The following is a 57,218-nucleotide window of genomic DNA, read 5'->3' as shown; positions in this document are numbered from 1 at the left end:
TGGTGGGCGTCAGGCTTGCCAGCCCCTAAGGCGCATTTTTGTCATACAAGGCCCAGAACGTGTCTACTATCCTGCCGGTCCCGCAGGCTTCGCCTTCTCAGGCGGAGCGAGCCGCTCAACGGACCACTCCTCCCCGCCCGCGCCCGCTGATTTCAGGAATGCTGGCTGACCGCATCTTCGGTTGGCTGGCTCGTGGCGCTGCTGTGCTGACGCTGCTTCTGCTGCTGGGCATTCTTGCCTCCCTGGTGGTGGGCGCTTGGCCTTCTATCGAGAAATACGGCCTCAGCTTCCTGACCCGTAGCGTCTGGGATCCGGTACAGAACGATTACGGCGGCCTGGTCATGATCTACGGCACGCTGGCAACCTCCGTCATTGCGTTGCTGATTGCCGTGCCTGTGAGTTTTGGTATCGCTCTGTTCCTGACGGAGCTGTCGCCTGCATGGCTCAAGCGCCCGCTGGGCACGGCGATCGAGCTTCTGGCCGCAGTCCCCTCCATCGTTTACGGGATGTGGGGGTTGATGGTTTTTGGTCCCATCCTTGCGCGGTTTGTTCAGCAACCCCTGCAATCGCTTTTCAGCGGCGTTCCCTACCTGGGGGCCTTTGTGTCCGGTCCTCCTGTGGGTATCGGCATTCTCTCGGCCGGCATCATTCTGGCCATCATGATCATTCCCTTCATCGCCTCTGTGATGCGTGATGTGTTTGAGGTCACCCCCGCATTGCTCAAGGAATCCGCTTATGGCCTGGGTGCCACCACATGGGAAGTGGTGTGGAAAGTGGTGCTGCCTTTCACCAAGACCGGTGTGCTGGGCGGCATCATGCTGGGGCTGGGGCGTGCGCTGGGTGAAACCATGGCAGTGACGTTTGTCATCGGCAATATGAACCAGCTCGATTCCCTATCGGTCTTTGAAGCGGCCAACAGCATTACCTCAGCACTTGCCAATGAATTTGCCGAAGCCGGTGAAGGCCTGCACCAGGCATCGCTGATTTATCTGGGACTGGTGCTGTTCTTCATCACGTTTGTGGTGCTGTCGCTGTCCAAGCTGTTGTTGTCGCGCCTGAAGAAGGGTGAAGGGGCACGCTCATGAGTACTTCCCAACGCCTGATTTCTGCGGCGGAGATGTCGCAAGTGCGCCTGGCGCGTTACAACAGTCGCAAGCGCGTCAACCAGATTGCTTTGACGCTCTCGCTTGCGGCCATGCTGTTTGGTGTGATCTGGCTGATCTGGATTCTTTGGGAAACCATCCGTCTCGGGCTCGGTGGCCTCAGCCTGGCACTGTTCACGCAGATGACGCCTCCACCCAATGAGGTGGGCGGTATTGCCAATGCGCTTTTCGGTTCGGTGGTCATGGTGCTGCTGGCAACCTTTGTGGGCACGCCTGTGGGCATCATGGCGGGTATCTACTTGGCTGAATACGAGTCACGCAGCTGGCTGGCCTCGACCACGCGGTTTGTGAACGACATCCTGCTGTCGGCCCCCAGCATCGTGATCGGCCTGTTTGTCTATGCAGTCGTGGTGGCACGGTTCAAGAGCTTCTCGGGTTACGCAGGCGTGCTGGCCTTGGCGCTGATTGTGATCCCTGTGGTCATTCGCACGACCGAGAACATGCTTTTGCTGGTGCCTGCCAGCCTGCGTGAGGCAGCCTATGCCCTGGGCACACCCAAGTGGCGCGTGATCACGATGGTGACATTGCGCGCAGCGCGTGCCGGTGTCATCACCGGTGTGTTGCTGGCCGTTGCCCGTATTGCGGGTGAGACGGCACCTCTGCTGTTCACCGCCTTGAACAACCAGTTCTGGAACGCGGACCTGTCCAAACCCATGGCCAGCTTGCCCGTGACGATTTTCAAGTTTGCGATGAGCCCTTACGAAAACTGGCAACAACTGGCCTGGGCCGGTGTGTTCCTGATCACGGTGGCGGTTCTCGGCCTCAACATCCTGGCGCGCGTAGTGACCCGTCAGAAATAACTTAGGAAGACATTCATGCCCTCCACAACGACAGTGACCGCGCAGGCCAACGCCAAGATCACGGTGCGCGACCTCAACTTCTATTACGGCAAGTTTCACGCCCTCAAGGGCATCAACCTCGATATCCCCGAGAACAAGGTCACTGCCTTTATCGGTCCCTCGGGTTGCGGCAAGTCCACGCTGCTGCGCACCTTCAACCGCATGTTTGAGCTGTACCCCGAGCAGCGTGCCGAAGGGCAGATCGTGCTGGACGGCGAAAACCTGCTCACCAGCAAGCAAGACGTGGCCCTGGTGCGTGCCAAGGTGGGCATGGTGTTCCAGAAGCCTACGCCGTTCCCCATGTCCATCTATGACAACATTGCCTTTGGCGTGAAGCTCTTTGAGAACCTCAACGCCACTGATATGGACGACCGTGTGGAATGGGCGCTGCGCAAGGCGGCGCTGTGGAACGAGGTCAAGGACAAGCTCAACCAGAGCGGCTCCAGCCTTTCGGGTGGTCAGCAGCAGCGTCTGTGCATTGCGCGCGGCATTGCCATCAAGCCTGAAGTGTTGCTGCTGGATGAGCCTTGCTCTGCGCTGGACCCGATCTCCACCGCCAAGGTGGAAGAACTGATTGCCGAACTCAAGAACGATTACACCGTGGTGATCGTGACCCACAACATGCAGCAGGCAGCGCGTTGCAGCGACTACACCGCATACATGTATCTGGGCGATCTGGTGGAATTTGGAGAGACCGAGCAGATGTTCTTCAAGCCCCAGCGCAAGGAAACCGAAGACTACATTACCGGCCGTTTCGGCTGAGGAGACACCATGCCAGAAAAACATCTCTCCACCCAGTTTGACAGTGAGCTCAACAGCGTTTCATCCCGGGTGATGGAACTGGGTGGGCTGGTGGAGTCGCAGATTCGCCAGGCCATCTACGCCTTGTCCCAGTTCAGCATGGAAGCTGTGGAGCAGGTGGCTGCCATGGAGCAGCGCGTGAATGCGATGGAAGTGGAGATCGACCACGAACTCTCCTCCATCATCGCCCGCCGCCAGCCCACAGCGCGTGATCTGCGCTTGCTGATCGCCTTCTCCAAGGCCACCGCCAATCTGGAGCGTATGGGGGACGAGGCCCACAAGATGGCCCGCATGGTCAAGTCCATCATCGAAAGTGGCGCTGCACGCGCACTGCCCTCCAGCGATCTGCGTGTGGCGGCAGACCTGGCTTCGGGCCTGCTGCGCAAGGCGCTCGATGCGTTTGCCCGTCTGGACACCAAGGCCGCGCTTGCCATCCTCAAGGAGGATGACCTGATCGACAAGGAGTTCGACGGCTTTGTGCGCAAGCTGGTGACCTACATGATGGAAGACCCCCGTACCATCTCTGCCAGCCTGGACCTGCTGTTCCTGGCCAAGGCCATCGAGCGCATCGGTGACCATTCCAAGAATGTGGCTGAACTCATCATCTATCTGGTCAAGGGCAAGGACGTCCGTCACGCGGCGATGGACGATATTGAATCGACCGTGTTGCAGTGAAGGAGGGGCGTTGACATGAAGAAAATGCCCCGGGTGCTGATCGTTGAAGACGAACCCGCGATTGCCGAACTGATTGCCGTGAACCTGCGGCACAACGGCTTCCAGCCCATTTGGTCGGAGGATGGTGAGTCTGCGCAGCGTGAGCTGGATGCGGTGCTGCCCGATGTGATCCTGCTGGACTGGATGTTGCCTGGCCAAAGTGGCTTGCAGCTGGCACGCAAGTGGCGTGCAGACAGCCGTATCAAGCCCATCCCCATCATCATGCTCACAGCCCGTGGCGATGAGCCTGACAAGGTGGCAGGGCTGGATGCGGGGGCTGATGACTACATCACCAAGCCCTTCTCCACGCAGGAGCTGCTCGCCCGCATTCGTGCGGTGCTGCGCCGCCGCGCGCCGGAGCAGGTGAACGACAGCGTCACCATCGGTGATCTGGTGCTGGATGCTGCCACCTACCGGGTGTCCTTCCAGGGCCAGCCCCTCAAGGTCGGGCCGACCGAGTTCAAGCTGTTGCACTTCCTCATGAAGCACTCCGAGCGGGTGCATAGCCGCTCGCAATTGCTCGACAAGGTGTGGGGTGACCACGTCTTTATCGAAGAGCGCACCGTGGACGTACATGTGAAACGCCTGCGCGAAGCCTTGGGAAGTGCTGGCGTGATGGTGGAAACAGTGCGTGGGGCGGGATACCGCCTGACGGGACAGCCCCAAGCCTTGATGCAGGCCTGAGTAGTGGCCCGGTGGTTCTCTTGATCAATGAATAGCCACTCCTGAAGTGGCTGCCTGCAGGCCCGCAGCGATGCGTGGCCTGCTTTTTTTGAGAAAGCGGTGCGTCCCGCATGTTGTGGCGATTTGTTTTTTTCCTGAGCTGGCAATTGGTGGGTGGTGGCTTGGGCTGGTGGAGGGCAGGGCCCTGGGGGGCTGCCATTGGCGCGGCTGTGGCCGCGTGGGCATGGTTTGTGTGGGATCTGTCCCGTGGGGCGCGTGTGCTGCGCTGGCTGCGGACGGGTGACCTGGCAAAAGCCCCTTCCATGCGCGGCATGTGGGGCGAGGCGGCAGACCGTGCACGTCGGCTGCTGCGTCAGAGTGAAGCCAAGGAACAGGACAGCCAAAGCCGCCTGCAGGAAATTCTGGCGGCATTGCAGGCCACCCCGAACGGCGTGGTGCTGCTCGACCGCGAGGGACACATCGAGTGGTGCAATCAGATTGCGGCCAGCCAGTTCGGCATCGATGCCCAGCGCGACGTGATGCAGTTCATTGGCAATCTGGTGCGCGATCCGGACTTCAGTGCCTACTACGCAGCGCACGATTTTTCGCACGATGTGGTGCTGCAGGGGCGGGACAGCAAACCCTCGCGGCCCGTGCGCATCTCCGTTCACCTGCATCCCTATGGCGATGGCCGCAAGCTCCTGCTCTCGCGCGACGTCACCGCGCTGGAGCAGGCCGACGCGATGCGCCGCGACTTTGTTGCCAACGTCTCCCACGAGATCCGCACACCGCTCACGGTGCTGATCGGGTTTGTGGAAACCCTCCAGACATTGCCTTTGTCGGCAGACGAGCGCGGGCGCTACCTGGGCATGATGGCGCAGCAGGCCTCGCGCATGCAAAGCGTGGTGCAGGATTTGCTCACCCTCTCTCGTCTGGAGGGGAGTCCACTGCCGGGCGTGTCGGAATGGACGCCCGTGCAAGTGCTCATGCAGCGTTGCGAGGATGAAGGTCGCGCCTTGTCAGCGCTGCTCACCCAGAACCAGTCACGCCTGCATGTGCTGGAGTTTCCGCCTGCCAGCGCCCTCAAGGACATGGGCGAGATCGCGGGCGTGGCGGTGGAGCTGCAAAGCGCGCTATCCAACATCATCAGCAACGCCATCCGGTACACCCCTGCGGGGGGCTCCATCACGGTGTCCTGGCAGCGCGGTGGCGATGGCTCGGCCCATTTCTGCGTTAAAGACACGGGGCCTGGTATTGCTCCTGAGCATATCCCCCGCCTGACGGAGCGCTTTTACCGGGTGGACCGCAGCCGCTCACGCGAAACCGGTGGTACGGGGCTGGGATTGGCGATCGTCAAGCATGTGCTGCAGCGGCACGGGGCGCAGCTGGACATTGCCAGCGAGGTGGGCAAGGGTTCGGTGTTCTCGGTCACTTTCCCTGCCAACCGTTTACGCTGAACGGGATGGGGGCGTATCTGCTGCCTTGGCAGCAGCCCTGCTGAGCATCAGCACAAAGGCCACCGCTGTGACAAGGAGTGCCAAGGCGCTGCAGGCCCAGAAGGGGGTGGGGCTGACCTGGGCTCCCAGTTCGGCAGTGGTGATCTGCCACGGGCCATACGCCAGCAGGTAACCGCCCCCCAATCCGAGGCCCCACAGCAGGACGCTGTACACCACCAGCGGTGCCACCGTAATACGATAGCAGCGCAGTACGAACACGCAGAATGTCTGGCTGGCATCGGCCACATGGTAGGCCGCCACCCACAGCAAGAGCCCTGCAGCCACGCCTGTCACTGCGGTGCTGCTGGAGTACAGCGAGGCAATTCCTTCCTTTGCTATAAAAAGAATAGCTGCCAGCGCAATACCTGTAAGCGCTGAAAGCGAAAAACCCATGTGCACTACCTTGCGGGCATAGCGGGCGTGGCCTGCGCCCAGCCAGTAGCCCACCCGCGTGCTTGATGCAATGGCGAGCGACAGGGGCACCATGTACAGCAATGCTGCAACGTTCGATGCAATCTGGTGCGCTGCTGCTGCCGTGGTGCCTTGCCGTGCGATAAACAGCGCCATGAGCGTGAAGGAGGTCACTTCTACCATGATGGCCAGGCCCGCTGGCACCCCCAGCTGGACAAAGCCGCGCAGTGTCGGACCGTGGGGGCGCTCCAGCGCGCGCCACAGTTGCAGGGGGGTGTAGATGTCCTGAGTCTTGACCAGCCACCATGCCAGCCCCAGCATCGTGTAGTTCACCACCAGCGTGGCCCACGCGCAGCCAGCCACCCCCTGCGCGGGCAACCCCCAGCCTCCCAGGGTGAACCAGATGGACAGCGGAATCTTGACGAACATGGAGCCCACCTGAAGCCAGGTTACCAGCTGCGGTTTGCCCAAAGCCTGATTCAGGGTGCTGTAAATGCGAAACAGCAGGGCGGCAGGCAGAGCAAAAGCCAGGATGGCGAGATAGGTCTCCACATCGGCACGCAGGGCTGCAGGAATTTCTGTCCACCGCAGCAGCGGGGCTGGAGACAGCAACAGAGCCATGCCTATGACACTTGCCAGCAGGCAAAGGTAGAGCGACTGACGAACTGACTGGCCCAACGCCAAGAGCTGGCCCGCACCGCGCTGCTGCGCCCACACGGGCATGAGAGCTTGCAACACGCCCATCAATGCAACGTAGATGCTGATGAAGATGGCAGAGCCGACAGAAAGTGCGGCCAGCGCCCCTTCACCACTGCGGCCCGCCACCAGCGTATCTGTCACGCCAAAAGCCATCACTGCCAGTTGCCCGGCCAGGACGGTGCCCGCATGGCGCGTGATGGTGGGAAGCTCTGCCGATACAGAGGTAGGGGGCGAGTGTTGTACTGTCATGTCTTAAAAAAAGCTGCCTGCGAACAGACGGCAGCGTGAAGCGTCGGCGAAGGCGCGACAGCTGTGACGGGGTCAGTCTGCGGAGGGCGCAGCCTCTGCGCGTTTGAACAGCAAAACCTGATCGTTCTTGTCTGTCGGCCGCGGCACTGTGGCGACCGGCACCCATTCCTCAGCGTTCAGCACATCGGCCGGAGCGGGCCACGAGGCAATGTCCACCAGCAGCCAGGGGCAGCTAAGGGGCTGGGCTGGGCCGCCATTGCTGAGTGATGTAGAGGTCTTGTTTTCTGCCACCGGCTGCAACGTCAGGCCGCCGTGGTATTGGAAGGCGGCCATCTGGGCCCGGCTCAGTCCGTAGGTCTGCGCACAGGTCTGCTGCACACCAGGCATGCGTTGCAGCAGTTCCGCTGTCTGCGGTGCGTAGCTGCGTGCATAGTTGAGCAAGGGCAGCCACAAAGTCATCAAGAGCAGCCACCCCAGAGTGGCGCCGCTGGCTGGCAGAACCAGGCTCTTCCATATCACGATGCGGTCGCGTGATGCTCTCCACCACACCAGGCTGCACCATGCGGCTGACGCTGCCAGGGCGACCAGCAGGGCCAGCAGCGAAAAAGAGGGGGTGAACCCCGGAGCCAGCTTGGCCACATTGGCCGCGGGCTTGGCTGGCACACCGGTCTGCATCGCTATCCAGATCACCCAGATGGTGAGTGTTGCAATACTGAAAAACAGCAGCGTGAACCAGTCAATCAACGCTGCCACGGCGCGGCTTAGGGTGGGCAGGGCAAAAGCGGACAAGGTAGCCAGTGCGGGCAGCCCTAGCAGCAAGGCACGGTCTGCGGGCGCTGTGGTGGCTGTGGCGCCAAACGACACCAGCGAGAACCAGATAGGCAACCACAGATGGCGGTGCCACTGCTTGCTGGCAATCTGCTTGCGCCAGCGCCACAGTGTCCACAGGCCCAGAGGCCATGCGGGCCACCCGAACCACAGCAAAAGCTTGATGAGGCTGGGGACTTCCTTGCCCCCGGCCTCCGTACCGACGATGCGCCAGCGCCAGAGATCCAGCTGCCATGCCAGCAGGGCCACGGCCAGCAACAGCCCCAGCATTGCGATGGTCCACACTTTGCGGTGGGGCATCTCCTGCTCTGCTGTGCGCCAGATCAGCCAGGCGCCCCCGATGCCGAACAGGGTAGCCAACGCAGGGGCTCCCGCCAGCGCCAGACCCGAAAGGCCTATGGCCAGAGCAACGGCTGGAATGACTGTGTGAAAAGCCAACGCCGCCACGCCATAGAAGACCAGTGCTGTGCAGCAGAGTTGCACCACATAGCTGGTGGTCTCGTGTGAAAGCTGGGCCAAACCCAGGCACGCCAGCAAGGCGAGCAGGCCTCCGTCAGCCATGGCGCGGGCGTAATCGGTGGGGCTCGCCTCGCCACCAAATGCAAAGGCGACGGGCTGCGCTGCAGGGCTGCGGGCCAGGTAGTACACGCCGTACCAGGTTGCCACCAGGGTCAGCGACAGCAGCAGGCCAAAAGGCAGGCGCACGGCCATGTCGGGTGACAGCCAATCGGGCGCCCACTGTATGGCCAGTGCGCCCATCCAGTAGGGAAGCAGCCCATCCGTCTCAGGCGGCAAGCCGCCCAGCAGGGGGCTCAACCAAGCGGTCTTTTGCTGGGCCAACGCCAGCATGTATCCAAATGCCGTGACGTCGGAGTTCTTCCACGGATCACGTGCCACAAAGCCCGGCACCACATAGGCCAGACACAGCAGCAGCAAGGCCCAGCGGGGCAGTGCCTGAACGGCTTTTTGGCTGACGATGGCGGGGGTGGGAGGATTCACGCGAAACTGGGTGCAAGACCGTCGATAAAAACAGGCCCTGCCGAGGATAAATGCAAAACCAAAGAAAAAGGCAGCACGGTTGCCCGGGCTGCCTTTGTGGCGAACTGCGGCGAATTACTTCGCTGCGGTCTTGCCGAAGCGGTTGCGGAAGCGCTCCACGCGGCCACCCATGTTGTCCACCGACTTTTGTGTGCCGGTGTAGAAGGGGTGAGATTCAGAGGAGGTATCCAGCTTGAACAGAGGATATTCCTTGCCTTCAAAGGTTTCGGTTTCCTTGGTGTTCACGCACGAACGGGTCACGAACTTGAAGCCGTTGGACAGGTCCACGAACAGCACTTCGCGGTAATTGGGGTGAATGCCTTCTTTCATGATCTTCCTTGAGTCAGCTGCGGGAGCCGCATCGGCCAGTCCGATGTACTTTCCGCAAGAAAAAGCCTGCCATTATTGCACAGACTGCGAGTTGCCTGTTTTTTGGTCACCTGGGGCCTGCTATCGGCAGTCCCGCGTTGACTGTCATGGGTCTCAGCCGCCCCTGCGCATCATGTCGAAGAAGTCCACATTGGTCTTGGTGGCCTTCATGTTCTTGATCATCAGCTCCATCGACTCGATCTCGTCCATGTTGTACATGAACTGGCGCAGGATGCGGGTCTTTTGCAGGATCTCGGGTGCCAGCAGCAGCTCTTCACGGCGTGTGCCGCTCTTGTTCATCTCGATGGCGGGGAACACGCGCTTTTCGTACAGGCGGCGGTTCAGGTGGATTTCGCAGTTGCCCGTGCCTTTGAATTCTTCGAAGATCACTTCGTCCATGCGGCTGCCGGTATCGACCAGCGCGGTGGCGATGATGGTGAGCGAACCGCCTTCTTCCACCTTGCGGGCTGCGCCGAAGAAGCGCTTGGGGCGCTGCAGCGCGGCGGCGTCCACACCGCCCGACAGCACCTTGCCGCTGGAGGGCACGACGTTGTTGTAGGCGCGGGCCAGGCGGGTGATGGAGTCCAGCAGGATCACCACGTCTTTCTTCAGCTCCACCAGGCGCTTGGCGCGCTCGATCACCATTTCGGCCACGTGCACGTGGCGGGCGGCGGGTTCGTCGAAGGTGGAGGCAATGATGTCGCCCTTGACCGTGCGCTGCATTTCCGTCACTTCTTCAGGGCGCTCGTCCACCAGCAGCACCATCAGGTGCACGTCGGGGTTATTGGCCGTGATGGCGTGGGCGATGTGCTGCATCATCACCGTCTTGCCGCTCTTGGGGGGCGCCACGATCAGTGCGCGTTGGCCGCGGCCAATGGGAGCAATGATGTCGATGATGCGGCCGGTGATGTTCTCGTCGCCCTTGATGTCGCGCTCCAGCCGCATCTGTTCCTTGGGGAACAGGGGCGTCAGGTTTTCGAACATCACCTTGTGCTTGTTCTGCTCGGGTGGGCCGCCGTTGACCTTGTCCAGCTTGGTCAGGGCAAAGTAGCGCTCGCCGTCCTTGGGTGTGCGCACTTCACCTTCGATCATGTCGCCGGTGTGCAGGTTGAAACGGCGCACCTGGCTGGGGCTGATGTAGATGTCGTCCGTGCTGGCCGTGAAGCTGGTGTCTGGGCTGCGCAAAAAGCCGAATCCGTCGGGCAGGATTTCCAGCACCCCGTCGGCAAATACCTGCTCGCCTGCCTTGGCGCGCTTCTTGATGATCGCAAACATCAATTCCTGTTTGCGCATCCGGCCTGTGTTTTCGATTTCGAGTTCTTCGGCCTGCTTCAGGACTTCAGACACGTGCAGTGCCTTGAGTTCGTTTAAGTGCATGGAAAGACTCCTTGGCGGAGTAAGTAGGTATCTTGGGGGAGTGGGGCTGGTGCCACGGGAGCTGCTGTTGACAGTCCGGGCTCGCCTGGAGGATCTCGGGCCGGTTGCCAATGCTTGCAAACCGGTGATCTGGCGAAATTATGACAGGAAAAAAACGCTGGGTTCTACAGCTGCTGCGCAATCGATGGCGTTGCCACGCGTGCGCTCAAAAAGTGAGGGGCAGTCGGCGCGGTGTGCAGCGCGCCGACTGGGGGGCTTATCCGGCCAGTTGCTGGTCGATGAACGCGGTCAGCTGGGCCTTGCTCATGGCGCCCACTTTGGTGGCTGCCAGCTGGCCGTCCTTGAACAGCATCAGGGTGGGGATGCCGCGAATGCCGTACTTGGCGGGGATTTCGCGGTTTTCGTCCACGTTCATCTTGGCGATGGTGAGCTTGCCTTGGTAAGCGCCTGCAACTTCGTCGAGGATGGGGGCAATCATCTTGCAGGGGCCGCACCATTCGGCCCAGTAGTCCACCAGCACCGGTGTGCCGGGTTGCAGCACGTCGGCTTCAAAGCTGGCGTCGGAGACATGTTTGATGAGTTCGCTGGCCATGGCGGGATTCCTTGTTTTTCAGCGGGTTGGGACCGGTGTACGTTTAAAGTTCAGGCATTGTGACAGAAACCAATCCCACGTTCACCAGTGTGGCTGCGTCTCGCAGTGCTATGACTGTCATAGCGAAAAGCGATCAGCCCGCCTCGCCTTGCGCGGCAGTGTGGCAGCGCGCCCTGGCCCAGGTGGCAGCCCACGCGCAGGCCCAGGGCGCGCACTTGGCGCGCACGGTGGTGCTGGTGCCTTATGCGCAGCTCATGCCCTGGGCCCAGCGCTTTTGGGCGCAGCAGTTTCCACAAGGGTTTGCACCGCGTTTTGAAACCACACGCAACTGGGCCGGGCAACTGCAAGGGTTCGAGCCTGCGGAGGATGACTTTGCTTGCGACGTGGCGCGCGACACCCTGACGGCACGGGCGTTGCTGGAGCGCGTGGGGCAGGCGGGGCTGCGTGATGTGCTGGCCACCCCTTTGCAAGAAGCTGCAGCCCAGCTGGCCCCGGTGGTGGCTGCTGTGCCGCCTGAACGCCGTGCCGCCTGGGGCGATGAGGCCCGTGCCTTGCTCGCCACCACCAACGAAGGCAGTGCCCTGCACTACGAAGCCCTGGTAGCCCGCCTGGCACTGGAATGGGTGCTGGCCTCGCGCCACGCCACCGATGTACTGTTTGAGCCAGGCGTGCGCGCCGCGGTGGATGCGCTGGTGGTGCTGGAGGGTTTTCAGTCCGACGCCCTCAACCTTGCCCTGGTGCAGCACTGGGGTGCCAGCGCGTGTTGCGTGGCGCTGTGGGATGCGGAGTCTGCCTCTGCACAACCCCCCTCGCAGATGGCCCTGCATGCGGCGGCTGACGCCGAGGACGAAGCCCACCGTGCCGCCGCCTGCGTGCTGCGCCACATTGAGCAGGGCCGCATCCCCGTGGCGCTGGCCGCTACCGACCGGGCCCTGATCCGCCGCGTGCTGGCCCATCTGCACAGCCAGGGCGTGCTGGTGCGCGATGAAAGCGGCTGGATTCTTTCCACCACCCGTTCAGCAGCGCGCCTGATGGCCGCGCTGGAGGCGGCGGCGTGGAACGCGTCGTCCAACGCCGTACTCGACTGGCTCAAGCACACACCCGCGCTGCCGCCTGCCGATGTCAACCGGCTGGAGCAATGGCTGCGCCGCAACGTGGTGCCGCAGTGGAGCGCCGCTGCGGCCCGAGATATCAGCGCCCAGCCCGCCCTGGCCCGCACCGTGGCTACGGTAGAAGGCTGGCGCGATACCCTGCGCGCCGCACGGCCCCTGCCGCAGTGGCTGTTGGCGCTGCGTTCCGTGCTGGAGCAGGCGGGCCAGTGGCAGGGCCTGCAGGCCGACCCTGCCGGCATGCGCATGCTGGCAGCCCTGCGCCTGCAAGACGGCCAGCAGGCCGAGCTGGCGAGTTGGGGTGAGACCGCAGGCCGTCGCATGGCACTGGCTGAGTTCACCCGCTGGGTGAAGGATGTGCTGGAGGCCGGGCGTTACGTGGCAGCGCAATCGGCCGAAGCGCCCGTGGTGGTGCTGCCCATGCCCCAGCTGCTGGGCCGCCCGTTTGCCGCCGCCGTGCTGCCGGGCAGCGATGAAAAGCGCCTGCAGCCCGCGCCCGAGCCCTCGGGCGACTGGTCTCAAGCCCAGCGCGAGGCCTGGGGCCTGCCCACCCGCCAGACGCTGGAAGCCGCCCAGCGCGCCGCCTGGGCCAACGCGTTGCGCACGCCCATGGTGGATGTGCTGTGGCGCACCAGCGATGAAGGCGGGGAGCCGCTGCTGGCCAGCGCCCTGGTGCTGGCCCTGCAACTGCAAGGCGACGCAGCGCAGGGTGCCGACGCCCGCCTGCCCCGCACTGTGCAGGCCACCCCCACGCTGCGCCCCTTGCCCGTGGGCCAGGCCTTGCCCATGCAGCAGCTCTCGTCTACCGCGTATTCGGACCTGCGCCACTGTCCCTACCGCTTCTTCGCCCAGCGCCAGCTGGGCCTGCGCGAGGCCGACGAGCTGGACGCCGAGGTGGACAAACGCGACTTTGGCAACTGGCTGCACGCGGTGCTGCAGCGCTTTCATGAAGACCTGCGCGATCAGCCCACTGACGATGCGGGCGAGCGCAGCGCCCGCATGGACGCCGCCGCCGAAGCCGTCACGCGCCAGCAGCGCCTGCAAGAAGGCGACTTTCTGCCCTTTGCTGCAGGCTGGGCGCAGCTGCGCGACGGCTATTTGCACTGGCTGGCCGGGCACGAGCAGCAGGGCGCGATGTTCCGCGAGGCCGAGGTCAAGGCCAAGCAACCGCTGGGCGACCTGGAGCTGATCGGCACCATCGACCGCATCGACGGCGTCTCCAGCACCGGCGAGCCCACGGTGCTGGTGATCGACTACAAAACCGAAAGCGACAGCGTCACCCGCCAGCGCATCAAGAGCGGCGCGGAAGATACCCAGTTGCCGTTCTATGCCGCCCTGCTGCACCACGACACGCTGCGCGCCGCCTACGTCAACGTGGGCGAGCGCGGAGAGACGCAACTGCACGAACAGGACGAGGTGGTGCACCTGCGCGATGTGCTGATTGAAGGCATCCAGCACGACATGGCCCGCATTGCCGCTGGGGCCCCGCTGCCTGCGCTGGGCGAGGGCTCGGTGTGCGAGTTCTGCGCCGTGCGCGGCCTGTGCCGCAAAGACTACTGGGCAGACGCCGAACAGGCATTGCCCGCGCCAGAGACGCCATGACCGCCAGTATTTCCCCAGCCACCCAGGCCGCCTACGAACACAACGGCCGCCCCGTATTGCGCGAGGCCTTCTACGCCATTGCCTGCGACCCCGCCCGCAGCGTGGCGGTGGAGGCCTGCGCAGGTGCGGGCAAGACCTGGATGCTGGTCTCGCGCATGCTGCGGGCGCTGCTCGATGGCTGTGCGCCGCACGAAATCCTGGCCATCACCTTCACCAAAAAGGCCGCAGGCGAAATGCGCCAGCGCCTGCAAGAGTGGCTGGAGCAGTTCAGCCATAAACCGTTGGAAGAGCTGACGACAGAGCTGATTGCACGCGGAATCAGCCCCCAGGGCGCACAGGAAAAGCGCGAGGCGCTACAAAATTTATACCGCCAGCTGCTGGAGGCTGGCCGCCCGGTGCAGATCCGCACCTTCCACAGCTGGTTTGCCGCGCTGCTGGGCACGGCCCCGCTGGCGCTGCTGCAGCAGCAAGGCCTGCCCGCGCACTTTGAGTTGCTGGAAGACGATGCCGAGGCCGTGCGCGAGGTCTGGCCGCCGTTCCTGCAGACCGTGGCCGAGAGCGCCAGCCTGCGCGCCGACTACGAGGCCGTGGTGGCCCGCCATGGCCGATCACAAACGCACAAAGCGCTGGCAGCGGCGCTGGCCAAGCGCGTGGAGTTTGACCTGGCCGATGCGGAAGGTGTGGTCGATGCCTCGGTGCCACCTTTCCAGCAGGCCTACCCCGACCTGGCCGCGTTGGCCGAGCCCGCCGAGGCCCTGCAGACCGAGGCCGCCCTGCAGCGCTGGCGCAGCCGTGCCAGCGCTTTGGGCGCCGAGTCCAACAAGACCCCGCAAAAGGCGGCCGACGCCATCATCGACGCGCTGGCCTGCCCCGACCTGAATCAGCGCCTGGACATGCTGCGCAAAGCCATGTTCGTCGCCAAGGAAGACCGCCTGTCGAAGAACCTGGAGAAGTTCCCCGCCGCGCAAGAGGCCGAGCCCGAGCTGCAGCGCCTGCTGACCGCCCGCCGCCAGCACGAGGCCTGGCAGCACCAGCAGCGCATGGCCCGGCTGGCACGTTGCCTGATTGCGCAGTTTGCCGCCGTCAAGCAGCAGCACGGCTGGGTGGACATGAACGATGTGGAGCGCACCGCCCTGGTCATGCTGGCCGACCCTATCCTCTCTGGCTGGGTGCAAGAGCGGCTGGATGCGCGCATCCGCCACCTGCTGGTCGATGAGTTTCAGGACACCAATCCGCTGCAGTGGCAGGCGCTGCACGCGTGGCTGGCGGGCTATGCGGGCTCGGGCGGTGGGTCGGCCGCGCCCAGCGTGTTCATCGTGGGCGACCCCAAGCAGAGCATCTATCGCTTTCGCCGGGCCGAGCCGCAGGTCTTTATCGCCGCGCAGGCCTTTGTGCGCGACGGGCTGGGCGGCGACCTGCTCAGCTGCGACCACACGCGCCGCAACGCGCAGGGCGTGATTGCCGCCGTCAATGCCGTCATGGGCCAGGCCCAGGCGCAGCACGAGACCACAGGCTTCCGCGACCACACCACTGAATCCAAATATACGGGCCAACTGCTGCGCCTGCCCGCCATCACCGATGACGATGCTGGCGATGGAGGCAACGCCGCCCGCGACCCGCTGGCCTGGCGCGACAGCCTGACCGAACCCCGCCACGAAGCCGAAGAGACCCAGCGCATGCGCGAATGCACGCAGGCCGCCGCCTGGGTGGCCGCGCAGATCGCCAGCGGCACGCCGCCCAAAGAGGTGCTGGTGATGGCCCGCAAGCGCGACCGCCTGGCCAGCATGCAAGACGCTTTGCGCGCCCTGCACCTGCCCTGTGTGCAGCCCGAAAAGTCCGACCTGTTCGACGCGCCCGAGGTGCAGGACATGGTGGCGCTGCTGGATACGCTGGTTTCGCCCACGCACGACCTGTCGCTGGCGCGCGCCCTCAAGTCGCCGTTGTTTGGTGTGGGCGATGACGCCCTGGTGGCCCTGGCCGTGCTGCGCCGCCAACCTGAGCATGCGGGCTGCAGCTGGTTTGATTTGCTATTAAAAAGTGAGCTGCTACCGCTTGATATGCAAGCGCTAGGGGCTGTTTTGATTCAATACCAGGGCTGGGTGCAGCGCCTGCCGCCGCACGATGCGCTGCACGCCATCTACGAGCATGGCGACGTGCTGGCCCGCTTTGCTGCCGCCGCGCCCGTCACCCAGCGCCAGGCCGTGCAGGCCAATCTGCGGGCGCTGCTGGCCGCCGCGCTGCAGCACGACGGGGGCCGCTACCTCACGCCCTATGCCTTTGTGCGCGCCATGAAGAAGGGCGGCGTGCGTGCCCCCGGCCGTGCCGATGCACAGGCCATTCGCCTGCTGACAGTGCACGGTGCCAAGGGGCTGGAGGCCGACTGCGTGCTGCTGCTGGACACCGACACCCGCCCTCAAAAGGCCGAAACCATGGGCGTGCTGGTGGACTGGCCCGGCGAGCAGCCCGCGCCCTCGGCCTTCATCTTTTTGGCCAGCGAATCCAACCCTCCCCCCAGCGCGGAGGCCACGCTGGCCGCCGAGCAGCAGGCCCGCGGCCGCGAGGAGCTGAACATGCTCTACGTGGCCATGACGCGCGCCAAGCACTGTTTGGCGCTTTCGTCGGTGCAGCCCAGCAACTCGGCTCCCGGCAGCTGGTGGAACCGGCTGGCCCCGCTGGTCACGGAAGTCGATCTGCAAGCCCAGGCCCCGGCAGAGCACGGCACAGAAGCCGCTGCCCCCGCTGATGCACCGGAGACCTTCACCATCCCCAGCCTGCCCGCGCTGCCCGGGGCCCTGCAAACCGCCCGCGTGCACACCGCTGCCGGACTGGAAGGCGATGCCCCCGTGGCCATGCCGGGCGATGCGGAATCGACCCCGCTGTCGCGCCAGGGCGATGCCATGCACCAGCTGCTGGAACAGGCGGGCGTGGCCGGTGCCCCGCTGGCCGATGTGCGTGCCCATGGCTGGCCCGCTGCGCGCCTGGCCCGCCTGGCTGCAGACCACGACATCACCCCCGCCGCCGCCGAGCAGGCCGCCCGCATGGCGCAGGCCATTCTGGCGGGCGAGGGCGCCTGGGCGTGGGATGCTGCACTGATCCAGACCGCCATCAACGAAGCCCCGCTGCACTACCAGGGCCATAGCCTGCGCATCGACCGGCTGGTGCAGCGCCGCGCCGTGCAGGCCGATGACGCCTTGGCAGGCTGGTGGGTGCTGGACTACAAAAGCGCCACCCAGCCCCAGCGCCAGCAGGCCCTGGTGGCGCAGTTGCAGCGCTATCGCGAGGCCGTGTCTGTGTTGATGCCCGGCGAGGTAGTGCATGCCGCGTTCCTCGCGGGCGATGGGCGCATGGTGATGGTGGGTGGTGCCGACGCTTCCGCCGCCATGGGGCATACTCCCGCCCCCGGCGCTGCGGTGGTGGAGGGGACTGCGAAGGCCGCAGCACCTGCCGCTGCCAGCCCCCGTGCCGCCCAAGCCGCGCCGCCGGTGCCAGACTCCCGCCAGGGTTCTCTGTTCTGACCCGTGCATCTGCTCTCGCCATCTTCTCGACGTTGACCCAAAGGCCTCCCGTGTCCCAAGCACCATCCTCCGCCCACGCCACTACTGCCGTTCCCCCCATCTCTTGCGATGTGGCCATCATTGGCGGTGGCCCCGCCGGGCTCATGGCGGCAGAAGTGCTGGCCCAAAGCGGCGTGGCCGCGCATCTGTTTGATGCCATGCCCTCGGTGGGCCGCAAGTTTCTGCTGGCGGGCAAGGGCGGGCTCAACCTCACGCACTCTGAGCCGCATGAGCCTTTTGCCAGCCGCTACGCCGCCCGCCAGCCGCACATCGAGCCGCTGATCCGCGCCTTCGGCAGCCCCGAGGTGCGCGCCTGGGCGCAGGGCCTGGGGGTGGAGACTTTTGTGGGCACGTCGGGCCGGGTGTTTCCTACTGACATGAAGGCCGCGCCCTTGCTGCGCGCCTGGCTGCACCGCCTGCGTGGGCAGGGCGTGCAGCTGCACATGCGCCACCGCTGGCTGGGCTGGGCTAATGGCCACGATGCCGCCTCCGCTGCGAAAGCGGCGCAGCCTGCGCAGCAAGCGCTTGATTTCACGCCATCGTCAGCCCATGTCCTGCGCTTTGCCACCCCTGCGGGCGAGTGCCGGGTGACCTGCCGCGCCGTGGTGCTGGCCCTGGGCGGCGGCAGCTGGGCGCGGCTCGGTTCCGACAGTGCCTGGGTGCCCCTGCTGGCCGAGCATGGTGTGGCGGTGGCCCCGCTGCGCCCATCGAACTGCGGCTTTGACGTAGCGGGCATGCACGCCCCGGCGGGCGAGACGCGCCGGGCCTTTTTGCAAGAGCTGCTGGGCCGCACGCCCGCCGTGCCGGTGGGCTGGACGCCGCATTTTGCAGAGCGTTATGCAGGCCAGCCGTTCAAGTCGGTGGCGCTGGGCTTTACCAGCAGCACCGGTCAGCACTTTCTGCGCCGGGGTGAATTCGTGGCCACAGCCACGGGGGTGGAGGGCAGCCTGGTGTACGCCGTGTCACATCTGTTGCGCGATGAGATCGAAGCGCACGGCCACGCCACCTTTCACCTCGACCTGCTGCCCGACCACAGCCCGGAGCGCGTGCTGCAGGAGGTGCGCCACCCGCGCGGCTCGCGTTCACTGTCCAGCCACCTCAAAAGCCGCCTGGGGCTCGATGGCATCAAGGCGGGCGTACTGTACGAACACCTGGGCAAAGACGGCATGAACGACCCCGTGGCCCTGGCCCACGCCATCAAGGCGCTGCCCATCACGGTGGTAGCCACCCGGCCCATCGACGAGGCCATCAGCACCGCTGGGGGCGTGACCTTTGAGGCGCTGGACGCCCACCTCATGGCGCAGGCGCTGCCCGGCCTTTTCTGTGCGGGCGAAATGCTGGACTGGGAGGCCCCGACCGGTGGCTACCTGCTGACGGCCTGCCTGGCCAGTGGCGTGCGTGCAGGGCAGGGTGTCTTGGCGTTTATGGGGCATAGCGCCCGTCCATAAAGCGCAGGCAGCTATCGATTTGGTAGCGATTGCCGTGGGTCAGCATTTCTTGTGGGTGACGCGGGGCGGCTGCTGAGTCTGGGGGGCCGGGTACGATGCGGACCCGTCCTCGCGTTGTTGAAAGAAGCTATGACATCTTCCCACGGCCCCGCCATTGCAGACCTGCAGGCGCAGATTGCAGCGCTGCGGGAACAGATCCGCACGCACGAAGCCGCGCTGGCCGAGCTGCGCGATAAAGAAAGTGAGCTCCAGACCATCGTCTCCACGCTGGAAGAGATGGAAAAGTTCATGCGCGAAGCAGGCAAAGGCGTGCGTCGTTGAGACAGCTACTCACCGGCTCTACCGAAGGTGTTGAAGAATTTTTTGGGGGGACTGCCAGCGGTTGAAAAACCGCCCTGGGGCATGAGAAGAAGTTGACGAGCCTTACCCCCGGCACTGACTCTACAGTTAGGGCTGCTTGGTTCCCCACCTGACCCGGTTGGCTGCTTTGCCATGCGGGGAGGCCCGTCAGCACGCATTGTACTTCGGATGCAAGACACTTTGCGGCGCGCAGGGGATTTGTGGGCTGGGCAAGGAGAGCAGCCCCCGCTCAACCCGTAGAATCCGGGCCCATGTCCTATCTCGTGCTCGCCCGCAAGTACCGCCCCCGCAATTTCACCGAAATGGTGGGGCAGGAGCATGTGGTCCAGGCTCTGTCGAATGCGCTGACCCAGCAGCGCCTGCACCACGCCTACCTGTTCACCGGTACGCGCGGCGTAGGCAAAACCACGGTGTCGCGCATCTTGGCCAAGTCGCTCAACTGCCAGGGGCCCGATGGCAACGGTGGGATCACCGCCACGCCCTGTGGCGTGTGCCAGGCGTGTGCGGATATCGACAGCGGCCGCTTTGTGGACTACACCGAGCTGGACGCGGCCTCCAACCGCGGCGTGGACGAGGTGCAAAGCCTGCTGGAGCAAGCCGTGTACAAGCCGGTGCAAGGGCGCTTCAAGGTCTTCATGATCGACGAAGTGCACATGCTCACCAACACGGCGTTCAACGCCATGCTCAAGACGCTGGAAGAGCCGCCTGAATACCTCAAGTTCGTGCTGGCGACGACCGATCCGCAGAAGGTCCCGGTCACGGTGCTGAGCCGTTGCCTGCAGTTCAACCTGCGCCCCATGGCTCCCGAGACGGTGCTGGAGCATCTGACCCGCGTGCTGGCGAACGAGAACGTACCTGCCGAGCCGCAGGCGCTGCGTCTGCTGTCGCGCGCCGCGCGGGGCTCCATGCGTGACGCGCTCTCGCTCACTGACCAGGCCATCGCCTTTGGCAGCGGGCAGTTGCAGGAAGCGGGCGTGCGCCAGATGCTGGGCGCGGTGGACCGCTCCTACGTGTTCCGCCTCATCGACGCGCTGGCCAAGGGCGATGGCAAAACGGTGGTGGAAACCGCCGACGCCTTGCGCATGAACGGCCTGTCTGCAGCCTCGACGCTGGAAGAAATGAGCGCCGTGCTGCAACGCATGGCGGTGTACCAGGCCGTGCCGCAAATGGCCCAGGCCGTGGACGCCAACGACGCCGAAGCGGTAGAAACCGCGCGGCTTGCAGCCCAGATGCCGGCCGACGAAACCCAGCTGCTGTACAGCCTGTGCCTGCATGGCCGGGGCGAACTGGGTTTGGCTCCGGACGAATACGCCGCGCTCACCATGGTGCTGTTGCGCCTGCTGGCCTTCAAAGCCCCTGCAGACCCGGCGGAAAAAAAAACTCTGACGCGGCCTGAGCCTGCGGCGTCCACCCCCGCGCCTCGCGCCGATGCCACGGCGGCGTCTACGGCGGTGCAAGCCTCTGCCGCTGCGGCCCCTGCTGTGATGGCCCCCGCCGCAGCACCCGTGGCCGAGCCGCTGAAACAAACGCCAGCGCCCGTGCCCGCGGCCGTCGCCGTGCAGCAGCCCGCTGACCCGTTACCCGCTGCGGGTGGCATGCAATCGTTGGCCGGGTCAGCCACTCAAGCTCCAGTGGCCTTGCCTGCGGTCGCTGCGGAGGAATCCTCCTCCTCTTCCTCACCTTCCGGCAGCCGTTCTGTGCAACCGGTGGATTCTGAGACGCCTGCCTCCGCCCCGCAGGAGCACGCAGACGCCTCCGAGCCTCCTCCATGGCCTGATGCAGACGATGGCTCCGTGCCCACGCCTCCGGTGCAAACGCTTGCTGTGCGTGCGTCCGAAGGTTCTGGGCAAAATGTGCCTCTGGCGCACACCGAGCTAGCGCAGGCAGCTCCTGAACTGGTAGCAATCCCTGTCCGCGAAGTGCCCGAGCCAGGCGAACGTTTGCAACCCTTGCCCCTGTCTTCTCCCAGCCCTGTGCCTACGCGCTACACCCCCACGGAAGAGGGGGATGTGTGGCACGCCACCGTGAAACAACTGGTGGCTGCCGAGGCCATCACGGCCCTGGTGCGCGAGCTGGCATTGCAATCCCAGCTGGTGGCGCGCGACGGCGGCCACTGGCTGCTGCGGGTGGAGCGGGAGTCTCTCAACCAGCCCATGGCCCGTGAGCGCCTGCGTGCTGCCCTGGAGGCTGCGGGCCACGCCACCCAGATCAGTGTGGAGGTGGGCCGCGTGATTGACAGCCCGGCGCGCCGCAACGCCGCTGCTGCGGCAGAACGCCAGCGCCAGGCCGAAGAAACCGTGATGAACGACCCGTACGTTCAGATGCTCATCCGTGACCACGGCGCGAAGATCGTGCCGGGCAGCATCAAGCCAGCCTGACCCGGGCTACCGCTTGCTGATTTCAACCATTTTTCAAGAAGGAAACACCCATGTTCAACAAAGGACAACTCGCCGGCCTGATGAAACAAGCCCAGGCCATGCAGGACAACCTCAAGAAGGCCCAGGAAGAGCTGGCATTCATTGAAGTGGAAGGCGAATCCGGTGCGGGCCTGGTCAAGGTCGTGATGACCTGCAAGCATGACGTCAAGCGCATCACCATCGACCCCAGCCTGCTGACCGAAGACAAGGACATGCTGGAAGACCTGGTGGCGGCTGCGTTCAATGCGGCAGTGCGCAAGGCCGAGGAGACTTCGGCGGAGAAGATGGGCAAGCTCACCGCAGGCATGCCAGGACTCCCCGGCGGCATGAAATTCCCTTTCTGAGGTTGGCTACTGCGCGCCAGCCATGCGTCGTTGGGCGGTGCTCGCAATCCTCACGTACAGGAAGTACGTTCCGGTTGCTGTGCTCCGTCCGCCTAGCCTGACAGGCGCTCGCTACGCCCTTGCGGGCGGGGTGTGAAGACAGGGGGGACAGAGTTTGGATGGCCATTTCTGATCTTTTCCCAGTCCGCTCGGGCTGAGCCTGTCGAAGCCTTTCATCGCACCTCCCGTATTCCGATCTCCACGTCCCCTGATTGCCATCCATCCATGTCCTCCACCAACGCCCTTGAGGTCTTGATCCAGGCGCTGCGCCGTTTGCCGGGGGTGGGGGTCAAGTCTGCACAGCGCATGGCGTTTCACCTCATGCAGCATGACCGTGCGGGGGCGGAGGCGTTAGCGAATGCGTTGCATGACGCGGTGCAGAACGTGCACCACTGCGCGCGCTGCCACACTTTTACCGAAGACGATATCTGCAGCACCTGTCTGGACCCGGAGCGCGATGCATCGCGGCTATGCGTGGTGGAGACCCCGGCCGACCAGTCGGCGCTGGAACGCACGGGGGCCTTCAAGGGGCTGTATTTTGTGTTGATGGGGCGCCTGAGCCCGCTGGACGGCATTGGACCCAAGGAAATCGGTCTGCACAAACTCATGGAGCGCGCCAGTGATGGTGTGGTGCAGGAGGTGATTCTGGCCACCAACTTCAATGCCGAGGGCGAGGCGACAGCCCATGTGCTGAGTGAAGCGCTCAAGAGCCGGGGGCTGCACGTCACGCGTCTGGCCCGCGGTGTGCCTGTGGGCAGCGAGCTGGAGTATGTGGACCTGGGCACGATTGCGCATGCCTTGGTAGACCGGCGCTAGGCTGATGACGAGCAGCATGCACGGCTAGCAAAGAGCTTTTTGGCACCACTTGCTGGGCTAGAATACTCACAAATTGATAGCGCCTTGCGCTCATAAACAGGGCTCTGCAGCCCTTAAAGGCTTTACAAATGAATACAACCATGCAAGTGGCCCGTTTTACTGTTGCCTACTGGTGCGTGCTCATCGTTGCACTGCTGCCCATCGTGTGTGCATGGATTGCCAAGCGGGGTGCCATCGGTCAGCCCACCGAGCAGGGCGGGTATGACAACAGTGACCCCCGTGGCTGGCTGGCGCGCCAGTCTGACTGGCGTGCGCGTGCCAATGCAGCCCAGGCCAACAGCTTTGAGGTGCTGCCCTTCTTCATCGGTGCGGTCATCATCGCGCACCAGCTTGGGGCCCGGCAAACATGGCTGGACCTGTTGGCCATGCTGTTCGTGATGCTGCGCATCTTCTACATCATGATGTATGTGTCCAACATGCCCACGGCACGCAGCGCCATCTGGGGGGCGGGCTTCATGGTGAATATCGCCATCCTTTTCATCGGTTACCACTGAGGTAGCAGGCGGGAGGCTGGGCCTCCCGTTGAGCCCGCCGAAGAGGTTGCCGCGGGTACGTGTGTCGGGGCTGCAGGCGCTGCACGCAAGAAACCTCGTTTCTCTTCCGTCATTTGCGCAGGTAGCGCGCAATGGCATTCACTGCCCCACCTATGCACCGGCCTGCCTGGGTATGCGGGCGCATCGCTTTCTGCGGCTTTCCGCTACTTTTTCACAGTACGTAAAAGCCCTCAGGGGTGTTCCCTGATGCTCGGGTGCGTCGGGTCCGGCACAATTGTTGCGGTGCAGCAATGGCGTGTTGCCAGTCGCTGTGGCCTTGTTGTTCGCCCATCGTCCCGTTCCCCGTTTTGTAAGGATTGCATGCCTCCCCGTTCCGTGATTCGCCGCCGTACTCTGGGTGCTGCCTCCGTCGCTCTGGCTGCCGGTGTGTTTGCGCCCTGGATCGGTGCGCAGTCCACCGGCAAAAGTTCGGCGGGACGGGTGACCGTGGCTGTGGCTGGGCAGAGCGAGATGTACCACCTGCCCCTGCTGCTGGCGGACCAGCTCGGATACTTTCGCGCCGAGGGGCTGGATGTGGTGCTGCGAGACTTTACGGCGGGTGCGCCCGCCTTGCAGGCATTGCAGGACGGTGTGGTGGATGTGGTGTCGGGCGCTTACGAGCACACCATACGCCAGCAGGCGAGGGGCCTGGCGCTGCGCTCCGTCGTTCTGCATGGAAGGGCTCCCCAGGTAGCTCTGGGGGTGTCTATGCGGGCTGCCCCGCGCTACGATTCCTTGCGTGATCTGGCAGGCTTGCGCATCGGTGTGTCGGCTCCGGGGTCTTCCACACACACGTTTGCCCGTTGGATCATGGCGCGTGAGGGGTTGCTGGCCAGCGAAGCGACTTTTGTTGCGGTGCCTTCGGGGGCTGCCGCCCTCGCTGCCTTGCGCTCCGGCCAGATCCAGGCGATATGCCACTCCGACCCCATCATGGCCCAGGCAGAGCAGAAGCTGGGTGTGCGGGTGGTTGCAGACACCCGCACCCTGAAGGCTTCGCAGGAGCTGTTTGGTGGCAACATGCCCGCGAGTTGCCTCTATGCCACCCAGGCGTTCATCCAGAAGCAGCCAGAGCAGGTGCAAGCCATGGTGCATGCCGTGGTGCACACCTTGAAATGGCTGCAGACAGCGGAGCCTGCAGACATGATCAAGGCCTTGCCGCCCGCTTACCTGTCGGGTGACCGGGCCTTGTATCTGGCTGCCTTCTACCGCATGCGGGAAACCTTTTCGCCCCACGGAATGATGCCGGAGGACGGCCCCACGGTTGCGTTGCGCATGCTTTCGCTGGTGTTTCCCGAAGTGGCCAGCGCGCGGGTGGATCTGTCGCGCACTTTCTCCAATGAATGGGCGCGCAAGGCGCGGCAGCGATTCAACCTCTGAACGGGCACTCTGGCTGAGGCAAGATAGGGACTTTCACTTCCGCAGAAAGAGAATCCATGTCCTTGCACCTGAGCATCGGTCCGCTTGTCTCCCTGATTGCCGGCATTCTGATTCTGGTCATGCCGCGCCTGCTCAGCACCATCGTGGCGCTGTATCTCATCATCATGGGCATTCTGGGCCTGATGGGCATGGCCTCCATGCGCTTCTGAGTTGTGCTGCCGGGCGTTCCTTGCGCGCGCCCCAAAAGAAACGCCCAGCCATGCTATGCATGGCTGGGCGTTGGTTCTTGGAGTCGGCTCGCGTGAATGAGCGCGTAATCAGCGACGACGTACCTTGGAGGGCGTTCCGCCCTTGCGCGTAGGAGCAGGTGCTGAGGCTGTCTTGCCCGTGGTGCTGCGCGCCTGCGCGCGTGACGGGGCGGCGCTGGCCTGCTTGACTGGCAGATACACCACAATTTGCTGGCCCAGTTTGAAGGCCGCGTTCAGCTTCACATCGTTCCAGTCAGCAACGTTCGCGGCACTCAGTTTGTAGCGTTTGGCGATCGAAGCCACGGTTTCACCCTTGGCTGCGCGCACCGTGGTGCGGCGTGTCACGATCTCGGGGGCAAGTGCCACCTGGCCATTGTCAGCCAGTTGAGAGGGAACGTCCTCGCGCTTGGTGGAACTGCGGGGCACGATCAATGCCGACCCTGCCTTGATCAGCATGCGCGGTGGAATGTTGTTGATGCTGCGCAGGTCGTTCTCGCTCATGTCGGTGCGCTTGGCGGCCTCAGCCACTGTCATCGTGGTGGGTGCGGACCATACTGTCCAGCTTGCGTACTGCCCCTCGCGGCGGGCTTCCAGGTTGCGTTGGAAGACTTTGGCGTTGTCCCAGGGCAGCAGGATCTGCGGTGTACCGGCAGCCAGAATCACGGGCTTGTGAAAAGACGGGTTCAGCGCACGGAAGTCTGCCTCGCGGATACCTGCGAGGCTTGCGACCAGCGCCACATCGATGTCGTGCGTGATGTCCACCGTCTGGAAGTAGGGGTGGTTCTCGATCAGTGGCAGCTCGGTGCGGAACGCATCGGGGTTGGCCACAATGTTCTTCACGGCCTGAAGCTTGGGCACGTACATGCGCGTTTCGTTGGGCATGTTCAGGTCGGTATAGCTGGTGCCCAGCCCGGCCTTCTGGTTGCGCGCAATGGCGCGGCTCACGCTGCCCTCACCCCAGTTGTAGGCTGCCAGTGCCAGGTGCCAGTCACCAAACATGCCGTAGAGCTTTTGCAGGTAGTCCAGCGCAGCACGGGTCGATGCCAGCACATCGCGCCGGTCATCCCTGAAGGCGTTTTGCTTCAGGTCGAAATAGCTGCCCGTTGCGGGCATGAATTGCCACATGCCTGCCGCCTTGGCGCTGGAGACTGCCTGCGGATTGAAGGCACTTTCGATGTAGGGCAGCAGTGCCAGCTCCGTAGGCATGCCCCGGCGCTCCAGTTCTTCAACGATGTGGAACAGGTATTTGCTGGACCGCTCTGTCATGCGCTGCATGTAGTCGGGCCTGCTTGCGTACCACTGTTCGCGGTCCTGTACCAGGTCGCTTTGCAGATCGGGCATGGCAAAGCCACGGCGGATACGGTCCCACAAGTCCGCAGGGGTAGAGAGCGACGCGACTTCCTGGCTGGATGCCGTAGCTGCCGTGATGGGCTGCAACGGGCCGCTGGGGATCAGGGGGGTGTGGGTGGTGCGACGGGTAGAGGTCTGATCGGGCGCAGTACTCACCGAATCGGGGGCAGGGCCCGTCGTCGCGCAGCCCGTCAGCCACAGCATGCCGACCAGGCTGACAATGTGCAGAAATTTCATCGGAACTCGTTCTTCCATGTACGCAGGCTTGCCAACACGGCAATTGCGTCGTTGCTGTCAATCTGCGGGTCGTGCGCCTTGGCTGCTTGCGCAACGGTGGCGTGGTGCACCCGCAGAAAAGGGTTGATGTTGCGCTCCATGGCCATGGTAGACGGCAGGGTGGGCAGGCCCCCCGACCGTTGTGCCTGGCACCACGCGTTGTACTGGATCAGCTCTGCGTTGTCGGGTTCCACAGCCAGGGCAAAGCGCAGGTTAGAAAGTGTGTACTCGTGCGCGCAGCATACGCGGGTGGCATCCGGCAGGGCGCTCAGTTGTGTGAGCGAGGCATGCATCTGCGCTGGTGTGCCTTCAAAAAGCCGACCGCAGCCGCCAGAAAACAGCGTGTCGCCGCAAAAGAGCACAGGCGTGCCCTGCACATCAGGGCAAAAGTAGGCAATATGCCCCGCAGTGTGTCCGGGCACATCCAGCACCTGGATCTCCACGCCCAGGAGGTTCATCCTGTCTCCCTGCGCCACGCCCAGGGCTGATGGCACTGTGGCCTCGGCTGCCGGACCGTACACCACTGCGCCTGTGCGTTCGCGCAATTCCCCCACGCCACCGACATGATCGCCGTGGTGGTGGGTGACTAGAATGCCCTGCAAGGACAGCCCCCTGGACTGCAGCGCCTCCCAGACGGGAGCGGAGTCACCGGGGTCGACCACCACTGCATGCTGCGCGTCATGCAGCATCCAGATGTAGTTGTCGGTCAATGCGGGTAGCGGCAGCAAGTTCATGAGCTCTGAAATTATAGGTTTGCACCAGTGGTTCGACTCTGCCCCCGGCAGGTACCTGCTGGCCTGGGAGCAGGCCTGCATGGACGAGGCCGTCGCGGACATCTTCGGTTATCACGCATTACAGTTGGGCATGGCCCCCGTGGATGGCTTGCGGAACAACCGCATGCCGCACCAGTGGCTGGCCTTGGGGTCGGAGGATGTACCGGGGCCTTGCGACGAGGGGGCGGAACCCCAGAGCCAGACCCCGCCGCTGAGGGCTGTGGCCCTGTGGGCAGATGCTGTGGCTCTGCCATTTCCCAGCGCCAGTCTTGACCTGGTGGTGTTGCCACACACCCTGGAGCTGAGCGTGGATCCCCACACGGCACTGCGCGAAGTGGAACGGGTGCTGGTGCCGGAGGGGCGGGTGGTCATTGCGGGCCTCAACCCTTTAAGCCTGTGGGGCTTGCGGCAAATGCGCGCCCGGCTGTTGCAGCGGTGGACGGGCGCTTCGCTGTATCTGCCTGATGTGGGGGAGTTCATCGGCTACCGGCGCATGCGCGACTGGTTGCGTTTGTTGAGCTTCGAAGTCGAGTCAGCCCGTTTTGGCTGTTATCGTCCTGCGGTGCGCAGCGCAGAATGGCTGGAGCGCATGAAATGGGTGGACCCCCTGGGTGAGCGGTGGTGGCCCATTTTTGGCTCTGCCTATTTTCTGGTGGCGGTCAAGCGGGTGCATGGCATGCGCCTGCTGGAGCCCGCCTGGCGCGCCCGCCGTGCGCGGGTGGCTGCAACGGTGCCAGTCGTGCGCAGGTCAGGCCCACCCTCTGCCCGCGGCAAGCGCTGATTCCCTATCGGTGCCTGTTGCCATGCGGCAAGATGAGGCATCGCAATGGAGCCGCCGCTTTTCCCAAGGCCGCTGCATGCGGCCGTTTGTTTTATTGTCAGGAATCCAGTTGAACCAGGTTGAGATTTACACAGATGGTGCGTGCAAGGGCAATCCGGGCCCCGGTGGATGGGGTGTTTTGCTGCGCTCGGGCACGTTGGAGAAAGAGCTGTTTGGAGGAGAGCTGGGCACCACCAACAACCGCATGGAGCTGATGGCGGTGATCGAGGCGCTGTCTGCCCTCAAGCGCCCTTGCGCTGTCACGCTGTACCTCGACAGCGAATATGTGCGCAAGGGCATCACCGAATGGATCCACGGCTGGAAGGCCAAGGGCTGGCGCACGTCGACCAACCAGCCCGTCAAGAACGTGGAATTGTGGAAGCGGCTGGATGCGCTGGTATCCACCGGAGGACACCGCATTGAATGGCGATGGGTCAAGGGCCACTCGGGCGACCCCGGCAATGAGCGCGCCGATGCATTGGCCAACCGTGGCGTTGAAAAGGCTAGCGGAAGGTAACGCGCTCACCTCACCATATTCCTGAGTGCATGCACGGGTGTCCCTGGAGCGGGCATGCTTCGTGCACCGTTTGCGAAGGCAAAGCGGCGCTTTGTAAAGGTCGCGTAAAGCTGTTGTATTCAAGCCGAGGGCTAAGGCCTTTGCCGCATACGAATGTCTTTACGCACTGATACATTGTCCGGCTGCATTTCGCTTATCCCTACCCCAGGTTTGATGGATCCATGGCGCTCAAGAACAAATACGTGGTCGTTGCAGTTATCGGTTTGGTTGCAGCCTCTGGCGCAGCATGGTGGTTTCAGTCACCTGGCAAGGCTCCCAAGCCCGATGCCACGTCTGCTGCAGGCAAGCCTGGCGCTCCTGGGGCGGGCAGGCCCGTGATGGTGGAAGCCACCAGCGTGCGGCAGATGGCCTTGCGCGATGACGCGGAAGCCGTGGGCAGTCTGCGCTCGCGTCGCAGTGTGGTGCTGCGCCCGGAAATCAGTGGCCGCATCACGCTCCTCAATTTCACGGATGGTCAGCGGGTACGCAAGGGGCAGTTGCTGGTGCAACTGGACGATCAGTTGCCCCGTGCCCAGGTACAGCAAAGCCGGGCCGAGCTCTCCATTGCCCGCGCCAACCACAAGCGCAACCAGGAACTGGTGGCACAAGGTTTCATCAGCCAGCGCTCAGTGGATGAGAGCGCCGCCAACCTGGAAGTGGCCGAAGCCAAGCTGGCACTGGCCGAGGCCACGGCGCAGCGCCTGCGCATTGTTGCGCCGTTTGATGGGGTGGCGGGTATTCGCGGCGTGAACGTGGGCGACTACCTCAAGGACGGCGCCGATATCGTTAACCTGGAAGACCTTGACGCTGTGTATGTGGACTTCCGTCTGCCCGAGCGTCTTCAGAACAAGGTCAAGACCGGGCAGACCGCCCGCGTGGCTTTTGATGCGCTGCCCGGCGTGCAGTACGCCGCCACGATCCAGGCCATCAACCCACAGATCGACGCTGATGGGCGATCCCTGGCCGTGCGGGGCTGCATTGACAACCGACGTCAGCAGTTGCGCCCCGGCATGTTTGCGCGTGTGACGGCCGTGTTTGGCGAGCGAGCTGATGCGCGCGTGATTCCGGAGGAAGCGATCGTGCCCGATGGGGCCAATCCCTATGTCCTGCGCATCGTGGCGGGCAAGGAAGACGGCTCCAAGGTCGCCAAGCGCACCCCGGTGAGGCTGGGGGCTCGTACTCCCGGTTATGTCGAAGTGGTGGAAGGGCTGGCCGCAGGCGACGTGGTCGTTACCGCAGGACAGCAGCGCCTGCAGCGGGATGGCATGGCCGTGCGCGTGGTGGAGCTGGGACAGTCGGGCGAGGGCAAGGCCCCTGCAGCGGCGGCGTCGCAGCCCTCGGCTCCAGCTTCTGCTGCCTCGGCTGCAGCCCCCGCCGCATCGCCCATGGGTACTGCCGTTGGCGCAGCAGGTGCGGGTGGTACAGGTGGTGCGGGTGGTGCATCAGCTGCTGTAGCTCGGTTGGTCCCCGTGCCTGACCTGCCGGGGTCCAACCCCTGCAACATCCCCCTGTCCGCACTGGGCCGTGCAGGCCAGTCTTCCTGAGGCCGCTGTGATGTTGATTGACGAGGCACGCCATGCAACTTGCTGAAATCTCCATCCGGCGACCGGTGTTCGCCACCGTGCTGTCCCTGCTGGTGCTTCTGGTGGGGGCGGTGAGTTTTACGCGCTTGACGGTCCGCGAGTACCCGAAGATCGATGAGCCTGTGGTCACCGTGAGCGTGCGCTATGCAGGCGCATCGGCAGAGGTGATCGAATCGCAGGTGACCAAGCCGCTGGAGGATTCGATTGCCGGGATCGACGCGGTGGATGTGATCACCTCCATCAGCCGCGCCGAGCAAAGCCAGATCAGTGTGCGATTTCGCCTGGAAAAAGACGCCGACAACGCTGCCGCTGAAGTGCGTGACCGCACAGCACGGGTGCGCAACCGCCTGCCTGATGCGGTGGACGAGCCGGTGATTGCCAAGGTGGAGGCCGATGCGTCGCCCGTGATGTGGCTGGCCTTCAGTAGCGAAACCCGTAGCCCGCTGGAAATCAACGATCTGCTCAACCGCATCGTCAAGCCCCGCTTGCAGACGGTGACGGGGGTGGCCGATGTGCCCATTTATGGCGAGCGCCGCTATGCCATGCGTATCTGGCTGGACCCTGAACGCATGGCGGGCTACCGCCTTACCACCCAGGATGTGGAAGACGCCATACGCCGCAACAATCTGGAGCTGCCCGCCGGGCGCATCGAGTCGCAGCAGCGCGAGTTCAGCGTCACTTCGCAGACCGAACTGGCGCGGCCAGCGCAGTTTTCCGACATCGTGATCCGCACCGTCAATGGCTTTCCGGTGCGCATGCGTGATGTTGCCCGTGTGGAAGAGAGTGCTGCGAGTGACCGCAGCCGCGTGCGTCTCAATGACCGCGAGGCCATTTCCATGGGCGTGATCCGCCAGGCCACGGCCAACCCGCTGGAGCTGTCCGCAGGGGTTCGCGCCATGCTGCCCACCTTGAAGGCAGACTTGCCCGCCGACATCACCATAGATGTGGCCAACGACAACTCGCTGTTCATCGACCGCTCGGTCAAGAGCGTGTACCAGACCATCATCGAAGCCGTGGTGCTGGTGGCTCTGGTGATCTTCGTCTTCCTTCGCACCTTGCGGGCCTCCATCATTCCCATCATCACCATCCCGGTGAGTCTGGTGGGCACGTTTGCGCTGATGGCGCTGGCTGGTTTTTCCATCAACACGCTGACCCTGCTGGCCCTGGTGCTGGCGATCGGGCTGGTGGTGGACGATGCCATCGTGATGCTGGAGAACATCTACCGCCACATTGAAGAGGGGCTGGATCCGTTCTCCGCTGCCATCAAGGGTGCGCGCGAGATCGGCTTTGCCATCATCGCCATGACGCTGACCCTGGTGGCCGTGTATGCGCCGCTGGCTTTCACCCCGGGGCGTACCGGGCGGCTGTTTGTGGAGTTTGCGCTGGCCTTGGCGGGCGCGGTGGTGGTGTCGGGCTTTGTCGCGCTCACGCTCTCGCCCATGATGTGCTCGCTGCTGCTCAAGCACAACCCCAAGCCCAACTGGTTTGACCGTTCCATGGAGCGGTGGCTCACGGCGCTGTCTGATGCCTATGGCCGACTGTTGCGTTGGGTGGTGACGGCACGCTGGGGCGGACGGGCGGGTGGTGGCGCAGGCGGCGGCTTGCGTGGTGCGCTGTTTCAGGCCCGCTGGCTTGTGGTTGCCGTGATGGCGGTCAGCGCTGCCGGGCTGGTCATGGTGTATCCCAAGATGAAGCAGGAGCTCTCGCCCATGGAAGACCGGGGCACGATCCTGGTCAACGTGACTGCGCCCGATGGTGCAACGCTGGACTACACCAACCGCTACGCACTGGAGCTGGAGAAGATTGGCCGCGACTATCCTGAGTTTGACCGTATCTTTGCCAACATCGGCAACCCCACGGTGGCGCAGGGCAGTGTCATCTACCGCACGGTGGACTGGGAGCAGCGAGACCGCACTACGCTGTCCATCGCCCGCGACCTGCAGCCCAAGGTGGCGGCTTTGCCGGGGGTGAACTCGTTCCTGATCACACCCCCATCGCTGGGGCAGAGCTTCCGCTCGCGGCCATTGACTTATGTGATCCAGACCTCGGACAGCTACGAGAACCTGAATGCTGTGACCAACCAGATGATGGCGGAAATTGCCAAGAACCCTGGCATCGTCGCGCCCGACGTGGACCTGCGCCTGAACAAGCCCGAACTGCGCATCAGCGTCAACCGCGAGCGCGCGGCAGACTTGGGGGTGAGTGTGGATGTGGTGGCCCGTGCCATCGAGACCATGCTGGGTGGCCGCACCGTGACACGCTACAAGCGCGATGCCGAGCAGTACGACGTGATCGTGCAGAACGAGGCCCGTGGCCGCACCACGCCTGAGAACATCGACAGTATTTACGTGCGTGGCCGCAACGATGCCATGATTCCCCTGTCCAGCCTGGTGAACGTGAAAGAGAGCGTGAGCCCGCGCGAGCTGAACCACTTTGGCCAGCGCCGCTCGGTCACCATCACGGCCAACCTGTCACCCGACTATTCGTTGGGTGAGGCGCTGAAGTTCATGGATGACACTGCGGCCAAGGTGCTCAAGCCCGGCTACACCACGGACCTGAACGGCACGTCGCGCGAGTTCAAGAGTTCGCAGGGGGCCTTGGGCATCGTGTTCCTGCTGGCGCTGGTGTTCATCTTTCTGGTGCTGGCCGCACAGTTCGAGAGCTTCATTGATCCGCTGGTCATCATGGTGTCGGTGCCGCTGTCCATGATTGGAGCGCTGCTGGCCTTGCAGTGGAGCGGAGGCTCGCTCAACGTCTATTCACAGATCGGTCTCATCACACTGGTGGGGCTGATCACCAAGCACGGCATTCTGATCGTGGAGTTCACCAACCAGCTTCGCGAAGAGGGCATGGAGATGGTGGATGCGCTGGTCAAGGCCTCGTCGCAGCGGCTGCGTCCCATCTTGATGACCACGGGGGCGATGGTGCTGGGGGCTGTCCCTCTGGCGCTGGCCAAAGGTGCGGGGGCAGAGACGCGCTCTCAAATCGGCTGGGTGATTGTGGGTGGCATGTCGCTGGGCACACTGCTCACCATTTTTGTGGTGCCCACGATGTACACCCTGTTCGCCCGCAAGGCGGTGCCAGGAGCCAAGACCACGGTGGCGCATGAGACACCGTCGGGTCACACGACCGAAACGGCTTCGGCCCACAGCTGAAACGTCAGGTTGGTAGGTATCAAAAAAAGGCCCTGGGCATGAGTGCTCAGGGCCTTTTGCTTGAATCGGGCTCTAGCGCTTGCTGATAAAGCGCAGGCAGCTATTAAATGTGTAGCATGCTGCGCTTGTCAGCCGCTGGGTATTACGAGCTTATTGTGCGGCCCAGCCGCCATCCATGTTCCATGCCACACCGCGCACATTGTTGGCGGCGGGTGAGCAGAAGAACACTGCCAGCTCACCCAGCTCCTCAGGGGTAGTGAATTGCATCGAAGGCTCTTTTTCACCCAGTAGCAGCTTGGTGGCTTCTTCGTTGCTCAGGCCGTGTGCGGCGGCCTTGGCGTCTACCTGCTTTTGCACCAGGGGGGTCAGCACCCAGCCGGGGCAGATGGCGTTGGCGGTGATGCCTGTGGTGGCAGTTTCCAGCGCGGTCACCTTGGTCAAGCCAACAATGCCGTGTTTGGCAGCTACGTAGGCCGACTTCTGTGCTGAACCCACCAGCCCGTGGACCGATGCTACGTTAATGATGCGCCCCCAATTGGCGCGGCGCATGGCAGGCAGGGCCAGGCGGGAGGTGTGGAATGCGCTGGTCAGGTTGATGGCAATGATGGCGTCCCAGCGCTCTACCGGAAAGTCCTCCACATTGGCGACGTGCTGGATGCCTGCGTTGTTGACCAGGATATCCACCTGCCCGAACTGCGATGCGCTGTAGCGCATCATGTCCTCAATGTCTGCCGCCCGGCTCATGTCGGCACCGTGGTAGGCCACCTGCGCGCCCGTGCCTTCGCCCGCTGCAAGCACTTCAGCGCGCGGAGCATCCACATCGCCAAAGCCGTTGAGCACAATATGGGCCCCCTGGCGCGCCAGGGCCTTGGCGATGCCCAGGCCGATGCCGCTGGTGGAGCCGGTGACGAGGGCGGTTTTGCCTTTCAGCATGAGAGTCTCTCCCTAATGAATTACGATGCGACGCAACCATTATCAAGCGCCGCATCCCGGATTGCGTACCCATGAATGAACCTACGCTGAACTACGTACCATGCCCCGGTCTGGCATCCGCCCACACCGCGGGCACTGGTGACGCACATCCTCAGCACCGCATGGCTTACTGGGAATGGAACGCCACCGGCAACCCGGCACATCCCCATGTGGTGGTGTGCGTGCATGGTCTCTCGCGCCAGGGGCGTGACTTTGACGCCTTGGCCCGCCGCTTGAGTCTGCATGCCCGCGTGATCTGCCCCGATGTGGTGGGGCGCGGCCAGAGTGACTGGCTAGCCGACCCCATGGGTTATCAGCTTCCCGTGTACGCAGCCGACATGCTGGCCCTGTTGGCTCATCTGCATCAGAAGGCTCCCATCGCATCGCTGGACTGGGTGGGCACCAGCATGGGCGGGCTCATCGGCATGGCGCTGGCGGGACAGCCTGGCTTGCCACTGCCTGTGCCGGTGCGCCGACTGGTGCTTAACGATGTAGGCCCTGTCATCCAATGGCAGGCCCTGCAGCGCATCGGGCAGTACCTGGGGCACATGGCCCGTTTTGAATCGCTGCAGCAGGCGGCGGACGCCATGTGGGCTATCTCCACAGGGTTTGGCCCGCATACGCCGCAGCAGTGGCTGGACCTGTCCCGGCACATGGTGCGCGCACTGCCCGAGGGCGGGCTGACCTTGCACTATGACCCGGCCATTGCGGTCCCGTTTCGGGCGCTGACGCAGGAAGCCGCTGCCGCTGGCGAGGCTGCACTCTGGCAGCTTTATGACCAGATCAAGGCAGAAACGCTGCTGCTGCGTGGGGCCGTGTCAGATTTGCTGACGCGTGAGACAGCAGCGGCCATGCAAGAGCGTGGCCCCCGTGCACGCTGCGTAGAGTTGCAAGGCGTGGGGCATGCCCCCACCTTGGTGGCTGACGAGCAGATTGCCGTAGTGAAAGCATTTTTAGGGTGGGGTTCGATGGAGGAAGGTGTGCAGGCAGGATGAAGACAAACCCCATTGCGACCCCCGTGGCCGTTACGCCGCATGAGCCGCTGCCGCAGCTGATAGCCGCCACAGCCCACACCCTGCCAGAGCAGGTGGATGCGCTGGCACGCGCCCGGGCTTTTGCCGAGCCACTGCTGGCGTGCGAAACCCTGGACTCTGGCGAGAACACGCTGGCCCATGCCGATGCGGTGGCGGCCATTCTCAAGAACATCGGTGGATCTGAGGCCATGCAGGCCGCCAGCTATCTGGTGTATGCCTGCGTGCATCTGAACAAGCCCGAGGAAGTCATCACCAAGGCCTTTGGCGAGAGCTTTGCCGCGCTGGCTGTAGAGACCACCAAGCTCATGCGTGTGCAGCGCCAGGCCCTGTCTGCAGAGCAGGTGGATGACCCCGCAGTGCAGACCGAGAACGTGCGCAAGATGCTGCTGGCGTTCTCGCGCGATCTGCGTGTGGTGATGCTGCGCCTGGCTTCGCGCTTGCAAACCTTGCGCTTCCATGCTGCCAGCAAGCGCCCTGTGCCGCCCAGCCTGGCGCGTGAATCCCTGCATGTCTTTGCGCCGCTGGCCAACCGCTTGGGTATCTGGCAGATGAAATGGGAGTTGGAGGACCTGTCCTTCCGCTTTCTGGAGCCAGACACCTACAAGGAAGTGGCCCGTCTGCTGGATGAAAAGCGCGGTGAGCGCGAGATCTACATGCAGCAGCTGCGTGAGCGGCTCGAGGCCGAGCTGCGCAGCCGCAGCATCAGCGCCACAGTGCAGGGGCGGCCTAAGCACATCTACAGCATCGTCAAGAAGATGCGTGGCAAGTCGCTGCATTTTGACCAAGTGCTGGACCTGCGCGCCCTGCGCGTAGTGGTGCCCACCGTCAAGGACTGCTACGCCGCGCTGAGCTGGGTGCACGAGCAGTTCACCCCCATCGTGGAAGAGTTTGACGACTACATCGCCAAGCCCAAGCCCAACGGCTACCAGTCGCTGCACACCATCGTGCGTGACGAGAATGGACGCCCGGTAGAAATCCAGATCCGCACGCAGGCCATGCATGACCACGCTGAACATGGTGTAGCCGCGCACTGGGCCTACAAGGAGGCGGGCAGCAAAGGTTATGCCGGGGTTTCGGCCTCGGGCGAATACGACGCCAAGATCGCCGTGCTGCGCCAACTGCTGGCCTGGGAGCGCGATCTGGCAGGCACGGTGCCGAACCGTGGCCTTTTTGAAGACCGCATCTATGTGCTGACGCCCGATGCCGCGGTGATTGAACTGTCGCAAGGCTCCACCCCTGTGGACTTTGCCTACGCGGTGCACACCAGCGTGGGACACCGTTGCCGTGGCGCGCGCGTGGATGGCGCCATGGTGCCACTCAACACCCCGCTGCAAAACGGCCAGACGGTAGAGATCACCACCGTGAAGGAAGGCCGCCCCTCGCGGGACTGGCTCAATCCTGAGCTGGGCTACCTCACCAGCAACCGTGCCAAAGCCAAGGTGCGTGCTTGGTTCAACGCGCAGGCCACCCACGAAACCGTGGCCCGTGGCCGTGAAGCCGTGGAGAAGCTGCTGCAGCGCGAGGGCAAGACAGCCATGAAGCTGGATGACCTGGCCACGCAACTCGGCTTCAAGTCTGCCGATGCGCTGTTTGAGGTCGTGGGCAAGGACGAGTTTTCGCTGCGCAACATTGAAAACCTGCTGCGTCCCCCGGAGCCTGCGCTGCAGCCCGACGACTATCTGCTGCTCAAGAAGACCCGCACCAACGAAGCCGCGCCCAAGGGTGGGGTGCTGGTGGTGGGCATCGATTCCTTGATGACCCAGTTGGCCAAATGCTGCAAGCCTGCGCCGCCGGACCTCATCCGTGGCTTCGTCACCCGCGGAAAGGGGGTGAGCGTGCACCGGGCTGATTGCAGCAACTTCCGCGAAATGGCGGCACGCAGCGCCGAGCGGGTCATCGAGGTGGAATGGGGCGCGCCCAAAGCCGCTGCTGCTGCCGTCTACCCGGTGGATGTGGCGGTAGAGGCAGCGGATCGGCAGGGGTTGCTGCGCGACATCTCCGAAGTGTTCGCCCGTGAGAAAACCAATGTGATTGGCGTGCAGACCCAATCCGTCAAAGGCACTGCCTGGATGACTTTCACGGTGGAGGTGGCCGATTCGGGCCGTCTCAACAAGGTGCTGGGTATCGTGGCATCGGTGCCCGGAGTCCGCTCTGCACGGCGTCGTTGAGCCAATAGTTTTTGCAGGCGGTTTTTTTGATGCTACAATCGCGTTCTCGAATACAAACAGGCGCGTAGCTCAGCTGGTTAGAGCACCACCTTGACATGGTGGGGGTCGTTGGTTCGAGTCCAATCGCGCCTACCAACTAACCATTGGTAAAAAGCCTTCCAAGACAAAGTCTGGAAGGCTTTTTTATTTCTCGGGCACCTTTTCGGTTTTCTGCGCGGATCGAAGCCATCAGGGTAATCCTTTGCAGGGGTGGCTGCCGAGGCTCTCTAGAATGTGTTGCACTGCAATACCCGCATTGAGCGCAAGTCCGAGGAGTTCCGTTTTGCCCGAATCCACCAGCGCGTCTGCCAAGTCCACGCAGCGCGTGATCAAGAAATACCCCAACCGGCGCCTCTACGACACCGACACCTCCACCTACATCACGCTGAGCGAAGTGCGCCAGCTGGTGATTGACCATCAGAACGTGGTCGTTCGCGACGCGAAGACGGGTGAGGATCTCACGCGCAGCATCCTGCTGCAGATCATTCTGGAGGAAGAGGCGGGCGGGGCGCCCATGTTCAGCGAGGCAGTGCTGGCCAACATCATCCGCTTCTACGGCCACGCCATGCAGGGGTTCATGGGGGCTTATCTGGAGAAGAATGTCCAGGCGTTCACCGATGTGCAGACCAAGCTGGCAGAGCAATCGCAGAACGTCACGCCAGAGATGTGGGCGCAGTTCATGAGCCTTCAGTCCCCTGTGCTCAAGGGCATGATGGGCAACTACGTCGAGCAGTCGCAGGCCATGCTGACGCAAATGCAGGAGCAGATGCAAAAGCAGACGGAGCAGATGCTAGGTGCTTTCGGCCTCAAGCGATAACTGCTGAATGCAGTGTGCCTGGGCGGGTTCTCTGAGGCTCGCCCGGGGTTGTGCAGGCCTCGTTGTTATTGGAATCCCCAGGTTCGCTGGACCGCAGGCACCTGCATAAAAGGGGGCATCTCCCGCTCAGAGGCCGGAACTGGGACAATACGCGGTTATGAGCGAAGCAATTGCCCCCACCAAAACACCCAAAGTCGGCTTTGTCAGCCTGGGTTGCCCCAAGGCCCTGACCGATTCCGAACTCATCCTCACGCAACTGAGCGCTGAAGGGTACGAGACTTCCAAGACCTTCCAGGGGGCCGATCTGGTGATCGTCAACACCTGCGGCTTCATTGACGATGCCGTCAAGGAAAGCCTGGACACCATTGGCGAGGCGCTGGCCGAGAATGGCAAGGTGATTGTCACGGGCTGCCTGGGAGCCCGGGCTGGAGAAAGCGGCGGCAACCTGGTGCGCGAGATGCACCCCAGCGTGCTGGCTGTGACCGGCCCCCATGCCACGCAAGAGGTGATGGATGCGGTTCACTTGAACTTGCCCAAGCCACACGATCCATTCGTTGACCTGGTGCCCGGTGGCTTTGGCGTGGCGGGTATCAAGCTCACGCCCAAGCACTATGCCTACCTGAAGATCAGCGAAGGTTGCAACCACCGTTGCACGTTCTGCATCATCCCCTCCATGCGTGGCGATCTGGTCTCGCGCCCCGTGGGCGATGTGCTCAGTGAGGCCAAGGCCTTGTTTGAAGGGGGCGTCAAAGAGCTGCTGGTGATCAGCCAGGACACCTCGGCCTATGGTGTGGACGTGAAGTACCGCACGGGCTTCTGGGACGGCAAGCCGGTGAAGACCCGCATGCTGGAGCTGGTGCAGACTCTGGGCGAAATTGCAGCTCCCTACGGTGCGTGGGTGCGGTTGCACTACGTATACCCTTACCCTAGTGTGGACGAGGTGATTCCGCTCATGGCCTCGGGCCATGTGCTGCCTTATCTCGACGTGCCTTTCCAGCACAGCCATCCTGACGTGCTCAAGCGCATGAAGCGCCCCGCCAGTGGTGAAAAGAACCTGGAGCGTATCCAGCGCTGGCGCGAAGCCTGCCCTGAGATCGTCATTCGCAGCACCTTCATTGCGGGCTTTCCTGGCGAGACGGAAGAGGAATTCCAGCACCTGCTGGACTTTTTGCGCGAAGCGCAAATTGACCGCGCTGGCTGCTTTGCCTACAGCGATGTGAACGGCGCTGCCGCCAACGAGCTGCCCGGCATGCTGCCGATGGAAGTGCGTGAGGAGCGCCGCGCCCGCTTCATGGCCGTGGCTGAAGAGGTCTCCATCGCCAAGCTGCAGCGCCGGGTGGGTGCCACCATGCAGGTACTGGTGGACCATGCCCCCGCCATGGGGCGCAAGGGCGGCGTGGGGCGTACCTATGCCGATGCGCCAGAGATCGACGGCACCGTGCAGCTGCTGCCCCCTGAAAAGATCAGCAAGACCTTGAAGGTGGGCGAGTTCACGAAGGCACGCATTGTGGGCGTGCAAGGGCATGACCTGGTGGCCTTGCCCATCTGAGGCAGACCGTCGGGCATTTCCGCTAGCGCAGCGAGAAGAGCCCGTAGGAGCAAAGAAGGGCCAGCCCCATCAGTGTCCCGAAGTCCATCAGCAGTTCATTGACTTCGGGTTCGTGTTCCTGCTTGCGTGTCCACAGCCAGGTCAGCAACCCGGCGGCTGCGGCGCAGGCGGGAAGCACCCAGGGGAAGTGAAGAAGCCAGGCGGACATGGGAATGTGGTGATGGTTGAAATCAATGGGCTCTGCAGCTGAAAAAAGCCCCAGACTCAGGGCAGCAGGGTGCGCCAGGACGGATGCCAGCCTGCAGCGCGCAGCCCGCTCAAGCCAGAATGGCTGAGTGTGGCCCACAGCAACACATTGGCCAACGGGGTGAAGGACACCACCGCATACAACAGCGCGGTGGATGGCATGCGTCCGAGCCCATAGGCCAGCCGCACGGAACCAGCAGCACCCAGCGCACCAGCGGCGCAACCCAGCAGCGGAGCCCAATGGCCTCGTGTCCCTGGAGCCAGACCCCATAGCAGCGCTGCCAGCAGGAACAGCAGCCCTGCCACGGCAACGTGCTGCATGCCCGTGGTCACCAGGTGAGAGTCTGCAATGCTGTGCTGGTCCTGGCGCAGTCTCCGGGGTGATCGGCGGGTGCTCGGTAGCGCGTTCTCTGCATCGTGGGGCCGGGCGTTTTCCCTTTCCGTCTGGCCTGTTGTCTGAGGTGCATCGGTGCTTCGGCGTTTGCGCTTGCGCCGTGTGGGTTTGAGTGAGGAGGGTAGCCGCACATGCAGGCGCCAGCCTGTCTGGTCAAAACGCAGCAGGCAGCCCGACAGACGCTGGGGGCCTGCTGCGGCAAACAGCGCATCGGCCTCGTCGAACAAATGCCCTTGCGCGACAGTGTCATCGGCCGCCGCCAGCAGCATGCAGCCCCTGCGGGGCATGGCAAGCACCATCCCCGCCGGAAAGCGCGCAAGCAGACCTTTCCAGAAAGTTCGGTCCAGCAGATGGCTTTCGAGCAAGAGGTGGTGCGGGGCTTGCAGCTTGAAAGTGCCGTTGGATTGCTGAACCAGGGTGGGTCCGTCGGCCTTCTGGCGCAGATGCAGGGTGGCCAGGGCCAGTGCTTTGGTGGGTGTCAGGTCCAGCCGGGCAAGATCGGAGGCGCGCGCCAGCGCCACCCCTTCGGTGCCGGGTTGGGTGAACACGAACCGCAGGCGCAGATCCGCCAGGTACCCCAGTGCCAACACTTCCGCAGGGTTTTCATCTGCGGCCAAGGACTGGTCGGGCGCTTGCAGCTGCTCGTGGGGCTGACAATGCCCTGGCCAGCGGTGCACGATCGCGTACAGGTGTTCGCGGGTGCGCTCGGCAAAGGTGGGCAGAGCCGGGGGCTCAGTGGGCTGATGGAGCTGAGTGGGCTGCACAGTGCAAGGGCTTGGAAGGGCGGCGGGCAGCGCGCCCGCCAGCAAAGCCCTCAATGTTGCCAGCGGCTGCGTTCCATCAGGCTCCGTTGCGCAGGGCAGCAGGACGAGCGGATAAAAAAAGGAGCCACGCGGGCTCCTTGTTGTGCTTTTTTGCCACGGCAGCCAGCGGTTGCTGGTGGTGCTGGGCGGGGCGGCAAGCCCTGTTGTGTCAATGATCTATTGATCAGACGCGCTTGCGGTATTCGCCAGTGCGTGTGTCGATTTCGATCTTGTCGCCTTGGGAGACGAACAGGGGCACAGCCACTTCAAAGCCGGTAGCGATCTTGGCAGGCTTCATGACCTTGCCAGAGGTGTCGCCCTTGACGGCGGGTTCTGTCCAGGTGATTTCGCGCTCCACGCTGGTGGGCAGTTCCACGGAGATGGCCTTGCCGTCGTAGAACACCACTTCCAGCGCCATGCCGTCTTCCAGGTAGTTCAGTGCGTCGCCCATGTTTTCGGCTTCCACTTCGTACTGGTTGTATTCGGTGTCCATGCACACGTACATGGGGTCGGCAAAGTAGGAGTAGGTGCACTCCTTCTTGTCCAGGATCACGTTGTCGATCTTGTCGTCGGCCTTGAACACGTTTTCGGTGCCGAAGTTGCCGATCAGGCTCTTGAGCTTCATGCGCACGGTGGCTGCACCGCGGCCGCCGCGGGCGTATTCGGTCTTCAGGACGACCATGGGGTCCTTACCGTGCATGATGACGTTGCCGGCGCGGATTTCTTGAGCGATTTTCATAGCTGATTGCTTGGGTTGGGGCCGCTCAATGCGGGCGGGGTGCCGGGTGGGGCTACACCTGCCGGCGCATGTTCCGCGGCGGAAGTGCGCGGTCGCGGGCATGAGGGTGCCGCGGTGGATTTGCGCAAAGCCTCGGATTTTACCGTTTTTCCAATACAAAGCCCAAAAGTTGCGCCACAAGCTTGTCTTGCGTCAGCAACCGCGCCCTGGCGGCCTGCACGCAGGCCGTCCACTCGCCCAGGGTGGCGTCGTCCGGCCACTGCAGAGGGGCCTCGTCAAGGCCGTTCCAGGTGCAGTGAAACTGCCGCAGCGATGCAGGGGCCTGCAGCCAGTCCAGAAACGCATGCAGCTTGGCATGGTGGGCGTTGTCGTCCTGCGGATAGATGTGCCACACCAGAGCCTTGCCGGCCCACAGCGCACGCACCAGCGAATCTTCGCCCCGCACGGCATTGAAGTCGCAGGCCCACAGCAGTTCGTCAAAGGCCGATTGGGGGCAGTGCGGGCGGTATGAAATGTATAGCTGCCCGCGCTTGTCAGATAAGGCTTGCAGGTCATTTTGATCTGAAAAGCCCGCAGGTGGGTCGAGCGCTGCCTGCACTGCCTGGGTGGGGCGCCCCGGGGCTACCAGCAGGTGCGTGGGCACGGGGGCGCTCTCGCACAGGCGTAGCCACTGGGGCAGGGCGGGGGGCTCGTAGCAGAACAGGGACATCCAGCGGGCCTGGCGGCCCAGGTCGCCATTCTTGTGCAGGTGCTGACTGCGCCAGGTGGGCGCATCAAACTCCTGGCATCGGTCCATCAAATCCACCTCGCGCAGCAGCCCCCCTGTGGCCGGGGTAAAGCCTGGGTAGAAGAACCAGCGCGTCCACCCCTGCGCGGGGCCGGACAGGATGAGCGAAGGCAGCTTGTGGTTGCGCTCCACGTAGCTCTCGGCCGACAGGTACTCCAGATTGATCCACACGGGTTTTGGGGCTCCAGCGCTTGTACGATGGGCGCAGGCAGCTATGAAATCAGGAGCAATCTCGCAACCGAAGGCCTCGACCATCACATCGGTAGCAGGCTCCTGCAGGCTGGGCGGTGGGGCGTGCCAGTCGCGCAGCTCCACGCCTGGGCAGCCGTTCGGGGCCATCCAGGCCAGGGCTGATGCGTCGTCCACCCACAGGCGCACGCGCTGCCCTTGCGCAGCCAGTTGCGATGCCAGCCGCCAGCACACGCCAATGTCACCAAAGTTGTCGATGACCTGGCAGAACACATCCCACTGCAGGGCCGGGATCGGGGCAGATGGTGGGGTCATGCCGCAGCCTCTGCCGGGGTGCGCAGGTGGTCCACCAGTAGGCGCCCCACGCTGGAGAGAGATTCTTGCGAGCGCACGCAGAGCTTGAGGTGCCGGTGCGCCCAGGGCTCGTTCAGGGTGATGCAGCGCAGCGCCAGCGTGCCTTTGTACAGCGCCGCGCTGCCCCGGGGCATCACGCCCACGCCCAGGCCTGCGTTCACCATCAGGCACAGCGCGTCGTAGCTGGTGACCTGAATGCGCAGCTTCAGCGGCAGGCCCGCTTGCGCAGCTGCCTGGGTCAGCTGGTTGTTGATGGCGCTGCCCGGATGGGCTCCCACAAAGTCGTAAGCCAGGGCTTCGCCCAGGCGCACAGCCTTGCGCCGGGCTAGGGGGTGGTCAGCCGGTATCACCAGCACCAGCTCGTCGGTGCGGTAGGGCAGCAGCACTACCCGATCTCCGTAGTCCCCGTCGTTCAGGATGCCAATGTCGGCCGCGTTTTCGGCGACCGAGGTCGCAATGGCGGTGCTGATCTGCTCCTGCAGTCGCACATCCACCTGCGGGTGCAGCGCCATGAAGCTCTGCAGCTGCGCGGGCAGAAACTGCGTGATGGCCGAGATGTTGGCCACCACCCGCACATGGCCGCGCACGCCGCTGCCGTACTCGCGCATCTGGCTGGCAATGCCGTCCAGGTCATTGAGCACGCCACGCGCCAGATGCAGCAGTGCAAAGGCCGCGGCGGTAGGGGTGGTGCCCCGGTTGCTACGCGTGAAAAGCTCGACATGCAGGGCTTCTTCCAGATCCGCCAGGCGGCGGCTGACGGCCGAGGCTGCAATGTGCTCGCGCTCAGCCGCGGCGGCAATCGTGCTTTCTTCCATCACGGCCACAAACAGGCGCAAGGAGAGGGGATCGAGTTTCATGGTGTGCAGATCGTAACTGTGCCATGCCGGTTTGCGATGGCAACTTCGCGCATGAGCGTTTTGCGCCTTGGGGCGATGTGCGGATGATGCGGCCCACAGATTTCGGAATTCATTTGCAGGAGAGCCCACCGCATGGTCACGCCGTCGCCCATATCCCTTGCCACCAGCCCCGCCGCACTCCAGGGTGTGCGGGTGATCGAGATGGGGCAGCTCATTGCGGGGCCTTTTTGCGGCAAGACGCTGGGCGAGTTTGGTGCCGATGTGATCAAGATCGAAGCCCCGGGCGCGGGCGATCCGTTGCGAGGTTGGCGTCTCATCAAGGAAGGCACCTCCGTCTGGTGGCAGGTGCAGTCGCGCAACAAGCGCTCGGTGGCGCTGGACCTGCGCCAAAAGGAAGGCCAGGACATCGCCCGCCAGCTGATTGCCGAGGCCGATGTGCTGGTCGAGAACTTTCGCCCTGGCACGCTGGAAGGCTGGGGCATGTCGCCCGAGGAACTGCACAAGCTCAACCCTGGCCTCGTGATGCTGCGCATTTCCGGCTACGGGCAGACAGGGCCGTACCGCGACCTGCCAGGCTTTGGAGCCATCGGCGAGGCCATGGGTGGCCTGCGCCACCTGACGGGCGAACCGGGCCGTGTGCCGGTGCGGGTGGGGGTGTCGATTGGCGACACGCTGGCGGCCTTGCACGGCACCATTGGCGTGCTCACTGCGCTGTACCACCGCAAGGTCAACGGTGGCAAAGGGCAGGTGATTGATGTGGCGCTGCACGAGGCGGTGTTCAACGTGATGGAAAGCCTGATTCCCGAGTACAGCGCCTTTGGTGCCGTGCGCGAAGCCGCCGGCAGCGCCCTGCCGGGCATTGCGCCCAGCAATGCCTACCCCTGCCAGGACGGCTGGGTGCTGGTGGCAGGCAATGGCGACAGCATCTTCAAGCGGCTGATGGATGCCATTGGCCGCAGTGATCTGGGTCAGGCCCCAGACCTGGCCACCAACGCAGGGCGCGTGGCCCGGGTGGAGGAGATTGACGCCGCCATTGGTGCCTGGAGCGCAGAGCGCATGGTGCAGCAGGTGCTGGACGCCCTGGCCGCCGCGCGCGTGCCCGCAGGCAAGGTCTACACCGCCAAAGACATTGCCGAAGACCCCCACTACCGCGCCCGCGACATGCTGCTGACCCAGCAGACGCGCGACGGCTACAGCGTGGAAGTGCCGGGCATCGTGCCCAAGCTGTCGGCCACCCCCGGCACCATTCGCAGCAGTGCACCCCACCTGGGCGATGACACGGATGCCGTGCTGGCAGAGGCGGGGCTGAGCGCTGAGCAGATTGCGCTGTTGCGCAGCAAGGGGGTCATTCAATGAACATGCCAAACACGCCACTCCACAACCATCCGCAGGGCAACGACTCCAGCCCTTGGCAAGGGGCGGGCCGCCGCGTTTATCTGCATGAAGTGGGCCTGCGGGATGGCCTGCAGATGGAGAAGGTGTTTGTGCCGACCGAGGAGAAGATTGCGCTGGCCAACGCACTGTCGGCTGCGGGCTTTGCCAAGGTGGAGGTGACGTCTTTCACCTCGCCCACGGCCATCCCGTCCCTGCGGGATGCCGAGATCGTAATGCGTGAAATCGAACGCCGCCCAGGCACTGTGTACAGCGCGCTGGTGCCCAATGCGCGCGGTGCGGAGCGGGCCATTGAGGCGCGCACGGACGAGCTCAACCTGGTCATGTCGGTGAGCAGCACGCACAACCTGGCCAATCTGCGCATGACGCAGGCGCAGTCGTTTGCCGCCCTGGCACAGGTGGTGGCGCTGGCGCAAGACGCTGGCGTGGCGGTGAATGTGTCGCTGTCTTGCGTATTTGGCTGCCCTATGGAGGGCGATGTGCCTGCCGCAGATGTGTGGGCCTGGGTGCAGCGGTTTGTGGACCTGGGCGTGCCCGGCATCACCCTGTGCGACACCACGGGCATGGCCTACCCCAGCCAGGTGCACCAGATCACGGCGGCTGCGCGTGCGCGCTGGCCTGGGGTGGCGTTCACGCTGCATTTCCACAACACCCGCGGCATGGGCCTGGCCAACGCACTGGCCGCGCTGGACGCCGGAGCAGACCGGCTGGACGCTTCCCTGGGTGGATTGGGGGGGTGCCCTTATGCGCCGGGTGCCAGCGGCAATGTGTGCAGCGAAGAGGTGGTGCATGCCCTGGCGCTGATGGGGTTTGACACGGGGGTGGACCTGCCCCTGTTGCTCGCCGCAGCCCAGCAGTTGCCAGCCCTCATCGGGCACGACATTCCGAGCCAGATTGCCAAGGCGGGCCCCCGGCTGGCATTGCACCCGGTGCCTGCAGACTTTGAGGCCATCCGTGAACGGGCCCTGTCGCGTTGAGTGCGTGGTGAACGGAAGATGAATGCGCGCAGGCCCTCCACTGCGCCTGAAATGATTTCTCAGTGCATCCCCCGATAAAACAAGGAGACAAAGCCATGATCGATGTTGCGATATCCCGCCGCCTTTTCACCGCGGCCGTGTTGTGCTCTGCCGCTGCAGCAGGCATGGCGCAAGACAAGTTCCCTTCCAAACCCATCACCGTGGTGGTGCCGCAGGCCGCAGGCGGTGCCAACGATGCGATTGCGCGTGTGGTGGCGCAGAAGCTGACCGAGCAACTGGGCCAGAGCGTGATTGTGGAAAACCGCCCTGGCGCAGGCGGAACCCTGGCCACCGCAGCCACTGCACGGGCGCGCAATGACGGATACACCCTGCTGCTGACGGCAGACAGCGCCCATGTGATTGGCCCCGCGCTTTACAAGAACCCGGGGTTTGACCCGGTGAAGGACTTTGCGCCTGTGGCTCCGGTAGCCACGGCGGGCTATGTGCTGGTGGCCCATCCATCGTTTGCTGCCAACAACGTGGCCGAACTGGTGACCCTGGCCAAAGCCAACCCCGGCAAGTACTCCATTGCTTCCGCTGGCAATGGCACGCTCAACCATCTGATTGGCGAGATGCTGCAAAAAGCCGCAGGCATTCAACTGCAGCACATTCCCTACAAGGGCTCTGCGGCGGCCGCCACGGACGTGGTGGGCGGGCAGGTGCCGCTGTCGGTGCAGAGCCTGCCTTCGGCCATTGCCTTCATCAAGGCGGGCAAGCTCAAGGTGTTGGGCGTGGTGAACGAAAAGCGCGTGGCCGCGCTGCCCGATGCGCCCACCATTGGCGAGACCCTGAAAGGCTTTGGCCAGGCCCCGTGGTATGCCCTGTTTGCCCCGGCAGGCACGCCAGCGCCCATCGTGGCTTTGCTGCAGGCCGAAGTGGCCCGCACGCTGGAGCACAAAGACGTGGTGGACAAGCTGGCGACGGTGGGCTGCGAGCCCTTCAAGGGCACGGCCGCCCAACTGGCCGCGCTGGTGCAGTCTGACTTGCCCAAGTGGAGCCGTGTGGTGAAGGAAACCGGAGCCACGGTGGACTGATGCCCCAGGGATGTCCTGCATAACTCCCTGCGGTCTGTGATAGCGCGGCCTCGGGCCGTCCGCTGTGTTGCTTTTCTTGCCAATAGCCGGGCTATTGGCTGCAAAAAGACGCCTTGCGGCCTGTCCCGATCCGCACTACCACCGACTCGCGAGGGTTATGCAGGACATCCCTAGAGGCGTTTCGGGGTGGGTTCACGGCCCAGCAGATCGATTCATCCATAACGATTCAGGAGACATAGCATGCATTCTTCTCGCAGAAAACTTACGCTCTTCGCAGTGAGCGTGCTGACTACCAGTCTGACCGTCGGCCTCTCGGGCCAAGCCTGGGCTCAAAACTACCCCAGCAAAACTGTGACGCTGGTGGTGCCCACAGCGGCAGGCGGCACCACGGATTTGTCCGCCCGCATGCTCGCCCAGGCGCTGGGCCCTGCGCTCGGGCAGTCGGTCATTGTCGACAACAAGGGCGGTGGCAATGGAAACATTGCTGCGGGGGCGGTCAAGCGTGCAGAGGCCGATGGTTACACGCTGCTGATGCAGTACTCGGGCTACCACGTCATCTCGCCGCACATCACCAAGCAAAAGCAGTGGGAGTTGTCTGATTTTCAGCCGGTGGCCAATGTCATCTCCGCGCCCCAGATCATCGTGGTGCGGGCCGACCTGCCCATCAAGACGCTGCCCGAGCTGATGGCCTATGCCAAGGCCAACCCCGGCAAGCTCAATTACGCTTCGTCAGGCAACGGCTCGCTGCAGCACGTCACAGGGGCCATGTTGGAGCAGCAGGGCGGGATCAAGATGGTGCACGTGCCCTACAAAGGCACCGGCCCAGCGTTGCAGGACCTGCTGGGTGGCCAGGTGGACCTGACCTTTGGCACCGCGCCACCGTTCATGCCGCACATTGCCAGCGGCAAGCTGCGGGTGCTGGCCGTGACGGGCAAACAGCGCCTGCCCAGCCTGCCCGATGTGCCCACCACCGCCGAGGCGGGCTATCCCAAGGTGGACGCCACATCATGGTTTGCCGTATTTGCACCAGCGGCCGTACCCAAGCCCGTGGTGGACAAGCTCACCGCGGACATCCGTGCGGTGGTGCAAAACCCCGCCTTCCAGCAAAAGGCGCAGGAGCAGGGCGCTGCTGCCGACTACCAAAGCCCGGCCCAGCTGGCCGACAAGGTGAAGGCCGACTGGAGCAGCTGGGCCACGGTGGTCAAGGCATCCAAAATCGAAGCCGAGTAGTCTTTTGCATCAAAATGGCTGCCAAGGCTGAAAGATAGAGCGCAGGCAGCTATTGACTTGATAGCAAACGCAGATGCTTATGCCAGTGAATCCTCCTCTGTAACGGGGCGGTGAGCAGAGCCCTGCATACAGCGCGGCTGTGGCGCTTGCCGCCACAATACGCGCCATGTCTGATGTGCATTCCGAAGAACTTCTGGCGCAGGTGGCTGCGCTGCCCGCCCTGCCAGGGGTGTATCGCTACTTTGACGCGCAGGATGGCCTCTTGTATGTGGGCAAGGCGCTCAACCTCAAGCGCCGTGTCTCCAGCTACTTTCAGAAAAACCATGGCGGCACTCGCATCGGTCACATGGTCAGCAAGATCGTACGTATGGAGACCACCGTCGTGCGCTCCGAGGCCGAAGCGTTGCTGCTGGAAAACAACCTCATCAAGACGCTGAACCCCAAGTTCAATATCCTGTTTCGGGACGACAAGAGCTATCCCTACCTCAAGATCACCGGCGTGGCCAACGGCGCAACCCGGGATGCGGATGCACCGGGTCAGGTCTACCCCCGCATGGCCTACTACCGCGGGGCGGTGGACAAAAAGCACCGCTACTTCGGCCCGTATCCCAGCGCCTGGGCGGTGAAGGAGACCATCCAGCTTTTGCAAAAGGTGTTTCGGCTGCGCACCTGCGAAGACACCGTATTTGCCAACCGCACCCGGCCTTGTCTGCTCTACCAGATCAAGCGTTGTACCGGGCCTTGCGTTGATCTGATCTCGCCCGAGGCATATGCCGCCGATGTGCAGAACGCAGAGGCCATGCTGCGCGGCGAAACGCAGGAGCTGCTCAAGGTGCTGGAGCAGCGCATGATGGCCCACTCCGACAAGCTGGAGTTTGAGCAGGCTGCAGAGGTGCGCAACCAGATCCAGGCTTTGTCACGCGTGCTGCACCAGCAGGCCATTGAGACGGCCGATGACAAGGATGCAGACATCCTGGCCGTGAAGGTGCTGGGTGGCCGCGCCTGTGTGAACCTGGCCATGGTGCGCGGGGGCCGCCATCTGGGCGACCGGCCTTACTTTCCGGTGCATGTGGAGGATGCCGCCGCTGTCTACAGCGCAGAGGGGGCGGAAGAGGCTGATGGCGTGTCTGCCGACGCACCCACAGCATCAGGCTCTGCAGACGCGGTGCCACCACCTGCACGTTCGCGGCCTGTGGAGGCGCTGGTGCTGGAGGCTTTCATTGCCCAGCACTACACGGGTGTCCCGGTGCCACCTTTGCTGATCACCGGTGTGGCGGTGGACAAAGCGTTGCTGGAGGCACTGTCTGAGCAGACGGGTGTGCGCATCAACGCCATCCAACAGCCGCGAGAGCAGCGCCGGGCATGGCTGGAGATGGCTCAGAAGAATGCCGACTTGCAGCTGGCGCGGCTGCTGGCGGAGGAGGGCTCGCAGCAGGCGCGCACGCGTGCACTGGCTGAAGCCTTGGACTTGCCGCCCGACGATCTGGACGAGCTCACCATCGAATGCTTTGACATCTCGCACACGGCGGGCGAGGCTACGCAGGCATCGTGCGTGGTGTTCCATCATCACAAGATGCAAAGCAGCGAATACCGCCGCTACAAGATCGAAGGCATTACCGGAGGCGACGACTATGCCGCGATGCGCCAGGTGCTGACCCGCCGCTACAGCAAGGTGGCGGAAGCCGCGCGCGAAGCCGGAGGCATCGACTTTGCCGCCGAGTCGCCCTCTGATACCCGCAGTGCTGCTGGTGAAGTCAAGCCCAAAGGCGTGGCGCGCCTGCCCGACCTGGTGTTGATTGACGGTGGTAAGGGGCAGGTAGCTGTGGCCCGCGAAGTGTTTACCGCCCTGGGGCTGGACCTGACCCGCATCGTGGGAGTGGAAAAGGGCGAAGGGCGCAAGGTGGGACTGGAGGAGCTGGTGTTTGCCGATGGGCGCGAGAAGGTCTATCTCGGCAAAGACTCGGCAGCCCTCATGCTGGTGGCTCAGATTCGCGACGAGGCGCATCGCTTCGCCATCACGGGGATGCGCGCTGCGCGCGCCAAGGTGCGAGTGGGTGGTGGCCAGCTGGAAGAGATTCCCGGCATTGGGCCCAAAAAACGTGCGCGCTTGCTGCAGCGCTTTGGTGGTGTGCGCGGGGTGGCTGCGGCCAGCGTGGACGACCTCGCTTCGGTGGAGGGTATTTCTCGCGAACTGGCTGAAGAAATCTACCGGGCGCTTCGCTGAGGGCCTGTAACCCTTACATGAATCAGCGCCGTTTGCATCTGTGGGCTGGGGTGTTGCTGCGGCTATTGCTGCATTGTGTGCCTTGCAGCCCATCCCGCTCCGCTGCGCACACTTGCCCGTCCATTCGCGCGTGGCGAATCCCTTGCGTGAAGATTTGTAGAGACGGCGCGGCAGTGCCGGGTGCATGACACAATTGCGTCCATGTTCTGGACTATCCCCACCCTGATGACCTGGACGCGCATCGTCGCGATACCCTTGATCGTGGGGGTGTTCTATGCGCCTGTCGATCCGGCCACACGCAACCTGATCGCCACAGTGATGTTCGTGGTGTTCGCCGCCACCGACTGGCTTGACGGCTTCCTCGCGCGAAAGCTCAACCAGACCTCTTCTTTTGGCGCGTTTCTCGATCCCGTAGCCGACAAGTTTCTGGTGTGTGCGTCCCTTCTCGTGCTGGTGCATCTGCAGCGGGCCGACGTGTTTGTGGCACTCATCATCATCGGCCGCGAAATCGCCATTTCTGCCCTGCGCGAATGGATGGCCCAGATCGGCGCGAGCAAGAGCGTCGCGGTGCACATGATCGGCAAGGTCAAAACGACGGTGCAGATGCTGGCTATTCCATTTCTGCTGTACGACGGACGGCTGTTCGGTGTCATTGACACCGGCGTCTGGGGCACATGGCTGATCTGGGCATCTGCGGTATTGACCGTGTGGTCGATGGTTTATTACCTTCAGAAAGCCCTCCCGGAGATCCGTGCGCGGGTGCGTTGATCGGTATCGTCCCGGAACGACCAAGTCATCCAAGGCGTTCGATGGACCACCCGTGTGGGTGTCAATCGGTATAGGCGCGCATGCGGCGTGATTGACACAAAAACGGCGCTTCTGCCCGGTAGCGCCTCGAAATGCGACTAGAATTCATGCACTGCCGCCGCAACATGGCGTGCTGTATTGACACTTGGAAAGTCGATGGCTTTAATCTGATGCAGCAGACCATGCTGTGTACGCCAGTCATTCCCCCGTCTTGTAAATCAAGCCTCAAGCATCAGGCTGGCAGACGTGTGAAGACCAGATACCACGACACAATTCCATCAACGTTATTCCCGAGAGGCTTCTTGTGAACAAAACCGAACTGATCGAGCACATTGCTAACAATGCCGACATCTCCAAGGCAGCCGCTGCACGCGCTCTGGAGTCGACCATTGAAGCCGTCAAGAAGACCCTGAAGAAGGGTGGCACCGTATCGCTGGTTGGTTTTGGTACATTTGCGGTGGGCAAGCGTGCTGCGCGCACTGGTCGCAATCCCCGTACGGGCGCTGCGATTAAAATCAAAGCTGCTAAAGTTCCAAAGTTCCGTCCAGGTAAAGCATTGAAAGATGCTGTGAACTGAAATTGTTTTAGGCTGGGTCCTTAGCTCAGTTGGTAGAGCGGCTCCTTTACACGGAGTAGGTCGGCGGTTCGAGACCGTCAGGACCCACCACCAACAAACAAAGGCGAACGAAAGTTCGCCTTTTCTTTTTGTCACTGAAAGATCAGCCATGTTTGAAGCTATCCGCAAGCATTCCAAGATCGTGATGTTCTTGTTGTTCTTGCTGGTCATTCCTTCGTTTGTTCTGGTAGGTATCAACAGCAACTACTTCTCTGAAAAGAGCCCGGTGGTGGCACGTGTCGATGGCCAAAAAATCACGCAGGCTGACTGGGACAATGCGCACCGCACCGAGACAGATCGCATTCGTGCGCAGTCTCCCAACGTAGACCCCAAGCTGCTGGATACGCCTCAGGCGCGTTACGCCACACTGGAGAGGCTGGTACGTGATCGTGTCTTTGCAGCCGCTGCGCAAAGCGCTCATCTGGTCACCAGCGATGCCCGTCTCGCCCGCTCGCTGCAAGAAATCCCCGCTATTGCATCACTCAAGCGTGCCGATGGCTCACTGGATGCGGAGGCTTACCGGGCGCTGGTGGGGGCGCAAGGTCTGACCCCCGAGGGTTTTGAGGCCAACGTTCGCCGCGAACTCTCCCTCAATCAAGTCATGGGTGGGGTCATTGGTTCCACCTTTGCCACCGACACTGCGACCCGTCTCGCATTTGATTCTCTGTATCAGCGTCGCGAAATTCAGGTGGTGAACTTCAATGCGGCTGACTTTGCGAAGCAGGTCAATCCCAGCGACGCCGACATTGAGGCCTTTTACAAAGCCAATGCCTCGCGTTTCCAGCAGCCAGAGCAGGCATCCGTGGAGTACGTGGTGCTGGATCTCGACAGTGTGAAGGCTGGTATCCGAGTCAACGAGGATGATCTCCGCACGTACTACAAGGAAAACCTGACCCGTCTGGCTGCCAAGGAAGAGCGCCGTGCGAGCCATATCCTGATCAATGCGTCCAAGGATGCTCCTGCTGCCGAGCGGGAAAAAGCCAAGGCACGTGCGGAAGAGCTGCTTGCCCAGGTGCGCAAGGCGCCTGCTTCGTTTGCCGATGTCGCCAAAAAGTCCTCTCAAGATACCGGCTCTGCCAGTGCAGGCGGGGATTTGAACTTTTTCGGCCGCGGTGCCATGGTCAAACCATTTGAAGACGCCGTATTCACCATGAAAAAGGGAGATATCAGCGATGTAGTGGAGTCTGACTTCGGCTACCACATCATCTTGCTGACCGACATCAAAACTCCCCGTCAGCCCACCTTTGAAGAGCTGCGCGCTAGCTTGGAAGCAGAGCTCAAGCAGCAGCAAGCGCAGCGCAAGTTTGCGGAAGTGGCTGAGACATTTACCAATACCGTGTACGAACAGCCCGACAGTCTCAAGCCGGTGGCAGATAGTCTCAAGCTCAAGATTCAAACGGCAACTGGCGTGACACGGGCACCTGCTGCGGGTGCCACAGGTCCCCTGGCCAATCCCAAGTTGATTGAGGCGCTGTTTGCCAGTGATTCGCTGGAAGGCAAGCGCAACACTAGTGCTATTGAAGTAGGCCCTAGCCAGTTGGCAGCAGGTCGTATTGCCGCATATTCACCTGCTCGTACCCTCCCTCTGGAGGAGGTCAGTGCACGCGCACGTACCCTGTTTGTGCAGGAAAAAGCACTTGAATTGGCTCGCAAGGAGGCTGAATCCAAAAAAGCAGCATGGTCCTCTAATGCTTCTGCTGTTTCTGGTTTGTCGGCTGCCGTGACCGTCTCGCGCGACCAGTCGCAAAGCCAGCCTCGTGCGGTGGTAGATGCAGCCCTTCGGGTGGCTCCAGATTCTTTGCCGGGCTGGGCAGTGGCCGATTTGGGTGCGCAGGGCTTTGCGCTGGTCAAGGTGCTGCGTATCGTGCCGCGTGAGGCGGCAGACCCTCAGCAAGCTGCCCAGCAACGCCAGCAGCTGCAGCAGTGGTGGACCACAGCAGAGGGCTATGCCTACTATGAAATGCTCAAGGAGCGCTTCAAGGTTCAGATCAAGCCAGCCCGCCCTCAGGCGGCCGCGCTTTGAGTTCTGATTCTGAACAAATGAAATCTGGCCTCATTTTTGGGTTATAATATGAGTCTACGGTGGCTGTAGCTCAGTTGGTAGAGTCCAGGATTGTGATTCCTGTCGTCGTGGGTTCGAGTCCCATCAGCCACCCCAAAATACAAAGCCTGCAACGTCAAAAGCGTTGCAGGCTTTTTGTTTTCTGTCCTTCTTTTGGCGGCTTTGATTCGAGAAGAACTTCGTGTTCTGGATTTGTTTTGGCGGCGGACTTTGACAAGTCTCTCAGCAGAACATGATGGCTATCAGTGCCGCCTCGTCGGCCATATTCAGCAAAAAATACGCTGCTAGCCGGTAAGCCAGTGCTGTTCCGTTTTCCATCAGCACTGCCATCATTGCTTGGGGTTGCATTGGGTTAAGGTTTTCTTAAATCTTCTTTGCATGCAAGAGGTGAGCTGGGCTTTCTGCAAGAGGACCGGGGTCATCAAGCATGTTTCCATCGTCGTTCATTCATCAGACGCCACGCTTGCGAGAGCGCACCCCAGACAACAAAAAACCCGCCATGCCAGGGAACATGCGGGTTTTGAGAGTCCGAGAGACTGTATGAGATTCCCTTTTGGCCTGCCCGGAGGGACTCGAACCCCCGACCTATTGCTTAGAAGGCAATTGCTCTATCCAGTTGAGCTACGGGCAGGTAAAGCATTGAGTTTGACCTCAGTGTCAAGCCCAAGATCATAACCTCTGCGGAGAGGCATGGAGGCTTCTCCACGTGATGCGTGGTCAGTCTGTTTCCTCAAAAACCAGCGATGGCGTGGACATGACTCGTGCCGTATCGTCCAGCGCCTCGATCAATCGATTGGCAAAGTAGCTGTTCTGTGTATCGGGCTCTAGCGCAGCGATCGCGATATTGGCCAATGGTTGGTTCAATGGCACGTAGTAGCTGCCTGCCGGTACATCAATCGCGGTCCTTGCAGGTGTTACGTTGACGCGCACGATATCGAAGCTGCCTGCGATGGTGCCACGCACATCTCGGCGTTCGGCTACTTCCCGGCCGGTTTCCTGGTACTTTTCAGCGAGCAGGGAACCGGCTTCGGCTACCCGCATGACCTGTACACCCATCAGTTTGAGCCGTTCCACCGCGGAGGTCGTATTGGCATTCAGCCAGTAACCGCAGGGGCGAGCACGGCTTTGCAGTGCGCGCAGCTTCAGTGAGGAGTTCCAGTCGACACGAATCGCACGATCTTCACCCGTGGCAGGGTCCAAGAAAGTGAGGTCACGCTGTTCTGGAGTAGCAGTGGCTTCAATCGTGACCTGATCGCGGCAAGCTTGTGCAGTGGTGTCGCGCACCACAAAAGATCGCACCTGTTCCAGTGGTCCGGCTTTGTCTGCTGTGCTGCGCAGAGCACTGGCCATGGCAATGACTTGGGTATGAACGCGTCGCTGAATGTGATTGCGACCGATGCCCACGCCTCTGGTTTCGATCAGCAGGCTGACTGCATTCTTGAGGCCATGGACGTTGCGTCCCGTGTCGGGTTGCGTGCCGCCCATGGAAATGGCTTTGTCATCTTTGTTGGTGGATGTGGTGTAGTACCACTCACTGCTCAAGCCTTGTTCCTTGAGTGCTCCCACCATGGGGCTGTGATACCACTCCAAGGATGCCTTGGTCAGGAATTCCGGGTAGTTTGCTGTGGTGGTGTGCTGAAGAAGAGCGTCGTATTTCTGAATTGCGTTGAACTTCTCAAGAAAGCGGCCCACCACGGTGTATTCGTGTGCATCTACCACCAGTATGGGGCGGTAATCGCGCACCAGCTTGGCAATCGCCCTGGCCTCGGGGGTGTTGAGAAGCAGGTGATCTCTGTTCATGTCGATGCCGTTGGCTGTGGTTCGGGTGCCTGCCTCGGCCCCGTCCGGATTGGCCCGCGGTACGACGATGACGTTGATTTTGTCCAGCAGGGGTTCCAGAAGCCCCCCTGGGGCCAGTTCACGCGCAATGATCAGCAGGGCTTCTGCCCCTGCCGGCTCATCGCCGTGCTGTTGCCCCACCATCACCACGGTAGGGCGACCAGCGGTTTCCAGCGCTGCAGGGCTTGCTGATTTGGCTCTTGTCAGCAACAGACCGGAGATGGGTGTGCCGCTCTGCGATGTGCCGAGATGAAGTAACTGAGGGCGTGTACTGTTGCCCGATTGAAGTGCTGTCAGATCTGAGAGCCATTGGCCCAGCTCGGCGTTGGTCGTGAATGCGCGCCTATCCCGCCCCAGGCCTGGGGTGCTATAGACCACAGAGGGATCCGGG

47 protein-coding genes, 4 tRNA genes and 1 other RNA gene (1 of these 52 cut by a window edge) are annotated in these 57,218 nt (G+C 62.9%); 35 read left to right on the top strand and 17 right to left on the bottom strand.

The annotated features are described in order from the left end of the window. Positions 1–71 precede the first annotated feature (71 nt). The 6 genes from pstC to phoR all read left to right on the top strand — a co-directional run bounded on the left by pstC (position 72) and on the right by phoR (position 5,637). Positions 72–1,085: a phosphate ABC transporter permease PstC gene (gene pstC / locus AACH87_RS15245; protein WP_338798979.1), complete on the top strand. Its 1,014-nt coding sequence runs from the start codon at positions 72–74 to the stop codon at positions 1,083–1,085. Continuing rightward, positions 1,082–1,963: a phosphate ABC transporter permease PstA gene (gene pstA / locus AACH87_RS15240; protein ID WP_338795328.1), complete on the top strand. Its 882-nt coding sequence runs from the start codon at positions 1,082–1,084 to the stop codon at positions 1,961–1,963. Before pstC ends, pstA begins: the two co-directional genes overlap by 4 nt. 15 nt (positions 1,964–1,978) lie before the next feature. After that, a complete protein-coding gene (gene pstB / locus AACH87_RS15235) occupies positions 1,979–2,764 on the top strand; it encodes a phosphate ABC transporter ATP-binding protein PstB (protein ID WP_338795327.1) in 786 nt (261 codons plus the stop codon). A gap of 9 nt (positions 2,765–2,773) precedes the next feature. Next, positions 2,774–3,478, top strand: coding sequence for a phosphate signaling complex protein PhoU (phoU, locus tag AACH87_RS15230; protein WP_338795326.1), 705 nt, complete (start codon positions 2,774–2,776; stop codon positions 3,476–3,478). A gap of 15 nt (positions 3,479–3,493) precedes the next feature. Next, a complete protein-coding gene (gene phoB / locus AACH87_RS15225; protein ID WP_338795325.1) occupies positions 3,494–4,201 on the top strand; it encodes a phosphate regulon transcriptional regulator PhoB in 708 nt (235 codons plus the stop codon). 110 nt (positions 4,202–4,311) lie between these two features. Next, on the top strand, positions 4,312–5,637 hold the full coding sequence (phoR, locus tag AACH87_RS15220; protein ID WP_338795324.1) for a phosphate regulon sensor histidine kinase PhoR: 1,326 nt from the start codon (positions 4,312–4,314) through the stop codon (positions 5,635–5,637). On the opposite strand, the gene AACH87_RS15215 is transcribed toward phoR, so the two are convergent. From AACH87_RS15215 to trxA, 5 genes are all read right to left on the bottom strand, one after another. Next, positions 5,629–7,035, bottom strand: a complete 1,407-nt coding sequence (locus AACH87_RS15215; protein WP_338795323.1) for an MATE family efflux transporter — start codon at positions 7,033–7,035, stop codon at positions 5,629–5,631. The two genes, phoR and AACH87_RS15215, sit on opposite strands and share 9 nt — an antisense overlap. Positions 7,036–7,107: 72 nt before the next feature. Beyond that, complete coding sequence (locus AACH87_RS15210) at positions 7,108–8,862, bottom strand: hypothetical protein (protein WP_338795322.1); 1,755 nt, start codon at positions 8,860–8,862, stop codon at positions 7,108–7,110. A gap of 114 nt (positions 8,863–8,976) precedes the next feature. Next, complete coding sequence (locus tag AACH87_RS15205) at positions 8,977–9,231, bottom strand: type B 50S ribosomal protein L31 (protein WP_044396829.1); 255 nt, start codon at positions 9,229–9,231, stop codon at positions 8,977–8,979. Between the two features lie 153 nt (positions 9,232–9,384). Continuing rightward, entirely contained in the window at positions 9,385–10,647 is a 1,263-nt protein-coding gene (gene rho, locus AACH87_RS15200) for a transcription termination factor Rho (protein ID WP_338795321.1), read from the bottom strand. A gap of 256 nt (positions 10,648–10,903) precedes the next feature. Further along, entirely contained in the window at positions 10,904–11,239 is a 336-nt protein-coding gene (trxA, locus tag AACH87_RS15195; protein WP_338795320.1) for a thioredoxin TrxA, read from the bottom strand. A gap of 110 nt (positions 11,240–11,349) precedes the next feature. Here trxA and AACH87_RS15190 point away from each other — a divergent pair, with 110 nt between their 5' ends. The 4 genes from AACH87_RS15190 to AACH87_RS15175 all read left to right on the top strand — a co-directional run bounded on the left by AACH87_RS15190 (position 11,350) and on the right by AACH87_RS15175 (position 19,273). Further along, entirely contained in the window at positions 11,350–13,950 is a 2,601-nt protein-coding gene (locus AACH87_RS15190; protein WP_338795318.1) for a PD-(D/E)XK nuclease family protein, read from the top strand. Further along, positions 13,947–17,465: a UvrD-helicase domain-containing protein gene (locus AACH87_RS15185; RefSeq protein WP_338795317.1), complete on the top strand. Its 3,519-nt coding sequence runs from the start codon at positions 13,947–13,949 to the stop codon at positions 17,463–17,465. Before AACH87_RS15190 ends, AACH87_RS15185 begins: the two co-directional genes overlap by 4 nt. A gap of 50 nt (positions 17,466–17,515) precedes the next feature. Then, positions 17,516–18,952, top strand: coding sequence for a TIGR03862 family flavoprotein (locus AACH87_RS15180; RefSeq protein ID WP_338795316.1), 1,437 nt, complete (start codon positions 17,516–17,518; stop codon positions 18,950–18,952). A 129-nt stretch (positions 18,953–19,081) separates the two neighbouring features. Next, a complete protein-coding gene (locus AACH87_RS15175) occupies positions 19,082–19,273 on the top strand; it encodes a hypothetical protein (protein WP_338795315.1) in 192 nt (63 codons plus the stop codon). Between the two features lie 91 nt (positions 19,274–19,364). On the opposite strand, the gene ffs is transcribed toward AACH87_RS15175, so the two are convergent. After that, positions 19,365–19,461, bottom strand: an RNA gene (gene ffs / locus AACH87_RS15170) — signal recognition particle sRNA small type. A gap of 102 nt (positions 19,462–19,563) precedes the next feature. On the opposite strand from ffs, the gene dnaX reads away from it, so the two are divergent. The 6 genes from dnaX (at position 19,564) to AACH87_RS15140 (ending at position 25,107) form a co-directional block, all read left to right on the top strand. Then, a complete protein-coding gene (gene dnaX, locus AACH87_RS15165) occupies positions 19,564–21,690 on the top strand; it encodes a DNA polymerase III subunit gamma/tau (protein WP_338795314.1) in 2,127 nt (708 codons plus the stop codon). A 50-nt stretch (positions 21,691–21,740) separates the two neighbouring features. Then, entirely contained in the window at positions 21,741–22,073 is a 333-nt protein-coding gene (locus AACH87_RS15160) for a YbaB/EbfC family nucleoid-associated protein (RefSeq protein WP_338795313.1), read from the top strand. A gap of 264 nt (positions 22,074–22,337) precedes the next feature. Further along, positions 22,338–22,928: a recombination mediator RecR gene (gene recR / locus AACH87_RS15155; protein WP_338795312.1), complete on the top strand. Its 591-nt coding sequence runs from the start codon at positions 22,338–22,340 to the stop codon at positions 22,926–22,928. 128 nt (positions 22,929–23,056) lie between these two features. Continuing rightward, a complete protein-coding gene (locus AACH87_RS15150) occupies positions 23,057–23,482 on the top strand; it encodes an MAPEG family protein (protein WP_338795311.1) in 426 nt (141 codons plus the stop codon). Positions 23,483–23,842: 360 nt separating this feature from the next. Next, positions 23,843–24,898, top strand: a complete 1,056-nt coding sequence (locus AACH87_RS15145; protein ID WP_338795310.1) for an ABC transporter substrate-binding protein — start codon at positions 23,843–23,845, stop codon at positions 24,896–24,898. 56 nt (positions 24,899–24,954) lie between these two features. Further along, complete coding sequence (locus tag AACH87_RS15140; protein WP_338795309.1) at positions 24,955–25,107, top strand: DUF3096 domain-containing protein; 153 nt, start codon at positions 24,955–24,957, stop codon at positions 25,105–25,107. A gap of 108 nt (positions 25,108–25,215) precedes the next feature. Here AACH87_RS15140 and AACH87_RS15135 read toward each other — a convergent pair whose 3' ends face one another. Beyond that, complete coding sequence (locus AACH87_RS15135) at positions 25,216–26,733, bottom strand: transglycosylase SLT domain-containing protein (RefSeq protein ID WP_338795308.1); 1,518 nt, start codon at positions 26,731–26,733, stop codon at positions 25,216–25,218. After that, entirely contained in the window at positions 26,730–27,506 is a 777-nt protein-coding gene (gloB, locus tag AACH87_RS15130) for a hydroxyacylglutathione hydrolase (RefSeq protein WP_338795307.1), read from the bottom strand. Before gloB ends, AACH87_RS15135 begins: the two co-directional genes overlap by 4 nt. Between gloB and AACH87_RS15125 the strand changes: the two genes are divergently transcribed. From AACH87_RS15125 to AACH87_RS15110, 4 genes are all read left to right on the top strand, one after another. Further along, positions 27,505–28,326, top strand: coding sequence for a class I SAM-dependent methyltransferase (locus AACH87_RS15125; RefSeq protein WP_338795306.1), 822 nt, complete (start codon positions 27,505–27,507; stop codon positions 28,324–28,326). The genes gloB and AACH87_RS15125 overlap by 2 nt on opposite strands. A 109-nt stretch (positions 28,327–28,435) precedes the next feature. Then, positions 28,436–28,882, top strand: coding sequence for a ribonuclease HI (gene rnhA / locus AACH87_RS15120; RefSeq protein ID WP_338795305.1), 447 nt, complete (start codon positions 28,436–28,438; stop codon positions 28,880–28,882). A 221-nt stretch (positions 28,883–29,103) separates the two neighbouring features. Then, on the top strand, positions 29,104–30,465 hold the full coding sequence (locus AACH87_RS15115) for an efflux RND transporter periplasmic adaptor subunit (protein ID WP_338795304.1): 1,362 nt from the start codon (positions 29,104–29,106) through the stop codon (positions 30,463–30,465). Between the two features lie 32 nt (positions 30,466–30,497). Next, positions 30,498–33,659, top strand: coding sequence for an efflux RND transporter permease subunit (locus tag AACH87_RS15110; protein ID WP_338795303.1), 3,162 nt, complete (start codon positions 30,498–30,500; stop codon positions 33,657–33,659). Between the two features lie 150 nt (positions 33,660–33,809). Here AACH87_RS15110 and AACH87_RS15105 read toward each other — a convergent pair whose 3' ends face one another. Further along, positions 33,810–34,592 (bottom strand): 3-hydroxybutyrate dehydrogenase, encoded by a 783-nt coding sequence (locus AACH87_RS15105; RefSeq protein WP_338795302.1) that lies wholly within the window; start codon positions 34,590–34,592, stop codon positions 33,810–33,812. 71 nt (positions 34,593–34,663) lie between these two features. Here AACH87_RS15105 and AACH87_RS15100 point away from each other — a divergent pair, with 71 nt between their 5' ends. The 5 genes from AACH87_RS15100 (at position 34,664) to rimO (ending at position 40,238) form a co-directional block, all read left to right on the top strand. Next, positions 34,664–35,626, top strand: coding sequence for an alpha/beta hydrolase (locus AACH87_RS15100; protein WP_338795301.1), 963 nt, complete (start codon positions 34,664–34,666; stop codon positions 35,624–35,626). Next, a complete protein-coding gene (locus AACH87_RS15095) occupies positions 35,623–37,833 on the top strand; it encodes a bifunctional (p)ppGpp synthetase/guanosine-3',5'-bis(diphosphate) 3'-pyrophosphohydrolase (protein ID WP_338795300.1) in 2,211 nt (736 codons plus the stop codon). The genes AACH87_RS15100 and AACH87_RS15095 overlap by 4 nt, the downstream gene beginning before the upstream one ends. A 58-nt stretch (positions 37,834–37,891) precedes the next feature. Further along, a tRNA-Val gene (locus AACH87_RS15090) sits at positions 37,892–37,968 on the top strand. Between the two features lie 187 nt (positions 37,969–38,155). Beyond that, a complete protein-coding gene (gene phaR / locus AACH87_RS15085; RefSeq protein WP_338795299.1) occupies positions 38,156–38,689 on the top strand; it encodes a polyhydroxyalkanoate synthesis repressor PhaR in 534 nt (177 codons plus the stop codon). A gap of 157 nt (positions 38,690–38,846) precedes the next feature. Then, positions 38,847–40,238, top strand: coding sequence for a 30S ribosomal protein S12 methylthiotransferase RimO (gene rimO, locus AACH87_RS15080; protein ID WP_338795298.1), 1,392 nt, complete (start codon positions 38,847–38,849; stop codon positions 40,236–40,238). Between the two features lie 22 nt (positions 40,239–40,260). On the opposite strand, the gene AACH87_RS15075 is transcribed toward rimO, so the two are convergent. The 5 genes from AACH87_RS15075 to AACH87_RS15055 form a co-directional block, all read right to left on the bottom strand. Beyond that, positions 40,261–40,446 carry a hypothetical protein gene (locus AACH87_RS15075; RefSeq protein WP_338795297.1) on the bottom strand — a complete coding sequence of 62 codons (186 nt, stop codon included), beginning with the start codon at positions 40,444–40,446 and terminating at the stop codon, positions 40,261–40,263. A gap of 56 nt (positions 40,447–40,502) precedes the next feature. Further along, positions 40,503–41,642, bottom strand: a complete 1,140-nt coding sequence (locus AACH87_RS15070) for a hypothetical protein (RefSeq protein ID WP_338795296.1) — start codon at positions 41,640–41,642, stop codon at positions 40,503–40,505. A gap of 223 nt (positions 41,643–41,865) precedes the next feature. Further along, positions 41,866–42,420: an elongation factor P gene (gene efp / locus AACH87_RS15065; protein ID WP_338795294.1), complete on the bottom strand. Its 555-nt coding sequence runs from the start codon at positions 42,418–42,420 to the stop codon at positions 41,866–41,868. A gap of 139 nt (positions 42,421–42,559) precedes the next feature. Then, complete coding sequence (gene earP, locus AACH87_RS15060) at positions 42,560–43,711, bottom strand: elongation factor P maturation arginine rhamnosyltransferase EarP (RefSeq protein WP_338795293.1); 1,152 nt, start codon at positions 43,709–43,711, stop codon at positions 42,560–42,562. After that, positions 43,708–44,607, bottom strand: a complete 900-nt coding sequence (locus tag AACH87_RS15055; RefSeq protein WP_338795292.1) for a LysR family transcriptional regulator — start codon at positions 44,605–44,607, stop codon at positions 43,708–43,710. Before AACH87_RS15055 ends, earP begins: the two co-directional genes overlap by 4 nt. A 132-nt stretch (positions 44,608–44,739) precedes the next feature. Here AACH87_RS15055 and AACH87_RS15050 point away from each other — a divergent pair, with 132 nt between their 5' ends. The 10 genes from AACH87_RS15050 to AACH87_RS15005 all read left to right on the top strand — a co-directional run bounded on the left by AACH87_RS15050 (position 44,740) and on the right by AACH87_RS15005 (position 55,084). Continuing rightward, a complete protein-coding gene (locus AACH87_RS15050; RefSeq protein WP_338795290.1) occupies positions 44,740–45,963 on the top strand; it encodes a CoA transferase in 1,224 nt (407 codons plus the stop codon). Positions 45,964–45,965: 2 nt separating this feature from the next. Further along, positions 45,966–46,976, top strand: coding sequence for a hydroxymethylglutaryl-CoA lyase (locus AACH87_RS15045; RefSeq protein ID WP_338798978.1), 1,011 nt, complete (start codon positions 45,966–45,968; stop codon positions 46,974–46,976). Positions 46,977–47,140: 164 nt separating this feature from the next. Further along, positions 47,141–48,049: a tripartite tricarboxylate transporter substrate binding protein gene (locus AACH87_RS15040; RefSeq protein WP_338798977.1), complete on the top strand. Its 909-nt coding sequence runs from the start codon at positions 47,141–47,143 to the stop codon at positions 48,047–48,049. 240 nt (positions 48,050–48,289) lie between these two features. Beyond that, positions 48,290–49,279 (top strand): tripartite tricarboxylate transporter substrate binding protein, encoded by a 990-nt coding sequence (locus tag AACH87_RS15035; protein WP_338795289.1) that lies wholly within the window; start codon positions 48,290–48,292, stop codon positions 49,277–49,279. A 166-nt stretch (positions 49,280–49,445) separates the two neighbouring features. Next, a complete protein-coding gene (uvrC, locus tag AACH87_RS15030; RefSeq protein ID WP_338795288.1) occupies positions 49,446–51,503 on the top strand; it encodes an excinuclease ABC subunit UvrC in 2,058 nt (685 codons plus the stop codon). Positions 51,504–51,704: 201 nt separating this feature from the next. Beyond that, entirely contained in the window at positions 51,705–52,271 is a 567-nt protein-coding gene (pgsA, locus tag AACH87_RS15025; protein ID WP_338795287.1) for a CDP-diacylglycerol--glycerol-3-phosphate 3-phosphatidyltransferase, read from the top strand. A gap of 343 nt (positions 52,272–52,614) precedes the next feature. Further along, positions 52,615–52,887 (top strand): HU family DNA-binding protein, encoded by a 273-nt coding sequence (locus AACH87_RS15020; protein WP_044396762.1) that lies wholly within the window; start codon positions 52,615–52,617, stop codon positions 52,885–52,887. Between the two features lie 14 nt (positions 52,888–52,901). Then, a tRNA-Val gene (locus tag AACH87_RS15015) sits at positions 52,902–52,977 on the top strand. A gap of 58 nt (positions 52,978–53,035) precedes the next feature. After that, positions 53,036–54,949, top strand: coding sequence for a SurA N-terminal domain-containing protein (locus AACH87_RS15010; RefSeq protein ID WP_338795286.1), 1,914 nt, complete (start codon positions 53,036–53,038; stop codon positions 54,947–54,949). A 59-nt stretch (positions 54,950–55,008) separates the two neighbouring features. Then, positions 55,009–55,084, top strand: a tRNA-His gene (locus AACH87_RS15005). A gap of 126 nt (positions 55,085–55,210) precedes the next feature. Here the strand turns inward: AACH87_RS15005 and AACH87_RS15000 are convergent. The 3 genes from AACH87_RS15000 to AACH87_RS14990 all read right to left on the bottom strand — a co-directional run. Further along, positions 55,211–55,336, bottom strand: a complete 126-nt coding sequence (locus tag AACH87_RS15000; RefSeq protein ID WP_338795285.1) for a hypothetical protein — start codon at positions 55,334–55,336, stop codon at positions 55,211–55,213. A 206-nt stretch (positions 55,337–55,542) separates the two neighbouring features. Then, a tRNA-Arg gene (locus tag AACH87_RS14995) sits at positions 55,543–55,619 on the bottom strand. Between the two features lie 86 nt (positions 55,620–55,705). After that, positions 55,706–57,218, bottom strand: the 3' portion of a protein-coding gene (locus AACH87_RS14990) for a M14 family metallocarboxypeptidase (RefSeq protein ID WP_338795284.1). It continues 371 nt past the right edge of the window; only the last 1,513 of its 1,884 coding nucleotides appear in the window; its start codon lies off the right edge, out of view; its stop codon occupies positions 55,706–55,708.

Origin of the sequence: Acidovorax sp. DW039 (genome assembly GCF_037101375.1) — a bacterium.
GTDB lineage: Bacteria > Pseudomonadota > Gammaproteobacteria > Burkholderiales > Burkholderiaceae_C > Acidovorax.
This window is presented reverse-complemented; position numbering and strand designations above follow the sequence as displayed.

Bases quoted from the DNA above. Each gene is read 5' to 3' on its own strand.
- AACH87_RS15135 (WP_338795308.1), bottom strand. From the start codon at position 26,733: ATGAAATTTCTGCACATTGTCAGCCTGGTCGGCATGCTGTGGCTGACG.
- AACH87_RS15040 (WP_338798977.1), top strand. From the start codon at position 47,141: ATGGCGCAAGACAAGTTCCCTTCCAAACCCATCACCGTGGTGGTGCCG.
- AACH87_RS15035 (WP_338795289.1), top strand. From the start codon at position 48,290: ATGCATTCTTCTCGCAGAAAACTTACGCTCTTCGCAGTGAGCGTGCTG.
- AACH87_RS15125 (WP_338795306.1), top strand. From the start codon at position 27,505: ATGAGCTCTGAAATTATAGGTTTGCACCAGTGGTTCGACTCTGCCCCC.
- AACH87_RS15215 (WP_338795323.1), bottom strand. From the start codon at position 7,035: ATGACAGTACAACACTCGCCCCCTACCTCTGTATCGGCAGAGCTTCCC.
- earP (WP_338795293.1), bottom strand. From the start codon at position 43,711: ATGACCCCACCATCTGCCCCGATCCCGGCCCTGCAGTGGGATGTGTTC.
- AACH87_RS15145 (WP_338795310.1), top strand. From the start codon at position 23,843: ATGCCTCCCCGTTCCGTGATTCGCCGCCGTACTCTGGGTGCTGCCTCC.
- AACH87_RS15190 (WP_338795318.1), top strand. From the start codon at position 11,350: ATGACTGTCATAGCGAAAAGCGATCAGCCCGCCTCGCCTTGCGCGGCA.
- AACH87_RS15150 (WP_338795311.1), top strand. From the start codon at position 23,057: ATGAATACAACCATGCAAGTGGCCCGTTTTACTGTTGCCTACTGGTGC.
- AACH87_RS15105 (WP_338795302.1), bottom strand. From the start codon at position 34,592: ATGCTGAAAGGCAAAACCGCCCTCGTCACCGGCTCCACCAGCGGCATC.
- efp (WP_338795294.1), bottom strand. From the start codon at position 42,420: ATGAAAATCGCTCAAGAAATCCGCGCCGGCAACGTCATCATGCACGGT.
- pstB (WP_338795327.1), top strand. From the start codon at position 1,979: ATGCCCTCCACAACGACAGTGACCGCGCAGGCCAACGCCAAGATCACG.
- gloB (WP_338795307.1), bottom strand. From the start codon at position 27,506: ATGAACTTGCTGCCGCTACCCGCATTGACCGACAACTACATCTGGATG.
- AACH87_RS15050 (WP_338795290.1), top strand. From the start codon at position 44,740: ATGGTCACGCCGTCGCCCATATCCCTTGCCACCAGCCCCGCCGCACTC.
- AACH87_RS15140 (WP_338795309.1), top strand. From the start codon at position 24,955: ATGTCCTTGCACCTGAGCATCGGTCCGCTTGTCTCCCTGATTGCCGGC.
- AACH87_RS15010 (WP_338795286.1), top strand. From the start codon at position 53,036: ATGTTTGAAGCTATCCGCAAGCATTCCAAGATCGTGATGTTCTTGTTG.
- pstA (WP_338795328.1), top strand. From the start codon at position 1,082: ATGAGTACTTCCCAACGCCTGATTTCTGCGGCGGAGATGTCGCAAGTG.
- AACH87_RS15045 (WP_338798978.1), top strand. From the start codon at position 45,966: ATGCCAAACACGCCACTCCACAACCATCCGCAGGGCAACGACTCCAGC.
- rho (WP_338795321.1), bottom strand. From the start codon at position 10,647: ATGCACTTAAACGAACTCAAGGCACTGCACGTGTCTGAAGTCCTGAAG.
- AACH87_RS15205 (WP_044396829.1), bottom strand. From the start codon at position 9,231: ATGAAAGAAGGCATTCACCCCAATTACCGCGAAGTGCTGTTCGTGGAC.
- AACH87_RS15175 (WP_338795315.1), top strand. From the start codon at position 19,082: ATGACATCTTCCCACGGCCCCGCCATTGCAGACCTGCAGGCGCAGATT.
- trxA (WP_338795320.1), bottom strand. From the start codon at position 11,239: ATGGCCAGCGAACTCATCAAACATGTCTCCGACGCCAGCTTTGAAGCC.
- dnaX (WP_338795314.1), top strand. From the start codon at position 19,564: ATGTCCTATCTCGTGCTCGCCCGCAAGTACCGCCCCCGCAATTTCACC.
- AACH87_RS15185 (WP_338795317.1), top strand. From the start codon at position 13,947: ATGACCGCCAGTATTTCCCCAGCCACCCAGGCCGCCTACGAACACAAC.
- uvrC (WP_338795288.1), top strand. From the start codon at position 49,446: ATGTCTGATGTGCATTCCGAAGAACTTCTGGCGCAGGTGGCTGCGCTG.
- AACH87_RS15055 (WP_338795292.1), bottom strand. From the start codon at position 44,607: ATGAAACTCGATCCCCTCTCCTTGCGCCTGTTTGTGGCCGTGATGGAA.
- AACH87_RS15160 (WP_338795313.1), top strand. From the start codon at position 21,741: ATGTTCAACAAAGGACAACTCGCCGGCCTGATGAAACAAGCCCAGGCC.
- recR (WP_338795312.1), top strand. From the start codon at position 22,338: ATGTCCTCCACCAACGCCCTTGAGGTCTTGATCCAGGCGCTGCGCCGT.
- phoU (WP_338795326.1), top strand. From the start codon at position 2,774: ATGCCAGAAAAACATCTCTCCACCCAGTTTGACAGTGAGCTCAACAGC.
- rimO (WP_338795298.1), top strand. From the start codon at position 38,847: ATGAGCGAAGCAATTGCCCCCACCAAAACACCCAAAGTCGGCTTTGTC.
- phoB (WP_338795325.1), top strand. From the start codon at position 3,494: ATGAAGAAAATGCCCCGGGTGCTGATCGTTGAAGACGAACCCGCGATT.
- AACH87_RS15000 (WP_338795285.1), bottom strand. From the start codon at position 55,336: ATGCAACCCCAAGCAATGATGGCAGTGCTGATGGAAAACGGAACAGCA.
- AACH87_RS15075 (WP_338795297.1), bottom strand. From the start codon at position 40,446: ATGTCCGCCTGGCTTCTTCACTTCCCCTGGGTGCTTCCCGCCTGCGCC.
- AACH87_RS15110 (WP_338795303.1), top strand. From the start codon at position 30,498: ATGCAACTTGCTGAAATCTCCATCCGGCGACCGGTGTTCGCCACCGTG.
- AACH87_RS15100 (WP_338795301.1), top strand. From the start codon at position 34,664: ATGAATGAACCTACGCTGAACTACGTACCATGCCCCGGTCTGGCATCC.
- pgsA (WP_338795287.1), top strand. From the start codon at position 51,705: ATGTTCTGGACTATCCCCACCCTGATGACCTGGACGCGCATCGTCGCG.
- AACH87_RS15115 (WP_338795304.1), top strand. From the start codon at position 29,104: ATGGCGCTCAAGAACAAATACGTGGTCGTTGCAGTTATCGGTTTGGTT.
- AACH87_RS15095 (WP_338795300.1), top strand. From the start codon at position 35,623: ATGAAGACAAACCCCATTGCGACCCCCGTGGCCGTTACGCCGCATGAG.
- phoR (WP_338795324.1), top strand. From the start codon at position 4,312: ATGTTGTGGCGATTTGTTTTTTTCCTGAGCTGGCAATTGGTGGGTGGT.